The organism is Olivibacter sitiensis DSM 17696 (assembly GCF_000427965.1).
Lineage (GTDB): Bacteria > Bacteroidota > Bacteroidia > Sphingobacteriales > Sphingobacteriaceae > Olivibacter > Olivibacter sitiensis.
Genome location: NZ_ATZA01000034.1, coordinates 1 through 57,671 on the forward strand (window position 1 = coordinate 1; position 57,671 = coordinate 57,671).

At 47.1% G+C, this 57,671-nt stretch carries 53 protein-coding genes and 2 tRNA genes (1 of these 55 running past the window's edge); 31 read left to right on the forward strand and 24 right to left on the reverse strand.

The features are described from left to right. Positions 1–315 precede the first annotated feature (315 nt). The gene (locus A37S_RS27150; RefSeq protein ID WP_157278725.1) at positions 316–549 is read left to right on the forward strand and encodes a hypothetical protein; all 234 of its coding nucleotides are present in this window, start codon (positions 316–318) and stop codon (positions 547–549) included. A 1,069-nt stretch (positions 550–1,618) separates the two neighbouring features. Here A37S_RS27150 and A37S_RS0116080 read toward each other — a convergent pair. Beyond that, positions 1,619–2,044, reverse strand: a complete 426-nt coding sequence (locus A37S_RS0116080; RefSeq protein WP_157278727.1) for a hypothetical protein — start codon at positions 2,042–2,044, stop codon at positions 1,619–1,621. A 462-nt stretch (positions 2,045–2,506) separates the two neighbouring features. Between A37S_RS0116080 and A37S_RS0116085 the strand changes: the two genes are divergently transcribed. Further along, positions 2,507–2,731 (forward strand): hypothetical protein, encoded by a 225-nt coding sequence (locus tag A37S_RS0116085; RefSeq protein WP_028297875.1) that lies wholly within the window; start codon positions 2,507–2,509, stop codon positions 2,729–2,731. Positions 2,732–3,123: 392 nt separating this feature from the next. Here the strand turns inward: A37S_RS0116085 and A37S_RS0116090 are convergent, their stop codons facing one another. Continuing rightward, complete coding sequence (locus A37S_RS0116090) at positions 3,124–4,203, reverse strand: permease prefix domain 1-containing protein (RefSeq protein WP_028297876.1); 1,080 nt, start codon at positions 4,201–4,203, stop codon at positions 3,124–3,126. Continuing rightward, positions 4,167–4,520: a PadR family transcriptional regulator gene (locus tag A37S_RS27155; RefSeq protein ID WP_028297877.1), complete on the reverse strand. Its 354-nt coding sequence runs from the start codon at positions 4,518–4,520 to the stop codon at positions 4,167–4,169. Before A37S_RS27155 ends, A37S_RS0116090 begins: the two co-directional genes overlap by 37 nt. 184 nt (positions 4,521–4,704) lie before the next feature. On the opposite strand from A37S_RS27155, the gene A37S_RS27160 reads away from it, so the two are divergent. The 3 genes from A37S_RS27160 (at position 4,705) to A37S_RS0116105 (ending at position 5,926) form a co-directional block, all read left to right on the forward strand. Then, complete coding sequence (locus tag A37S_RS27160) at positions 4,705–4,944, forward strand: hypothetical protein (protein WP_157278731.1); 240 nt, start codon at positions 4,705–4,707, stop codon at positions 4,942–4,944. Between the two features lie 401 nt (positions 4,945–5,345). Beyond that, positions 5,346–5,618 carry a hypothetical protein gene (locus A37S_RS27165; protein ID WP_157278733.1) on the forward strand — a complete coding sequence of 91 codons (273 nt, stop codon included), beginning with the start codon at positions 5,346–5,348 and terminating at the stop codon, positions 5,616–5,618. A gap of 235 nt (positions 5,619–5,853) precedes the next feature. After that, positions 5,854–5,926: transfer RNA gene (locus A37S_RS0116105), tRNA-Thr, on the forward strand. Between the two features lie 52 nt (positions 5,927–5,978). Here A37S_RS0116105 and A37S_RS0116110 read toward each other — a convergent pair. The 3 genes from A37S_RS0116110 to A37S_RS0116125 all read right to left on the reverse strand — a co-directional run bounded on the left by A37S_RS0116110 (position 5,979) and on the right by A37S_RS0116125 (position 8,444). Beyond that, positions 5,979–6,338 (reverse strand): hypothetical protein, encoded by a 360-nt coding sequence (locus tag A37S_RS0116110; RefSeq protein WP_157278735.1) that lies wholly within the window; start codon positions 6,336–6,338, stop codon positions 5,979–5,981. 102 nt (positions 6,339–6,440) lie between these two features. Beyond that, on the reverse strand, positions 6,441–7,109 hold the full coding sequence (gene mnmC2, locus A37S_RS0116120) for a tRNA (5-methylaminomethyl-2-thiouridine)(34)-methyltransferase MnmC2 (protein ID WP_028297879.1): 669 nt from the start codon (positions 7,107–7,109) through the stop codon (positions 6,441–6,443). 3 nt (positions 7,110–7,112) lie between these two features. Continuing rightward, positions 7,113–8,444, reverse strand: coding sequence for an MBL fold metallo-hydrolase (locus A37S_RS0116125; protein ID WP_028297880.1), 1,332 nt, complete (start codon positions 8,442–8,444; stop codon positions 7,113–7,115). 125 nt (positions 8,445–8,569) lie between these two features. On the opposite strand from A37S_RS0116125, the gene A37S_RS24995 reads away from it, so the two are divergent. Then, positions 8,570–9,460: a hypothetical protein gene (locus A37S_RS24995; RefSeq protein ID WP_157278737.1), complete on the forward strand. Its 891-nt coding sequence runs from the start codon at positions 8,570–8,572 to the stop codon at positions 9,458–9,460. A 41-nt stretch (positions 9,461–9,501) separates the two neighbouring features. Here the strand turns inward: A37S_RS24995 and A37S_RS0116135 are convergent, their stop codons facing one another. After that, entirely contained in the window at positions 9,502–10,701 is a 1,200-nt protein-coding gene (locus tag A37S_RS0116135) for a pyridoxal phosphate-dependent aminotransferase (RefSeq protein WP_028297881.1), read from the reverse strand. A 102-nt stretch (positions 10,702–10,803) separates the two neighbouring features. Next, positions 10,804–11,193, reverse strand: a complete 390-nt coding sequence (locus tag A37S_RS0116140) for a DUF1573 domain-containing protein (protein WP_028297882.1) — start codon at positions 11,191–11,193, stop codon at positions 10,804–10,806. 170 nt (positions 11,194–11,363) lie between these two features. On the opposite strand from A37S_RS0116140, the gene A37S_RS0116145 reads away from it, so the two are divergent. Further along, positions 11,364–13,775 carry an alpha-ketoacid dehydrogenase subunit alpha/beta gene (locus tag A37S_RS0116145; protein WP_028297883.1) on the forward strand — a complete coding sequence of 804 codons (2,412 nt, stop codon included), beginning with the start codon at positions 11,364–11,366 and terminating at the stop codon, positions 13,773–13,775. Between the two features lie 102 nt (positions 13,776–13,877). Here the strand turns inward: A37S_RS0116145 and A37S_RS0116150 are convergent, their stop codons facing one another. Further along, positions 13,878–14,588 (reverse strand): LOG family protein, encoded by a 711-nt coding sequence (locus A37S_RS0116150; protein ID WP_036602849.1) that lies wholly within the window; start codon positions 14,586–14,588, stop codon positions 13,878–13,880. A 330-nt stretch (positions 14,589–14,918) separates the two neighbouring features. On the opposite strand from A37S_RS0116150, the gene A37S_RS0116155 reads away from it, so the two are divergent. Then, a complete protein-coding gene (locus A37S_RS0116155) occupies positions 14,919–16,448 on the forward strand; it encodes a hypothetical protein (protein ID WP_157278739.1) in 1,530 nt (509 codons plus the stop codon). Between the two features lie 18 nt (positions 16,449–16,466). On the opposite strand, the gene A37S_RS0116160 is transcribed toward A37S_RS0116155, so the two are convergent. From A37S_RS0116160 to A37S_RS0116175, 4 genes are all read right to left on the reverse strand, one after another. Further along, positions 16,467–17,099: a hypothetical protein gene (locus tag A37S_RS0116160; RefSeq protein WP_028297886.1), complete on the reverse strand. Its 633-nt coding sequence runs from the start codon at positions 17,097–17,099 to the stop codon at positions 16,467–16,469. Positions 17,100–17,126: 27 nt separating this feature from the next. Next, complete coding sequence (locus tag A37S_RS0116165) at positions 17,127–17,900, reverse strand: tRNA threonylcarbamoyladenosine dehydratase (RefSeq protein ID WP_028297887.1); 774 nt, start codon at positions 17,898–17,900, stop codon at positions 17,127–17,129. Positions 17,901–17,931: 31 nt separating this feature from the next. After that, complete coding sequence (locus A37S_RS0116170) at positions 17,932–18,609, reverse strand: TatD family hydrolase (RefSeq protein ID WP_028297888.1); 678 nt, start codon at positions 18,607–18,609, stop codon at positions 17,932–17,934. 97 nt (positions 18,610–18,706) lie between these two features. After that, positions 18,707–18,994, reverse strand: coding sequence for an Rdx family protein (locus A37S_RS0116175; RefSeq protein ID WP_028297889.1), 288 nt, complete (start codon positions 18,992–18,994; stop codon positions 18,707–18,709). Positions 18,995–19,486: 492 nt separating this feature from the next. Here A37S_RS0116175 and A37S_RS0116180 point away from each other — a divergent pair, with 492 nt between their 5' ends. Further along, positions 19,487–20,680, forward strand: a complete 1,194-nt coding sequence (locus tag A37S_RS0116180; RefSeq protein ID WP_157278741.1) for a cytochrome c3 family protein — start codon at positions 19,487–19,489, stop codon at positions 20,678–20,680. A gap of 5 nt (positions 20,681–20,685) precedes the next feature. On the opposite strand, the gene A37S_RS0116185 is transcribed toward A37S_RS0116180, so the two are convergent. The 3 genes from A37S_RS0116185 to A37S_RS26350 all read right to left on the reverse strand — a co-directional run bounded on the left by A37S_RS0116185 (position 20,686) and on the right by A37S_RS26350 (position 25,342). Then, the gene (locus A37S_RS0116185) at positions 20,686–23,355 is read right to left on the reverse strand and encodes a carboxypeptidase-like regulatory domain-containing protein (protein WP_169719516.1); all 2,670 of its coding nucleotides are present in this window, start codon (positions 23,353–23,355) and stop codon (positions 20,686–20,688) included. Positions 23,356–23,437: 82 nt separating this feature from the next. After that, a complete protein-coding gene (locus A37S_RS26345; protein ID WP_028297892.1) occupies positions 23,438–24,217 on the reverse strand; it encodes a GLPGLI family protein in 780 nt (259 codons plus the stop codon). A gap of 348 nt (positions 24,218–24,565) precedes the next feature. Next, entirely contained in the window at positions 24,566–25,342 is a 777-nt protein-coding gene (locus A37S_RS26350; RefSeq protein ID WP_084163941.1) for a GLPGLI family protein, read from the reverse strand. A 632-nt stretch (positions 25,343–25,974) separates the two neighbouring features. Here A37S_RS26350 and A37S_RS0116200 point away from each other — a divergent pair. The 4 genes from A37S_RS0116200 (at position 25,975) to A37S_RS0116215 (ending at position 33,060) form a co-directional block, all read left to right on the forward strand. After that, positions 25,975–28,242 carry a Gldg family protein gene (locus A37S_RS0116200; protein ID WP_028297893.1) on the forward strand — a complete coding sequence of 756 codons (2,268 nt, stop codon included), beginning with the start codon at positions 25,975–25,977 and terminating at the stop codon, positions 28,240–28,242. 12 nt (positions 28,243–28,254) lie between these two features. Next, positions 28,255–29,181, forward strand: coding sequence for an ABC transporter ATP-binding protein (locus tag A37S_RS0116205; RefSeq protein WP_028297894.1), 927 nt, complete (start codon positions 28,255–28,257; stop codon positions 29,179–29,181). 6 nt (positions 29,182–29,187) lie between these two features. After that, positions 29,188–31,452: a Gldg family protein gene (locus tag A37S_RS0116210; RefSeq protein ID WP_028297895.1), complete on the forward strand. Its 2,265-nt coding sequence runs from the start codon at positions 29,188–29,190 to the stop codon at positions 31,450–31,452. Positions 31,453–31,533: 81 nt separating this feature from the next. Next, positions 31,534–33,060, forward strand: a complete 1,527-nt coding sequence (locus A37S_RS0116215) for an ArnT family glycosyltransferase (protein ID WP_028297896.1) — start codon at positions 31,534–31,536, stop codon at positions 33,058–33,060. A 59-nt stretch (positions 33,061–33,119) separates the two neighbouring features. Here A37S_RS0116215 and murI read toward each other — a convergent pair whose 3' ends face one another. Next, positions 33,120–33,962, reverse strand: a complete 843-nt coding sequence (gene murI / locus A37S_RS0116220; RefSeq protein ID WP_028297897.1) for a glutamate racemase — start codon at positions 33,960–33,962, stop codon at positions 33,120–33,122. A 103-nt stretch (positions 33,963–34,065) separates the two neighbouring features. Between murI and aroQ the strand changes: the two genes are divergently transcribed. The 3 genes from aroQ (at position 34,066) to A37S_RS0116235 (ending at position 36,218) form a co-directional block, all read left to right on the forward strand. Beyond that, positions 34,066–34,485: a type II 3-dehydroquinate dehydratase gene (gene aroQ, locus A37S_RS0116225; RefSeq protein WP_028297898.1), complete on the forward strand. Its 420-nt coding sequence runs from the start codon at positions 34,066–34,068 to the stop codon at positions 34,483–34,485. 167 nt (positions 34,486–34,652) lie between these two features. Continuing rightward, positions 34,653–34,874, forward strand: coding sequence for a DUF2795 domain-containing protein (locus A37S_RS0116230; protein WP_028297899.1), 222 nt, complete (start codon positions 34,653–34,655; stop codon positions 34,872–34,874). Positions 34,875–35,048: 174 nt separating this feature from the next. Continuing rightward, entirely contained in the window at positions 35,049–36,218 is a 1,170-nt protein-coding gene (locus A37S_RS0116235; protein ID WP_036602854.1) for an MFS transporter, read from the forward strand. Positions 36,219–36,228: 10 nt separating this feature from the next. Here A37S_RS0116235 and A37S_RS0116240 read toward each other — a convergent pair whose 3' ends face one another. Together A37S_RS0116240 and A37S_RS0116245 are read right to left on the reverse strand one after the other, a co-directional pair. Further along, a complete protein-coding gene (locus tag A37S_RS0116240; protein WP_157278743.1) occupies positions 36,229–38,301 on the reverse strand; it encodes a T9SS type B sorting domain-containing protein in 2,073 nt (690 codons plus the stop codon). Positions 38,302–38,319: 18 nt separating this feature from the next. Beyond that, the gene (locus A37S_RS0116245) at positions 38,320–39,330 is read right to left on the reverse strand and encodes a PorP/SprF family type IX secretion system membrane protein (RefSeq protein ID WP_028297902.1); all 1,011 of its coding nucleotides are present in this window, start codon (positions 39,328–39,330) and stop codon (positions 38,320–38,322) included. Positions 39,331–39,476: 146 nt separating this feature from the next. Between A37S_RS0116245 and A37S_RS0116250 the strand changes: the two genes are divergently transcribed. The 5 genes from A37S_RS0116250 (at position 39,477) to A37S_RS0116270 (ending at position 44,625) form a co-directional block, all read left to right on the forward strand. Beyond that, positions 39,477–41,063 (forward strand): M1 family metallopeptidase, encoded by a 1,587-nt coding sequence (locus tag A37S_RS0116250; RefSeq protein ID WP_028297903.1) that lies wholly within the window; start codon positions 39,477–39,479, stop codon positions 41,061–41,063. Between the two features lie 125 nt (positions 41,064–41,188). After that, positions 41,189–42,145: a PstS family phosphate ABC transporter substrate-binding protein gene (locus tag A37S_RS0116255; RefSeq protein WP_028297904.1), complete on the forward strand. Its 957-nt coding sequence runs from the start codon at positions 41,189–41,191 to the stop codon at positions 42,143–42,145. Further along, positions 42,142–43,032: a phosphate ABC transporter permease subunit PstC gene (gene pstC / locus A37S_RS0116260; protein WP_028297905.1), complete on the forward strand. Its 891-nt coding sequence runs from the start codon at positions 42,142–42,144 to the stop codon at positions 43,030–43,032. Before A37S_RS0116255 ends, pstC begins: the two co-directional genes overlap by 4 nt. Beyond that, entirely contained in the window at positions 43,025–43,861 is an 837-nt protein-coding gene (locus tag A37S_RS0116265) for a PstA family ABC transporter permease (protein WP_028297906.1), read from the forward strand. The genes pstC and A37S_RS0116265 overlap by 8 nt, the downstream gene beginning before the upstream one ends. A gap of 2 nt (positions 43,862–43,863) precedes the next feature. Continuing rightward, positions 43,864–44,625 carry a phosphate ABC transporter ATP-binding protein gene (locus tag A37S_RS0116270; RefSeq protein WP_028297907.1) on the forward strand — a complete coding sequence of 254 codons (762 nt, stop codon included), beginning with the start codon at positions 43,864–43,866 and terminating at the stop codon, positions 44,623–44,625. A gap of 52 nt (positions 44,626–44,677) precedes the next feature. Here the strand turns inward: A37S_RS0116270 and A37S_RS0116275 are convergent, their stop codons facing one another. Continuing rightward, positions 44,678–47,494: a S9 family peptidase gene (locus tag A37S_RS0116275; RefSeq protein ID WP_028297908.1), complete on the reverse strand. Its 2,817-nt coding sequence runs from the start codon at positions 47,492–47,494 to the stop codon at positions 44,678–44,680. A gap of 237 nt (positions 47,495–47,731) precedes the next feature. Between A37S_RS0116275 and A37S_RS0116280 the strand changes: the two genes are divergently transcribed. From A37S_RS0116280 to kdsB, 10 genes are all read left to right on the forward strand, one after another. After that, positions 47,732–47,802: transfer RNA gene (locus A37S_RS0116280), tRNA-Gln, on the forward strand. Between the two features lie 22 nt (positions 47,803–47,824). After that, entirely contained in the window at positions 47,825–48,781 is a 957-nt protein-coding gene (locus tag A37S_RS0116285; protein WP_028297909.1) for a ribose-phosphate pyrophosphokinase, read from the forward strand. 66 nt (positions 48,782–48,847) lie between these two features. After that, the gene (locus tag A37S_RS0116290) at positions 48,848–49,435 is read left to right on the forward strand and encodes a 50S ribosomal protein L25/general stress protein Ctc (RefSeq protein ID WP_028297910.1); all 588 of its coding nucleotides are present in this window, start codon (positions 48,848–48,850) and stop codon (positions 49,433–49,435) included. A 146-nt stretch (positions 49,436–49,581) separates the two neighbouring features. After that, complete coding sequence (pth, locus tag A37S_RS0116295) at positions 49,582–50,142, forward strand: aminoacyl-tRNA hydrolase (RefSeq protein WP_028297911.1); 561 nt, start codon at positions 49,582–49,584, stop codon at positions 50,140–50,142. A 91-nt stretch (positions 50,143–50,233) separates the two neighbouring features. Continuing rightward, on the forward strand, positions 50,234–50,578 hold the full coding sequence (locus tag A37S_RS0116300; RefSeq protein WP_028297912.1) for an ArsC family reductase: 345 nt from the start codon (positions 50,234–50,236) through the stop codon (positions 50,576–50,578). A gap of 118 nt (positions 50,579–50,696) precedes the next feature. Beyond that, positions 50,697–52,664: a M1 family metallopeptidase gene (locus A37S_RS0116305; RefSeq protein WP_028297913.1), complete on the forward strand. Its 1,968-nt coding sequence runs from the start codon at positions 50,697–50,699 to the stop codon at positions 52,662–52,664. 108 nt (positions 52,665–52,772) lie between these two features. Continuing rightward, positions 52,773–53,465, forward strand: coding sequence for a hypothetical protein (locus tag A37S_RS0116310; protein ID WP_028297914.1), 693 nt, complete (start codon positions 52,773–52,775; stop codon positions 53,463–53,465). Positions 53,466–53,499: 34 nt separating this feature from the next. Beyond that, positions 53,500–54,495, forward strand: coding sequence for a tryptophan--tRNA ligase (gene trpS / locus A37S_RS0116315; RefSeq protein WP_028297915.1), 996 nt, complete (start codon positions 53,500–53,502; stop codon positions 54,493–54,495). A gap of 11 nt (positions 54,496–54,506) precedes the next feature. Beyond that, positions 54,507–55,121, forward strand: coding sequence for a deoxynucleoside kinase (locus A37S_RS0116320; protein WP_028297916.1), 615 nt, complete (start codon positions 54,507–54,509; stop codon positions 55,119–55,121). Beyond that, on the forward strand, positions 55,122–55,868 hold the full coding sequence (gene kdsB / locus A37S_RS0116325) for a 3-deoxy-manno-octulosonate cytidylyltransferase (protein ID WP_028297917.1): 747 nt from the start codon (positions 55,122–55,124) through the stop codon (positions 55,866–55,868). A 526-nt stretch (positions 55,869–56,394) separates the two neighbouring features. Here the strand turns inward: kdsB and A37S_RS27170 are convergent. The 4 genes from A37S_RS27170 to A37S_RS0116350 all read right to left on the reverse strand — a co-directional run. After that, the gene (locus A37S_RS27170; RefSeq protein ID WP_157278745.1) at positions 56,395–56,550 is read right to left on the reverse strand and encodes a hypothetical protein; all 156 of its coding nucleotides are present in this window, start codon (positions 56,548–56,550) and stop codon (positions 56,395–56,397) included. Between the two features lie 18 nt (positions 56,551–56,568). After that, complete coding sequence (locus A37S_RS0116340) at positions 56,569–57,120, reverse strand: hypothetical protein (protein WP_028297919.1); 552 nt, start codon at positions 57,118–57,120, stop codon at positions 56,569–56,571. Continuing rightward, entirely contained in the window at positions 57,108–57,455 is a 348-nt protein-coding gene (locus A37S_RS0116345) for a hypothetical protein (protein ID WP_169719517.1), read from the reverse strand. The genes A37S_RS0116340 and A37S_RS0116345 overlap by 13 nt, the downstream gene beginning before the upstream one ends. Before the next feature lie 189 nt (positions 57,456–57,644). Then, positions 57,645–57,671: the end of a hypothetical protein gene (locus A37S_RS0116350; RefSeq protein WP_157278749.1), read on the reverse strand. The gene runs 903 nt beyond the window's last position; 27 of the gene's 930 nt are visible here — the last part of the coding sequence; its start codon lies beyond the right edge, outside the window; the stop codon is at positions 57,645–57,647.

Consider the following 57,671-nt stretch of genomic DNA (forward strand, 5'->3'; position numbering starts at 1 on the left):
CACTGGGCGTGGGGAGGGGGAGGTGAAACATATCTAGGAGCTTGCTGACGGTAGAAATTACGGCGCAGGCAGGCGGAACTATGCAGGGCGGCCTTGGAAAGTTTGCGTCTAGGGATTTTGGTGGCTTGTGGCTCAAAGGGATGGATGCAGCGAAGCCTAGCGTCCATCTGGTATAGGCCGCCAAAATCCAGCAAACTTTCCCCAGCCGCAAAAGCAGTTTTTGCCTACTTTTTTCTGCTTTGGCAAAAAAGTAGGTGCCCAGTCGCGGCAAGAGCGACGGAAGGGAAAGAGCGAAGGGAAAAAAAGTTGTGAGATATGAGATTGAACCATCATGCGGCACTTGAAAGGCCTTCTGAAAGGAACAACATTCATAGCAGCAAAAATAGGGCTGCACGTTGCGATGCAGGCCCTGCCCATTCCACAGCAATGGGAACAGGGCAATGGGCTGCTCCACCGATCATGCAAGCAGTGCCGAGCCTCCTTTTTGCGGTGGTGTCGAGGGAAAGGTCTGTGCGGAGCAAAAAACAGCGACTCTCCTTTGCCCTGTAGGGATGGACCGTGCGAGAGATTGCCTTGGAATGGGCTAGCGCTTTGGTTACTTTGGGGCAATGCCAAAGTAACGGAAAAGAAGTAAAAGCCTTGGCCCGGCTTGAGGGCCGGAAAGGAAAGAGCGAGGGGAAAAATGAGATATGAGATTAGATCACCATACGACGCTTGCAAGGCCTTCTGAAAGGGATAACATTCATAGCAGCAGGAATGCAGGTTAAGCGTTGATAGTACGAGCGGCCTTGAGCAATTGGCGTTAAGAATGCCGATGGCTGACGGATATGATGGTTGAATGCAGCTTTGGCTGATAGCAAGCTGTGAAAATGCCAAAGCCTAGCGTTCAACGTGCTCTTGCCATCGGCATTTAGCCAAATTGGTCACAGCCGCAAAAGCCNTTTTTGCCTACTTTTTGGGGCGACTGCCAAAAAGTAGGTGCCCAGTCGCGGCAAGAGCGACGGAAAGGAAAGCGCGAAAGGAAAATGAGACATGAGACACCAGATATGAGACAACAGACATGAGACACCAGATATGAGACAACAGACGTGAGACGTGAGATTAGAGCGTCTTGCGGCGCTTGAAAGGCCTTCTGAAAGGAACAACATTCATAGCAGCAGGAATGCAGGTTAAGCGTTGATAGTACGAGCGGCCTTGAGCAATTGGCGTTAAGAATGCCGATGGCTGACGGATATGATGGTTGAATGCAGCTTTGGCTGATAGCAAGCTGTGAAAATGCCAAAGCCTAGCGTTCAACGTGCTCTTGCCATCGGCATTTAGCCAAATTGGTCACAGCCGCAAAAGCCATTTTTGCCTACTTTTTGGGGCGACTGCCAAAAAGTAGGTGCCCAGTTGCGGCATGAGCGACGGAAAGGACAGAGCGAAGGGAAAAAGTCGTTGGTTGTGAAATATGAGACATGATTAGACCATCATGCAGTGCTAGAAAGTCTTTCCATAGGATAAGCTGTCCGTCTTTGGCGGATGAGAAAGATAGTACCCACTCAAAAAAAAAAAACCAGCCGCTGTTAAGCGGCCGGCCGGTAGTGTAATTATATGATAAAGGGGGAGTTCTTAGCTGTTACAGCGCGGCAATGGCGATATTGTCCGCAGTATGGTCAAGCTTGGCTACTAGGTCGTTTGAGCGGGCGAAGCTGCTCTCCACTTCCAGCAGAAGGGGCAGTGTCTGCGTGTCTATCAAGTGGCTGTACTCTTTCTTCAGGGACTTGAAGCTGTCCTTTTCCTGTGCCAGCTCTGCCTTGAGCTGTGCCTGCAGCTTGGCGATGGCCTTGGCCTCATAGGCATCCCTGTCGGCATGTTTCCTCGCGTAGATGGCCTCTATCTCGGCGATGGCCTTCCTGCTGTCCTCCACGCGGAGGCCCTTGTTGATGTCGTCCTGGTAGACACCCACGAAGTAGGCCTTGTCGGCATCCAGCTCTTTGTGGTTGCCCTTGCTGTTGCGAATGCGCTCAGTTGCCAGTTCATACTGGTCCCAGAGGACTTCCACGTTGCGCTGGTGGAAGGCGATGCCGTCCTTGAAGTGGTTGATGGTTCCCTGCTCATGGGAGAGGGCGTGCTTGTTCTTTTCGTTGCCCTTGTTGATGTTCGAGTTCGTGTTTGCAAAGCTGCCGGCTACGGTGGCTGCACAGATCATTGCGGTTAATGCGATAGTTTTCATGATTTCTATATTTTAAATTTTTATACCTTATTTTTTGAGAGCGTCAAATTTATTGCTCTTTTGTATGTAAGACGTTGCGAAATCGAAAAAGTTGCATGGTGTTTGGGCACTTCTAGACGAACGGGCAGAAGTACTCGACGAACACCCCGCGCATTAGACATAAGGGCTGTTTTGGTAGACGAAAATTGGGTTGTGACATACTGGATATGAGATGTGAGATATGAGACACCAGACATGAGATTAGACCACCATACGGCGTTTGCAAGGAGTTCTGAAAGGGGGAGGTGGAACATGTCTAGGAACTTTTGGACGGTAGAAATTGCGGCGCAGACAGGCGGAACTATGCAGAGCGGCCTTGGAAGATTTGCGTCTCGGGGCTTGGTGGCCCGAGGATCAAGGGGATGGATGCAGCGAAGCCTAGCGTCCATCTGGATGGAGGCCACCAAAGCCCAGCAAATTTTCCACAGCCGCAAAAGCCATTTTTGCCTACTTTTTGGGGCGACTGCCAAAAAGTAGGTGCCCCGTCGCGGCAAGAGCGACGGAAGGGAAAGAGCGAGGGGAAGAGTATTGTTCGTAGAGGCGCAAAATATTGCGCCTCTACTGGACCATCATGCGACGCTAGAAAGCCTTTCCTTAGGGTAGCAACAATGATAGCAGTAGGGATGGGAATACGTTACTTCTCGGAACTCGGGAAAGGAATCTCCGATTCTTCCATCGGATAGGGGGAGCCTTAGTGTGCCGATAGCACCTTCATTCAGTCCCTATCTTATTCCTATTCCATCGATATCCAGCTATACTACAGCGAAAAAAAAAACAAAAGCTATATAATTAAGTGACTCATACCGAATCCTCATCGGACTAAACGGTAATATAGGGCGCATTATAGTTATGATAACGTACAAGCTTGTTTAGCGAGATGGAATGGCATCTTTGCCCCTAAGCATATTGCCCATATACCACCCAGCCATTAAGCCGACAATCAGGCTCAGTATAAAGAATGGGGTATAGATTTGGCCTATACCACGTTGTGCCCGGTCTATATCTGCGACGACGCCTACACCTAGCTCTGCACAGAAACCAAAAATGCCGAAGAAAAATAGGTGCAACTTACTATTCTCATTATAGTAGCTGATCAGGGCTGCGCCCATAAGATAGACTAAGCCAAACAGCGTAAAGTGCATAGGTACAGGCAGCAATCCGCTCAACGAACGAGTAGATGCGGCAAAGCAGGCTGTACCGATACCAAAGAGCATCAGAAATGCAATGGAGGGCTTTTCGAAAGCGGCGCGCCAGGTTCCTTTGGTTGGTGATCGGAGGCTGAAAAAGATGCTTAGCAGCGAAACAAAAAGACAGAACAGAGATACATAGGTGGCAAACTCGATAAGTTTGTCACCTTGAAAACCGTATATGGTAGATGCAGGATACGAGAACGATTTGGGCAAGTATCGCAGAACGGCTATTTGCATGCCTTTGACAAGAGCAAGCAGAGTAAAGGAAAATACGATACTCCGCAAAGGGTTCATTTCCACTTGGTCGCGCAGGAAATTAGAAACTTCCCTCTTTTTGAGGGCAATGAAGAGAAACAAGGTGGACTGTAGACATAAAAAAGCGACAACAGGCCATGTGTAATTGGATAGGCCAAATCTTTCGAGAAGGTAGTAATAGATGGAACCACTGTAGCTAATGAGGGCGATGAAGGTAGAGATGGCTGCGAAACCTGCCAAGAGTAATGCCCAGGTCTTGTCCGTCCGTAGATTATGGTTCACCTTTGCATACTCTTCGTTGAGCAGTTCGGGGCGACCTAGGCGTTTCTGAGCGATAAGGAAGGCTTCTTCTTCGCTGAGCCCTGTAGTAATGAGCCCTTCCGCACTATCTTCCAAATGTGCTTGCAGTTCATGGCGGTCAGAGTTGGTAATAGTACCTTGTTCGTAAAGATCTTGGATGCTGCGGCTTATAGCCTGTTGTAGGTCAAATTGGGGCTTTTCCATAATGTATTGATGAGGTCGTGTAAAAAATTCCATTGTTCATATTGGCTATCAAGTTCGATATGGCCTTTTTGGGTGAGCGCGTAATAGCGGCGTTCTTTTCCTGTGCTTCCGGTTTTCCATGTCGCGGCAATCCATTCCTTGGCCTCCATCTTTTTGAGGATGGGGTATAAGGTGCCTTCCGCTACGGCTAGTTTTTTGCCCGATAACCGTTCAATTTCCTGGATGATTTCGTAACCATAGCTTTCCTGTCTACGAAGTATAAGTAAGATAATAGGTGCCAAGGAGCTGGCCATAAGTTCTTTGCTGATTTCCTTCATAAAAGCAAATATACATAGAAGTTCTATGTATAAAAATATTTTTTTTCTTTTTTTTGATTTGGGGACGGAAAGAGCGAGGGGAAAAGAGTTGCGAGATATGAGACATGAGATTAGGCCACCATGCGGCGCTAGAAAATCTCTCTGAAAGGGATAACAGTCATAGCAGCAAAAATAGGGTTGCACGTTGCGATGCAGGCCCTGCCCATTCCACAGCAATGGAAACAGGGCAAAGGGCTGCTCCACCGATCATGCAAGCAGTGCCGAGCCTCCTTTTTGCGGTGGTGTTGCGGAAAAGGCCTGTGCGGAGCAAAAAAACAGCGACCCTCCTTTGCCCTGTAGGGATGGGCCGTGGGAGAGATTGCCTTGGAATGGGCTAGCGCTTTGGTTACTTTGGGGCAATGCCAAAGTAACGGAAATAAAGTAAAAGCCCTGGCCCGGCTNGAGGGCCGGAAAGGACAGAGCGAGGGAAAAAGAGTTACGAGATATGAGATTAGAGCGTCATGCGGCGTTTGAAAGTCCTTCTGAAAGGGATAACATTCATAGCAGCAGGAATGCAGGTTAAGCGTTGATAGTACGAGCGGCCTTGGAAAGTTTGTGTCTCGGGGCTTGGTGGCCCGAGGATCAAGGGGATGGATGCAGCGAAGCCTAGCGTCTATCTGGTATAGGCCACCAAAGCCCAGCAAATTTTCCACAGCCGCAAAAGCGTTCTTTGTTTACTTTCTTTCGCGTTTGCAAAGAAAGTAAAAGCCCTGGCCCGGCTTAAGGGCCGGAAAGGACAGAGCGAGGGAAAAAGAGTTGCGAGATATGAGACACCAGATATGAGATGTGAGATTAGACCATCATACGGCGCTTGCAAGGAGTTCTGAAAGGGATAACATTCATAGCAGCAAAAATAGGGTTGCACGTTGCGATGCAGGCCCTGCCCATTCCACAGCAATGAGAAACAGGGCAAAGGGCTGCTCCACCGATCATGCAAGCAGTGCCGAGCCTCCTTTTTGCGGTGGTGTTGCGGAAAAGGTCTGTGCGGAGCAAAAAACAGCGACCCTCCTTTGCCCTGTAGGGATGGGCCGTGGGAGAGATTGCCTTGGAATGGGCTAGCGCTTTGGTTACTTTGGGGCAATGCCAAAGTAACGGAAAAGAAGTAAAGCCCCGGCCCGACATGAGCGACGGAAAGGAAAGCGCGAGGGAAAAAGAGTTACGAGATATGAGACACCAGATATGAGACATGAGATTAGACCATCACTCCTTAAGGTAGCAACAATGGTAGCAGCGTTAATTTTATTTTTTTTTTGATATTTATATCATTGTTATTGTACTTTTGCAGCTCAATATTGCCGATGTAGCTCAGCTGGTAGAGCAACGCATTCGTAACGCGTAGGTCGCAGGTTCGAATCCCGTCGTCGGCTCACGGAACCAAGGGCTCCTTCTGTTTCAGAGAGGAGCCCTTGCTGTTATGGCTTATCGGTCTATATGCCTGTTCCGCATACGATAGATGCGGTCCGATTCCATTGCCCAGTCCATGGGTTTGCCCCATTCCACCAGCCTGTCGTTGAAGTAATAGAGCCAATAGCTCTCGAGGCCACTCTTGCTTTCGCCAGCCCTTATTCCACTGATGGGGCCGCTGAACTGCAACACTTCCAATATGCCATCTTCATATTCTTTTGCCCCAACCACATTGTCCGGCTTTTTCTTCAGTGCATCGACTGTTTCGGCTTTGCTCATGCCAATCTTTACATTGTATAGATTGATCGATCTCATGGCGCTGCAGGCGCTCAGGATTACGCTAATGATGAAAAATAAAAAGAGTAGCTTTCTCATAACTGATGTGTTTAAATATAATAGGATTTTTGTGGTTTGACCTGAATACTTACGGGCGAGTTTAAATAGCTATTGTAAAATAGTTGCGACAGCCAGCTGCCTTTATAGCTTAGTGGCCCTCAGCATCTCCCTTTTGCCGGGCGCGCCCGGGAGCTTCTCGATGGTAAATCCAAGTGCTTTGAGGCTGCGTTTCAGTTTTCCGGTGATGGCATAGGTCACAAATAGCCCCTGTGGGCGAAGGAACTCGGCAACGTGGGCTAAGGCTTCGTCATTCCACATTTCGGGCTGATGAACGGCTGCGAAGGCGTCGAAGTAAACAACATCGAAGCGTTTGGTACTGTGAAAATCGAGCAAGGTGCTGTGGGCGATTTCCCAGCTGAGCCGAGCTCCGGGCCAAGGGATTTCGCCATGCTGGGCCTGGCTATAATGTGTCATGAAATGCTCCCACAGGGCGGGGCTGACGAGTGTATCATAGCCTGTCTGGCCAATGGTTTCTATGGGAAGGGGATAGGCCTCTATGCCCTTATATTGGAAAGAGATAGAGTGTTCAATGGTATATTGGGCGCTCAGCAAAAAGTTGAGTCCCGTGCCAAAACCCACCTCCAATACACTTAGCTCCTTGGCGCCCGATTGCTTTAGGAAGTCCTTGAGGCCAGCCTCCAGGAATACATGGCGGCTTTCCTGCACGGCACCGTGTCGCGAATGGTAATGCTCGCCTATCTCGGCATGGTACAGCGTCTTTGACCCGTCGCCCGTCACTACGAACTCCATGGCTTATTGAAATTGGTTAACATGATGACTAAGATCGTAGACCGGCACCCCCTGCACCTGCTGGGCGATGATGCTGCTCCCTATGGCCGAGCGATAGCCACCCGCACAGTGCACCACAATGGCTTTGTCGGTAGGGATAAGGTGTACCGTCTCGCGCAACCGGGGCAAGGGAATAGCTATGGCATTTGCAAAGAGCTTGCCCTGTTTTACCTCGCTGTCATTGCGAATGTCGAGGATGGTGTAGTGCTCGGGATGTTCTTTAAAATCCTGTAAGGGTAGAGGGCTGGATGCTTGTTTTCCGCTGCTGTGAAGCACCAAGCCCTTCACTTGCTTCTCGTATCCTATCTTGGCCAGCTTGCGCAGCAGTAGCCTGCCTTCTTGCTCGGTATCGGTCAGCAGGTAGAAAGACTCTCCGGGGTCGATGATGGAACCTGCCCAGGTTTCAAATTTTGGTCCATCGGGTAGATTGATGGCTTTGGGATGATGGCCTTGGGCAAAGTCTGCTGCCGTACGCCCGTCTACTAGGAGGCAATCTTCTTCCTCTGCGGCCTCCAAAGGGAATAAGACCACGGCGGCCAAGCTGCTTTCCAGCTCGTCGGCACCCGCCTTGTTGAGGGCCACATCATATGGGAAATATTTGGGCACAAAAGGCTGGTCGGCAGTGATCATGTCCACAAAGGCACTTTCGTCCATGTCTTGCAGGGCGTAGTTAGATTTCCTTTCTTGCCCAATGGTGCTGCTTCGTTCGCTGCTCATGTTCTTGCCGCATAGCGAGCCGGCGCCATGGGCAGGGTATACAACCACCTCATCGTCCAGTGTCAACAACTTCTCGTGCAGGCTATGGTAAAGCTGCACTGCCAGCTCTTCCGCTTTGGCACGCAGGCTACCTACGTTCTCCCGGAGGTCGGGCCTGCCCACATCGCCCACGAAGAGCGTATCGCCCGTAAATACGGCGATGTCCCTGCCGTCTCCATCATTCAACACGATGCAGATGCTGTCTGGCGAATGGCCGGGCGTAGGAAGGGCCCGAAGGCCGTATTCGCCTAGGCTTATACCGTCCATCTGATCGATGGCCTCATGCGGGTATTCGGCTTCTATGAGGCTGCTGCAATAGATGGTAGCACCTGTCTGATGGTGAATTTCCAGGTGCGAACTAACGAAATCGGCATGGGGGTGCGTTTCAATTACTCCCTTTATCTTGGCACCATGTTCGTCCGCAAAATCATAATAGGACTGTGGATCTCTGGCAGGGTCTACCAACCATACTTCTTTGTTCTCCAACAAAGCATAGGAGGCATGCGCCAATCCATCGTCATAAAACTGTTCTATATGCATACGCGAGAAAATCTTTACAATAATAGCAAAAACTGCTTGTTTGGCTATCTTATTTTTGTCAAAAGTGGATTTTGTCGTGCCTAGGCTATAGGTCCTCCCCAATTGTTGCTACCTTAGCTAGCAATATGAACAATATGCCCCATTGCCGGAGATTACTTTTTGGTTTCATAGCGCTCACGCTTTTCTTGATGTCCTTTCAGGTATTGGATATTTATTTTGAGAAAGGGAGGAGGCTTGGGGAGCTGGTAGATGCCGAGCTGGAGGAGGTTTCGGGATTGCTGGCATCGAGAAGCAACGAGGGCTATTTCTGGGTGCACAATGACAGTGGCGACGAGGCTCGTTTTTTTCTGTTGGATAGTACGGCACAAAAGAAAGCTACTTACTACTTGCAGGGGGTGAAGGCAGTGGATTGGGAGGATATGGGCTACCTGACACTCGGCGATAAGCACTACCTGCTTTTGGGCGATATAGGCGACAATGGTGCCAGGCGTCCCTTTGTGCAGGTACACATGGTAGAAGAACCCGTGTACCGGGCAGGAAAAATGGTGGATACCATTGCTCCATCTGCCATAAAGACCTATTCATTGCGTTATCCCGATGGAGCTCGGGATGCCGAATCACTTTTCTACGATCCCATAGATCAGCAATTGTATATCATTAGTAAGCGCGATTTGCAAGCGCAGGTTTATCGCACACCGCTGTTGCAAGCGCAGGACACTTTGGTGTTGCAGCGTTGTGCCACTTTGCCTTATACTTTCCTTACCGGTGCGGATATTGCCCAGGATGGCTCTGAGGTGCTGGTGAAAGACCTGCTCCACGTGTACTATTGGAAGCGTCAGGGCAAGGAGCCACTGCCCGCACTGTTTGCCAGAAAGGGGGAAGAACAACCCTATGAGCCGGAGACACAGGGCGAGGCGATAGCCTTTGGTACACGGGGAGAAGGGTATTATACCCTAGGCGAAAGGCCCTTCGGCCTATCTGCGTATTTAATGGCTTATGCCAGGAGAGGGAACTAGCCATAGGCCGTCTTTCAGGGCAGCCTATGGCAATGGGTATCTTACACGGTTTTCCCGGGATATTGTGCTAGTCCATCCGCTAGGCAGTCCAGTGCTTGGCGTAAGTCCTCTTGGTTGAGCACGTAAGCCAGTCGCACTTCATTCTTGCCGGCGCCGGGCGTGCTGTAGAATCCGGTTGCGGGAGCCATCATCACCGTCTTTTCGTCCTTGGAAAAGCTTTCCAGCATCCATTGGCAAAAGCGATCTGCATCATCTATGGGAAGCTTGGCCACTACGTAAAAGGCACCACCGGGCGTGCTGCAAAAGACGCCGGGGATGGCATTCAACCCTTCTACCAAGATGTTTCTACGTATGGTGTACTCTTCAAGCACCGTGTCAAAATAACTTTGAGGAGTGTCTATGGCGGCTTCCCCTGCAATTTGCGCTACCGAAGGCGCACTGAGCCTGGCTTGGGCAAATTTGAGGGAAGTTTGCAGCACTTCTTTGTTCTTGGTAATGAGGCAGCCCAGGCGTGCCCCACACGCGCTGTAGCGCTTGGATACCGTATCGAACACCACCACGTGCTCTTCTATGCCGTCAAGGTGCATAGGGGAGACAAATTCATTGCCATCATAGCAAAATTCACGGTATGCCTCGTCGGAAAACAAGTATAAATCATGCTTAAGACAGAGTGCCTTCAAGGACTCCATCTCTTCTTTGGAATAGAGGTAACCTGTCGGGTTATTGGGGCTGCAGATGGCGATCGCTTTTGTCTTGCTGTCAATGAGCTTTTCAAATTCGGCAATGCTGGGAAGGGCAAATCCGTTCTCAATAGTAGAAAGGATGGGCCGGATCGTGACGTCTGCCATGCAGGCAAAGCCATTGTAATTGGCATAGAAGGGCTCCGGAATGATGATCTCGTCGCCTGGGTTGAGGCAGGCCAAGAAAGCAATGGTAATTGCTTCCGATCCGCCATTGGTCACCATTATTTGGCTGGCATCTACGCCATAGCCCAGTTTGTTGTAGTAGGTAGACAATTTTTCGCGGTAGGAGGCGGTGCCTTCGCTAGGAGTATAGGCCCATACCTTAAAGTCTATATGCTTGACGGCATCCAGCATAATTTCCGGTGTGGGGATATCGGGTTGCCCGATATTGAGGTGAAATACTGTCTTGCCATCTTTCTTTGCCTTATCGGCATAGGGCGTCAGCTTCCGTATAGGAGAGGCAGGCATGTCGATGCCTTTTTTTGCTATTTTGGGCATTTTTTGTTTTGAAAATTTTTACAAAACTACTAATTCTCGGCGCATAAAAAAGCCATCTTTTGCATGTGAAAAGATGGCCTTGTATACTTTGTGTGCTTCTGTTTATTTTGCCACTACCTCACCCTTGATAATCAGTGTTTTGCTGGGTGTTTTTGCATTGGATGCAATGGTGATCGGTTTCGAAAAAGGTTGGGCTGCTGCTGCATTGAAGGTCACCTTTATTTGGCCTTCTTCACCAGGTTTTACAGGTGTTTTTGAATAGTCAGGAACGGTGCAGCCACAAGTAGACTGAATATTGCTGATAATGAGGGGAGCAGTACCCGTATTGGTGAATTTGAAAGTGTATGTGACGGGCGTGCCCTGCGGGATCTTCCCGAAGTCATGGGTTTCTTGTTCAAATTTGAATTCAGCTTTTTCCTGAGCCGAAGCAGTAATACCTGCAAACGCCAAAAAGGCGAATACAATGGTGCAAATCATGACGAATCTTTTCATTTTTTCTATCTTTTCGATAATTAAATCAATTTACGTCTAGCTATAGACAATGATGTGGACTAAAAGTTTAAACAAATATATTCTATTGTTTCATAGTAAGCAAGCATCGTGCCTTAAAAAAATCTATATATTTTTACTACATTTGAACGCTTAGGATATAGCTAATAGACATGATTGCGACTTCATATACTGACCCTATAGATAACACCAAACTGAGTTTTGATGATTTTAAGGCGATGGTACTCAATGACTATCGCCTGGTATGCGAGAGCCGTCAGGCTAGTTTGCTCGGGCGCAAGGAAGTGCTCACGGGCAAGGCCAAGTTTGGTATTTTTGGCGATGGCAAGGAAGTGGCACAAGTCGCTATGGCCAAGGTGTTTCGCGAGGGCGATTGGCGTTCGGGTTATTACCGCGATCAGACCTTTGCCTTTGCCACCGGCATTTCTTCCGTCTATGAGTTCTTTTCGCAGATGTATGCCAATCCGGACATCCATGCCGAGCCTGCCTCGGGCGGACGTATGATGAACGGGCATTTTGCTACGCGCCTGCTGGACGAGAAAGGGGAGTGGAAAAGCCAAATGGAAATGAAAAATTCCTCTGCCGATATCTCCACTACCGGAGGCCAGATTCCACGACTGGTAGGCTTGGCGCAGGCGTCCAAAATATATAGAAATAACGCCGATCTTCACTATCTGACCCATTTTTCGAATACGGGCAACGAGGTGGCATTTGGCACTATCGGCAATGCTTCTACCTCTGAGGGTGTGTTTTTCGAAGCGCTCAATGCGGCTGGCGTGATGCAGATTCCCATGGTGCTGTCCGTATGGGACGACGGCTATGGCATTAGCGTGCCTGCGGCCTATCAAACGCTCAAGGAAGATATTTCCGAAATCTTGCGCGGCTTTCAGCGTGGGGAGGACGGATTGGGCTATGAAATATTCAAGGTGAAGGGATGGGATTATCCGGGACTATGCGAGGTATATGAAAAGGCCTCCGACATCAGTCGTCGCGAGCATGTCCCCGTGCTGATCCACGTTATCGAAATGACCCAGCCTCAGGGACATTCTACCTCGGGCTCGCACGAAAGGTACAAGTCCGGAGAACGGCTTGCCTGGGAGAAGGAATACGACTGCAACTTGCAGATGAGACGCTGGATCATATCTTCTGGCATTGCCGAAGAGGAAGTGCTTGTGGGGATTGAACAACAGGCGAAAGAATATGTGCGTGAGGAGCAGCGCCGCGCATGGAGCGACTATGGTAAGGCTTTTCACCAAGAGGCAACGGAGGCGATAGACCTTATCCGTGCCGTAGCTTCCGAGATAGCGGAGCGCGTGGCAGATGAGTTGAGCTCGGCGGTAGAGCCTACCCAAAAGCAGATATATGCTTCCGTCAGGAAAGTGCTGCGCACCACGGTAGGGGCAGAAACGGAAGCGCGCACGCGCCTGATGGATTGGTACAGAAGGCAGCAGGGGGTGATAGCCGATCGCTATCATTCCAAACTGTTTACCGATACGGACAATGCCGTCTCCAGGCTGCAACCCGTGGCGGCCATATATGGCGATAGCCCAAAAGTGGTGGACGGCAGGGAAGTGCTGAACGCCTGCTTTGCTGCCAATTTTGAGCGCGATGCCCGTCTTTTGGCATTTGGGGAAGATGTGGGCGTGATAGGCGACGTCAATCAGGGTTTTGCTGGCTTGCAAAAGCGTTTTGGTGAGCAGCGGATATTCGATACGGGCATTCGGGAGACGACCATCGTAGGCCAAGGAATTGGCCTGGCCTTGCGTGGCCTGAAGCCCATAGCGGAAATTCAGTATTTGGATTACTTGCTGTATGGGCTTACGGCCCTGAGCGATGATTTGGCTTGCCTCAGCTACCGTACCAAGGGGGGGCAGAAGGCGCCGGTCATTATCCGGACAAGAGGGCACCGATTGGAAGGCATCTGGCACTCGGGATCGCCCATGAGCATGATCTTGGGTTGCCTGAGGGGGCTGCACGTATGCGTGCCCCGCAATATGACCCAGGCGGCGGGCATGTACAATGCCCTGCTGCGGTCCGATGAACCTGCACTGGTGATCGAATGCCTGAACGGCTATCGCCTCAAGGAACGTATGCCGGATAATGTGGGCGATTTTATCGTGCCCTTAGGGCAGGCAGAGGTCTTGCGAGAAGGGAGCGATATCACCGTGGTCTCCTATGGCTCCACCTTACGTGTGGTGCAAGAGGCCACATCCGAACTGGAAAGACTCAATATCCAGGTGGAGATCGTAGATCCGCAAACCTTGCAACCTTTTGATATACATCATACGTGCGTCGCATCCTTGCAGAAGACCAATAAGCTGTTGGTGGTGGATGAGGATGTGCCGGGAGGCGCTTCCGCCTTCATATTGCAACAGATACTAGAAGTGCAAAAGGGCTATTATTATTTAGATAGCAACCCCCGCACCCTAACTGCCAAGGCACATAGGCCACCCTATGGGTCCGATGGCGATTATTTCTCCAAACCTTCGGTAGATGATGTCGTGGAGCTGGTATACGAGATGATGCACGAGTACAATCCAGCGAAGTATCCTGCAATTTTTTAGTAATAAGTTTTACGTTATAAGTTTTACGTTATAAGTTTTAAAAAGCCTAAGTCACCGCATTTAATACTTATTACTTATAACGTAAAACTCAACAAGGTGCCGCTAAAAATTGGGCTTCAATAGGTACTTGTCGTAGAACCTAAATATATGTTCGGTGGCTTCCTCGGCAGTGTCTACTACGCGGTAGAGATTGAGGTCTTCCTCATTTATCTTTCCTTCGCCCAGCATCTTTTGCTCTATCCACTCAAACAGGCCGCTGAAAAAGCTTTTCCCCACAAATACAATGGGGAAGCGGGCGATCTTGCCGGTTTGTATCAGTGTAATGGCCTCAAATAGTTCGTCCATGGTGCCAAAGCCACCAGGCAATATGATATAGCCCTGTGAATATTTCATGAACATCACCTTGCGCACGAAAAAATAGTTGAACTCGATCAATTTGTCCCGATCGATGTATTTGTTGTGAAACTGTTCGAAAGGGAGGTCTATATTGAGGCCAACGGATTTTCCTCCTGCCTCATATGCCCCTTTGTTGGCAGCTTCCATGATGCCGGGGCCGCCACCGGAGATGACGCCATAACCACGTTCGGTAAGCAATTTGGCACATTGTTCGGCCATCTTGTAGTCGTGATGCTCCCTCGATGTCCTGGCAGAACCAAAGATCGAAACACAAGGGCCTATCCGGGCTAACTTCTCAAATCCTTCAACAAACTCGGCCATGATCTTGAAGATCTGCCAAGAGTCTTTCACCTTTATTTCCTGCCAAGTTTTGTTTTCGAATGCCTTTCGTATTTTGTCTTCGTTCGTATTAATCATATGGTGCAAATTAGCTCTTTTTGATGTCCTATGGCTGGATATATCCATGATCTATCGCCGCTAATGTAATAAAATATTGCAATATGAAAGGCAGTCTCCATCGATTGTTATTTGGCGTAAAAAACGAATGCAGATGCTGCCAAGCAATAAAAATGCGCTTTGTCATTGTGTTTATTGTTGATAATGAATATATTTGGGTGTAATTCTTATTGCACCCTAATTCTGTCCCTAAGAAAAACATAGTCGGTTTAGAAGGCCCTCAGGCCTTATCTGGTATTGTGTGTCTGGATATCATGTTCTGCATTGTTTGATTAATTTAAATATGTCGTTATGAAATCTTTACAAACTCTTTTTAGCTGCCTGTGCGGCTATTGCATCATTTCTTGCTTAGTAGGCTGTAAACGTGTAGACCCGGTCGGTTTATCCTTGGAGGAAGAGCATTTGGTGAGTTTTCGGCTCTCGGGCTTTCAGGCGGAGGTGACGCCACTTTCTGTAGCCCGTTCGGGTGCGATGGCGAAAGTGGCCAATGTGCCATCTGGGATGGGAATGATAGCGCTCAAGAATGTACAACCCAGCTTGGAACCCCAGCACCTGTATTACTGGTCGTTCAATGAGGAGAATTTGGTGCCCGATGTGGCTGTGAATGAGGATGGGGCAAAGATTGAGTTTGAGGCAAACAATATGAATACCAACTTTGCCGCCGGTTTTGCACTGGCGCCATACGAAGCGGGTTGGGCATTAAGTATCACAGGTGTGAGATGGATCGAAGTGAGTTTACCCATTAAGGACGTGACTTCGCTGACGAGCATTGCATTTGATGTGAGCAGTTCTGGTACAGGACCCAAGGACTTCTCCATTTCCTATTCTGTGGACGATGGTTTAACATACGAAATGCTGAGCGCTACTAATCAGTTTGCGAATATGGGTGCACAGGCAAGAAACTCCTATAGCTTTGACCTGAGTACCCTTTCGCAGCTTATGGATCAGAAATTGCTGCGCATGAAGCTGGAGTTTTCGGCAGGGGATAGGGAAGGTGCAGGCGATTATAACGCAAACAGCGGCGTCATCCGACTGGACAACATTCGCCTTACGGGTGTGTACGATGGGGAGAGCGGCGGTGAAGACATCTCCGAACCCAGCATCTTGCAGTATTATGTTTTTTCGCAAGCAGATGGAAGTATAGTGGAAGCACAGCAATTGCCACTGACCGAGCTGAGCGATGGGATACTGGCATTGAAATTGAAAAAGGGAAATTACAAGATCTTGCTGTTAGCCTATCATTCGCCAGTGGGCATCCTCCTGCCCAATGGCATAAGCAATGCCAATGAATTTTACTTTGGTCAGCATTTTGACGACCGCAGGGCGATCAGCTATGCTCTGTTATTAGATGATTTTGCGGTGGGCGATACGGACAGGCAAGAGGCTGCAGTCTTGAGAAGGTGCTATAGTTTGGTGGAGTTTCAGTTTACCGATCAGCCCGATGACTTGCTGGCCGTCAAGAAAATCATGCTCACGAGGATCCATGCCAATTATTTATATGTGCCTTTTGGTACACCTGGCACCTTGCCTGTTTCTGATGCGCAGTCCATTAGCTTTGGCAATTTTTCCGAATTGGCCGATTATCAGATTAAGCTGCATCAGTTTCTGGGCTTAGTGGGCGAGCCTCGGGATGTGAGCTACGAACTTTCGGCCTTTGCCGCAGATGGAAGTTTGCTGAATAGCGTGACGGTGGACAAAGAAATTCCAAACAATGTGCGTCTGCTCTTTACCGGTAGCCTGCTGGGCGATGTCGGTAGGACAAACGGTTTTGATATCGGGCTGGACAGCGACTGGGACGAAACGTTGGAAAGTGAATTTTGATAGGTCGTCTTGCACATTCTAATCTTCCAGCGACTGAAAGGGGATATAAGTGGCGCCAGTTTCCAGCTTAGGGTCATGTATGATGATGGCTTTGCATATGAGGTCGGCATTGAGCTCGAAACCTATTCCCTGATCCGTACCGTAAGTGACATAAGGTATGCCCTTGCGCTCAAAAGTATTCAGCTTTTGGGCCTGGGGATATACCTGCATAACCTCTTCGAGATTCGCTCCCACATGGAGGCCCTCTTCCGTAGCAAAAGCCGGAGAGGTTACCCTGATTTGCTGTACGCGACTTGTTTCGTCATCGCCTCCCATGTTTCTGCTGGCAAAGATGTTCAGTTGGTTTCGTTCGCCGCGATATTGCCCATACCAAGTGGAAAGGGATTTGCCCATGGCGGCATCGCCCGCGTCAGGCTTCCCCAGCGAGGCAAAGACTATGCTGTCTGCTTCTCCAATGGATATTTTTCCCGCAGAGCGACCAGGTATTAGCAGCCAGGCGCTGTCTTGCCGCGTGCTGTCTGCTTTTTGTGTTATTTCCTCTTTATCCCTTTGTTCATTCCTGTCCGATTTGCCCTGGCAAGATGCCCAGGCGAAAGCGATGAAAGCCATAAGTGCTATGATGCCATAGACGGACGATTTCCTGTTGTTCATGTGAATGCCTATTCTTGTTCACATAGGTTACAGATCTGCGCCATGTTTTGTTTGGACCCAGCTTAGCTTGGTGGGGAGCGGCTGCTCTATTAAATCCCTGATGGCTACCGATGCTACCGTGGCCCCGAAAGTAGCCGGCATATAGGACATGGTGCCATAGGCAGATTTCTTGAAGTTGCTGCCATCGGTATAGATCAAGGAATTTTTGTCTGGCAGCTCGGTAGAAAAAACCGTCTTGATGCCCGTGTATATTTTATTCTTTTTCAGCTTTTTTCTTATATGCCGTGCCAATTTGCAGTTATATGTATTGGAGATATCGGCCACCTGCAGCTTGGTGGGATCCATCTTTCCGCCTGCCCCCATAGAGCTTACAAAGGGAATTTTTCTTTCGAAGGCTTGCCTCATAAAGAACAGTTTGGGCGTCACGCTGTCGATGGCATCGATGGCGTAATGAGGACCATAATCCAGTAGTTGCCCGATCTTGTCTGGTGTGATAAATTCTTGTACCACGGTCAGCTTAATCTCTGGGTTGATAGCCTTCAGGCGTTCGGCCATCCATAGGACTTTGGACTGTCCGTGTGTGGTGGCCAGTGCCGGCAGCTGACGGTTGCGGTTGCTTGGATCCACCATGTCGCCATCGACGATAGTCATCTCTCCCACGCCATTACGACAGAGAAATTCGGCCGCAAAAGAGCCCACGCCCCCAAGGCCCAGCACCATTACGTGGCACTTGGCGAGTTTTTCCAGTTTTTCCCTTCCTATGATTGCTTCCGTCCTCGAAAGCCAAGATAAGTCATTCATTGCTTTGGTACTTTTTTATTGAGTATATAGTTTAGTTGTTGAATAGCCGAGCGAAGTTTTCTTGTATAGTCTCCTGCGTAGTGATTAGCTTTTCTTTCCTGATGGCAGAGGCCGCTTGGTATATGTTGCGAATGTCGATTTCCTTATCGTCACTTTCTAGGAATAGCTGTGCGCTGGGAGTTTTCGACAGGGATTCGCTTTTGTTGGCATGGAGGATAGAGGTCCCGTAGGAAAGATAGTATCCTTTGTCCAAAATCTGCTTGGCGAGTTCCCATTTCTTATTGAAACCATGAAAAATGACCGACGTGGAGAAGGATTGCTCTTCTAAGATCTTCAATACCTCATGATGGGCTTTTACGCAATGGATAATAAGTGGCTTCCCCAGCTTTTTTGCCAATTGTATCTGTCTGATGAATACCTCCTCCTGAAAGTGCCATTCCGTATCACATACCTTGTCCAGCCCGCATTCGCCTATGGCCAGTACCTCTTCTTGTTGAGCAGCCCGCCCCATGGCCTTGATGTCTTGTTCCCACAGGTCTGCCTGAACAAACCAAGGGTGGATGCCCATGGAAAAGTAAAGGTGGCGCTGTTGGGCCAAAGGGTTGAGGTAGTTGCTTGCTACGTTATAGATGGCAATGAGATCTTCCGAGCTATTGGCACGGTGCGTGTGCACATCTATATAGAAAGGTTTTTCGCTGAACTCAAACATTGGGATGCAAATCTCCAAAAAAAATGTGTTTCCCCGAAATGATGTTTTTTTGCATCAGGCTCACTAAGTATGTTCCTTAGATTGAGGGTATTGGAGCTTAACTTTTCTTGTCGGAGTGCCCCAAGGGCTTATCTGGACTGACGTGATCCCGCACGGTTTGCTTCAATAGTTTCACTTCCGGAAATTGTCCGTCTCTTTTTCTGTCAAAAAGTAAGATGCTATCGTTGAGCGTGATGGTGTACCGGCCGCTTACCAAACTGGGTTTCAGGCTCACTTCTTCCAGCTCATCGGTAAAGGTGGATAGCAGCTCTTGGGCCATATAGGCCGCTCGTAGCATCCAACCGCATTTGGGGCAGTATTCGATGGTTATCTTGTCTTTTTTCACGGTATATTTTTGGGTGCCCAGAATTTTATTGTCCTTGTTGTTTTATGTGTTCACAAAAATAGGGATTTATTTCGACCCTTTTTTATTTGCGATAACTGATGCGAGTTTCGGCGTAATAGCCTGGTGCAACGGGCTAACTCGTGCCTAACATAGATCCAAGCCTATAGCTTGGTAAAAGTGAATTGGATCAAGGATTGCTTTTTGTTGCCTTTGATCGTGTCTGGCAGGGGACAATCCAAATTGTCGCTATGCGTCGTTTCGGAAGCTGGAAGCTTCTTTTTATTGATTGGCCCAAGCTAGGCCATCGCTCTTTCCTGCCCCGAAGCTTGAGCCAGTATTCGTGCGCTAACTCGTGCCTAACATAGATCCAAGCCTATAGCTTGGTAAAAGTGAATTTGGAATACGCCCGTCTGGTTCCATCACTTTTTGTATATTAGCGGCATGGTGCTGTGAGGGGAACGAACCCTCAATCAATTATGACTAAATTGCTATATGGGAACTCGCCCTTATATGTTCGTTTTATTGGTATTGACGGCATTCGTCGCAGTGGTGGTGCAGTGCAGCCAACTGGAGAAGAAAAAGGACCCTCGGGGTACCGCCTACGCGGGCAGCACCGCATGTGTTTCCTGTCATCGGGACATAGCGCATTCCTTTGCGCACAATGCACATTTTAACACCTCCCGGCTATTGGAAACGGCTGCCTCCATAGACAGCCTCCATCTTCCCGAAGGGCAATTTATATTCAATGAGCATACCAAGGTAGGCATAGAGCGGCGTGGAGATGGGCTATACCAAATAGCCTATGTCAATGGCAAAGAGGTGAAGGCAGAACGAATAGATGTCTCCTTCGGATCGGGAAAGGTGGCCTATACCTTTGCCTTTTGGTACGATCATAAACTAGTGCAGATGCCCCTGAACTATCATACGGGAGAGCAACAATGGGTGAACAGCCCCGGTTATCCAAGCGATCAGATTTACTTTGGCAGGTATATCATTGCGCGCTGCCTGGAATGCCACGGTTCTTTTGCAGACAAAAGGCTGGTGAAAACCGAGCAGTTTACCGTGGAAGAGGAATTTGACAAAGCATCGCTCATTGCGGGGATAGATTGTGAGCGCTGCCATGGCCCAGCAGCGCAGCATGTGGCTTTTCATGAAGAAAATCCAAAAGAAAAACAGCCAAAATATATAGCTAGCTATCAAGCGCTGTCCGTCAACAGAAAAATGGATATGTGCGGCATATGTCATTCGGGTATTGAATTTCAGAGCCTGGATCCGATATTCTATTTTAAGCCTGGCGACACTTTGAGAAGCTTGCCGCAGTTCAGCGATTATATGGGCGAAGATCCGGACGTGCATGGCAAACAGGTACAATTGCTCAAGGCAAGTAAATGCTATAAAATAGGCAAGCTGGATTGCACTTCCTGCCATGACATACATCAGGATAAAAAAAGCAGTTTGCAAGCCTATACCCAGCAATGTATCAGTTGCCACCAAGATTTCAACAGCCTGCATACAAACCTTTCTCCAAAAAATAAGGCCTCACTGGCCGATAACTGCATCGACTGCCATATGCCTATCAAGGAATCCAGGGACATCGGGTTCCAGAAGAGCGGCACAAAGGAAAAGATACCTTACTGGCAGCATACGCACCGCATTGCGGTGTATAGGGAGCTGGTCGGTAATTAATGTCCTTATAGTTTGTATCTGATCCCGAAGAGCATAATGCGGGGAAGTACATGGATAGTTCTTTCCGAAACTATTAGAGTGGAAACAGTATAATTGTATTTCGTTCGGTTGTTGAGCAGGTTGCTTACGGTGATGTCGAATGCCCAATCGCTGTTTTTCTTTAAAAGAAATTCTGCCCCGGCATTTAAAAGGTGAAATTTTTCGGCAATGGGCGCTAGTCCGCTTACATTGTCAAAGTATTCATAATCTGCTTTTATCAATAAAACGGGTGAGAATCTATACTGGAGCTTGGACTTTAATATGTTCCGCTCAAAATCTGCCTCTGAATTTCCTGAAACTTGAGCGAACTCCCTGGTATATTCCAAGCTGACAAATGGCCATTTTGTATCGATGGTTTTAAGACCAAAGGTCATGGACTGCCGGGCCTGTGAATTGTCCACAACCAGGTCATTTATCGGTTGGAGATAATGGAACCAACCAAGTCGGACAAGGATAGAAGGTTTGAACTTGAAGACATTTCTTTCGTACTTGGCCATGGCCTGTAGGTTTCTTTCCGAAATTCCGTCAAATAGCATCACGGGGGCGATAAATTGATTGATGCCCTCTATCATCAGCGCGTCACGTACCGCCTTGGTTTTCTGGCTATAGGATACATAGGAATGAAAACTGCTCATATGGCTTCCGCCAAAATGGAAGAACCGGGCCATCAGGCTATGCTGCCTGTCGTTCTCCAGCGAGGCATTGCCGCTGATTACCGCATTGTAATTGGATAGTATATAGCGATTGGCAAACCTTTCGGCCGTTGGGAAACCATTGGTGAGCGAGTAGGTGAAACTGGCTTTCTTCGTGTCGCTGAAATCGTAGTCCAGCTGGTATTTTGGCTCAATAAGGTCTTTATTCAGACGACTGATGCCGGACAGCTGCCGGGCGGAAAGGTGGTATTGGCGGGCAAACAAGGAGAACGTGTTGGTCAATTTTCCGGTGCTAAGAATGCCCTCCGCACCCAGGTACGTATGGTTGAGACGGTACTGCATGTCATTGCCGTAGCCAAAAGATGAAAAGTCATTGACGGTGGAGTCGCTCATTAGCTGCTTATCGGCACTTATCAGACCGGCGCTCGAGAAACTATGGCCAAAAGTCAGCGAGGTCCTGAAATGGCGGCTGAAGCGGTGATGGTAGTTGGCCTGTGCATCTAGGCTGTTGTTCCGTGTTTGGTAAAAGCTTTGCAGCGAATAGAATTCATCCGGCACTATCGGCAGGAGTGCCGAGAAGAAATCGTTTTCCGCTAGGTAAGATTTATGTTGTCGCCTGCTTTCAAAAAGGTGGTTGACTACCACGGATAGGGTGTTTTTCAGGCTGAAGAACTTGTGCCATTCCACATAATGCTTGATGGACGGATTGTAATCTCTCCCCAAGGATTGAATGGCGTTCTCCTGTTCTCCCGTTGCGGATAGCAGGTCGCGTGTGGAGCGCGGCCTGTTCACTTGTACCTGTGCGTTATAGTCCCATCGTTCGTAGCGATTGGGATTGTAGCTTAGCTGTATGTTGGATAAGGACATGAGGTCTCTGTTGTCCTGTGCGATCTGCCTGTTTTCCAATGCCCAATCCTGCTCGTTCAAGTAATTCAAGGCCTCATTGCTTTGAAACCTAATTTTTTGGTGGGACAAAATGGAAACCAATGACAGTCTCCATTTCGCGGAAATATCAGATTCCAGATTGACAGCAGCAAAAGCCGAATTTGTCCTGCTGAAATCCTTTCCGTCTTGGGTAAGCTTGGTCAGGTCGACAAACGAAGGCTTCCTGTCCCTGGCCAAATACTTGCTTATGCCGCCCTGGAAATTGATGGCGTCCGATGTGGTGAACATAGCTCTCCCGTTGTTATTGGCATCGCCTATAAAGCTGATGTTCTTTTTGGGCGTGAAATTGAACAAGTTGGTATGGGCTACGTAAAAGGCTTCCGGCCCCGTTTTGGCCTCGACCTCTCCAAACACCAGGTTTTTCTTGCCTTCTTTCAGCTTGATGTTCATGGCGAGGTCATCACCGCTGCTGACGTTTTTCATGAAATCGATCTCGCTGAAATGGCTGACCATTTCTACCTGGTCTACGGCATCGGCCGGAAGATTTTCTACCGCCAGTTTACTGCCGCCGCCGAAAAATTTCCTGTTCTCTACCATGGTGACGTTCACGACCTTGCCGTTGAAGGAGACCCTGCCATTTTCGTCTACCTCGAAGCCCGGAAGCTTCTCCAGGATGTCGCCCAATCGCCTTTCGTCTCCAGAGGTAAAATAGTCCGTTCGGAATACGATGGTGTCTTTTTTTATCTCTACGGGCTCGTATTTATAATCAATCCTAACCTCATCAAGGGTTTGACTGTTTTCCATGAGCCGGAAATGAAGTTCCTTTGTGTCCTTGCCCAGTATTTTCGCCTGCTTTGCATAGCCCAGCATGGATGCCGTCACTTCATAACCTGGTAAGGAATCCAGTGTGAGGCGGTATTGGCCCCTGTCGTCCGTTTTGGTAAAGCTTACTTTGTCGGTTCCGGTTTCCTTTGCCATGACGGTGGCACGAGCCAGTGGGTTTCCCGCTGCATCAGACACAGAGCCACCGATGCTTCTGTGTTGTGCAAAGGCGACATGGGAAAACAGCAATAGAAAGAAAAAGTTTAAGATCCGCAATTCCAACTAGCTAAATGATTTTTCCTGCAAAGTTTCACGCTATATCCCCTTCTTTCGGTAGGCCACAATTGGTACGATATGTTTATTTTGACAGCTTTCTAGCAGCTCTCTGCTCCCTAATGCGCTTCGATTGTTCGGCTTCAGTTACCACCTCGTAATTGGGCCTTTGCTTGATGTTTGGCGTGTTTGAAAAAGAGATGGATTTGAGACCGAATAGCGCGGTTTCCGTTTGTAGTTCTAGGATCAGGCCAGGCAGGCCACCGTATTTTAGCGGGCCGAAAGGGTAATCAAGGTCCGGGCAGAACCAGGCAATGGCATTTTTGATAAATTCCTTGCCCTCCTGATTGACGGTCTTAGTCTGGGTAGTAGCCTTGATGCAGGTAAATTCGCCAATCTGCTTGGATTCGTTCGTGATTTTCCAAGAATCGGCGCGGGGAATCTGCATCAGGAAAGGCTCTTTGGAAAAAATGCTTTTTGGGAAAGCTACATAGCCCCCCTTACTATCCTGCCATATTCCCTCATTACTGCCGTCACCAACCCAAAGGTTCAGATATCTCTTAAAAGATAACGAAGGGTTTCCATTGATCTGAAAATAAGATTTTTCGGCATTGGCATTCAGTGTATATATTTGGGTGTTTAGTTCGTCAAAGAATAGAGGATTCTGCTTTATTATCAATTCCTTGAAAGGTGAATCGTCTGGCCCCTCAAGCGACTTAACACTATAAATAGCGGATACGTATTTCCTGCTGATCTGAGCATTGACATGGCCGGTAGATAAAAGAATAATAATGTATAAAGCTATGTTTTTCATGTTTATGTATTGCGAAAATGGGAAGAGGGAGGCCCATTTAGGGATACTCATTTTGATTAAGTTTGAAGTTGACGATGATTGCTAAGACTGGGTGCACAAAAATCCGTTTTGCCCGAGTTGCGGGCATAGCGTTCCTTTTTCAGGACGTCGATAACCGCAATGGTCGCAAAGAAAATAGGCGCAAAGGTCGCAAAGAAAGGCCATAGCGTACTTTGCGAAACCCCATTGCGTCTTTTCGGTACATAAAGAAACAGTCAATCACTGCAATTTGTCGTGCAACCGCTAAGACTTCGTAAAAATAGAAGAAAAAGGTATTTAATGCAAAAAGAAAATAGATAAAATAGTGAAGGACACATAGCGTTACGTGACACGCTTTTATCGTCCTGCCGCCTGGCTCCTTTATTTGGACAGCCCCCTAAAGCCCCCCTGCTCCCTAAAGCGTTTTCCAAACTCGGCTTCCTTCTCCACTTTGTAATCGGGTCTTTGCTTAATGTTTGGCGTATTTGAAAAGGAGATGGATTTGAGGCCGAAAAGAACCGTCTCGGTCTGCAGCTCCACGATGAGGCCGGGCAGGCCGCCGTATTTTAGCGGGCCGAAAGGGTAATCCAGGTCCGGGCAGAACCAGGCAATGGCGTTCTTGACGAACTCCTTGCCCTCCGGATTGACGGTCTTGGTCTGGGTGGTAGCCTTGATGCAGGTAAATTCGCCAATCTGCTTGGATTCATTGGTGATCTTCCAGGAATCGGCGCGTGGTACCTGCATTAGGAAAGGCTCCTTGAAAAACATGTTCTTGTGAAAGGGTACATAGCCTCCTTTGCTGTCCTGCCATATTCCATCGTGCACGCTCCCAACCCAAAGGTTTAAATGTTTTTTAAAATTTAAAGAAAGAGTTGCATTTATCTGAAAATAGGATTCTTCGGCATTGGCGTTCAATGTGAATGTATGGGTGTTTAGCTCATCAAAGAATAGGGGATTTTCATTTACTATCAGTTCTTTGAAAGGTGAATCGTCTGGTCCCTCAAGCGACTTAACGCTATAAATGGCGGATACGTATTCCCTGCTCATCTGTGCATTGACATGGCCGGTAGATAAAAGAATAATAATGTACAAAGCTATGTTTTTCATGTTAATGTATTGCGAAAATGGGAAGAGGGAGGCCCATTTAGGGATACTCATTTTGATTAAGTTTGAAGTTGACGATGCTTGCTAAGACTGGGCGCACAAAAATCCGTTTTGCCCGAGTTGCGGGCATAGCGTTCCTTTTTCAGGACGTCGATAACCGCAAAGGTCGCAAAGAAAGGCCATAGCGTACTTTGCGAAACCCCATTGCGTCTTTGCGGTACATAAAGAAACAGTCAATCACTGCAATTTGTCGTGCAACCGCTAAGACTTCGTAAAAATAGAAGAAAAAGGTATTTAATGCAAAAATATGTTCCCTATGGGAGCTGAGTAATCTGGGGCGCACGACAGATTTCCCACTTGTCGTTGTCGTCATTGCGAGGAGGCACGACGAAGCCTGCCTGACGGCAGTAAGGCAATCTGACAAACAAAAAACGTAGATTGCCGCGTCACTTCGCTCCTCGCAATGACGCGTTTTTTGTGAAAAGGGATTTTTGTCGTGCATCCAGTAATCTGGACAAAGCAACTTTCTAATTCGAAGCGTAGTAAAGTACCAATTTTGCCGGCGCTTTCTCCTTGCGCTCAAATTGGTAATTTACTAGCCCTATTCTATCGGAAGCATGTATAAATTCGCCCTGTTTTTATGTAAGTTTGTGTAGGCTTTTGGACATTGGAAACGTGCGCTGCAAATGACGATACTATTTAGGGTAGCTCGGTTGGAGCTGGCCATACTGTTTTATTCCATCATAGGCTGGTTGGTGCTGCTCGTCTTTACGGTGCAATGTGGCATTACCATTGGCGATATGCTGTACAGTAAGGAGTCTAGTCAGCAATTGGGTTCTGAACTTGGTCCGCTCACGGCCGAGCTCTTTGCCGGTAGCTATGGTTTTTTCGCCTCCGTATTGCGGAATCTGTACCTATACATCCCTTTGCTCACCATGGGCGTCATGAGCCGCGAGCTGAGCAGTGGCACCATCAAGTTGTTGCAGTCCTCTCCTGTGACCAATGCTCAGGTTGTTTGCGGCAAGTACCTGGCCCTTTTGTACTATGGGCTTTGTTTTGTAGCCGTGCTGATGGGCGTAGGTATTACGGCCGGTATGGCTGTGGAACATTTGGACTTTGGCCATATAGCTGTCGCCCTATTGGGCACTTACCTGCTTTGGTGTGCATATGCGGCCATTGGCCTCTTCATGTCTAGCCTTACTAAGTATCAGGTGGTGGCAGCGGTGAGCACCTTGGCTATCTTGGCCGGCCTGAACTATGTGGGCAAGGTGGGGCAAAACACGCTATGGATTCGTGAGTTCACCTATTGGCTCTCCCTGGCGGGACGCACCAACCATTTTGTGAGCGGCATGGTTAGCAGCGCGGATCTTTTCTATTTTCTTTTGGTTATTTTTCTGTTTATCTCCCTGACGATTATGCACATGGACGACGGGCGTGTATTGCGTTCCGATGTGGTACGTTCGTTTCGCTATGCAGGTCTCGTTGCCTTGGTGCTGCTATTGGGATATGCTACTTCCTTACCAAGGATGAGTAAATATGCAGATTTCACCCGTTTTGAGACCAATACATTGACCGAGGCAAGTAGGCGCATTATCAAGCGGCTGGGCGACAAGCCTGTATCTATAGCCTCCTATGCCAATATCCTGCACCCACATGGACGATTGGGGACCTTGAAATGGCGCAAGTTCGACCAAAAGCAATTTGAACAATATACCCGTTTCATGCCCGGTATGGCTATGCCTTATACGCTGTATTACGATTATGTGCCGGACTATGGCATGGATAGTACGGAGAACCTGCAGGAAAAAGCATACAAAAGCGCCTTGGCCCATGAAGTAGATATAGCCACCGTACTTGCTCCCGAAGAAATTGGGAAGATCATCGATCTGAAGCCGGAGCAGAACAGCTTTGTGCGCATGGTGCATTACAAGGGGGATAGCATTCCGCTAAGGATGTTTCAAGATATGTATGTGTACCCCCATGAGGCAGAGATAACGGCCGTACTGAAGCGTTTTCTGCAGAAGGCGTCCGTGGTCGCTTTTATAAGCGGTCATGGCGAGCGCAGTATTGCCAAGACGGGCGATAGGGCGTATAGCAAGATGACAACGGAAATTACCAGTAGGGAAGCCCTCGTGAACCAGGGCTTTGTGGTACGCGATATCCGTGCCGAACAACTCGATGCCCTGGATCGTGAACTGGCCATAGCGGTGGTGGCCGATCCCTATGAGGCATACGCGCCCAGGGAAATTGCGGCCTTGCAAACTTATTTGGCAGCTGGCGGCAACTGCTTGCTGATGGCCGAACCAGGCAAACAGGAGATAATGAACAGCCTGCTGGCGAAAATACCTGCCAAATTTGACCGGGAGCAGGTGTACGAGTGGAGTAAGGACTATAGCCTTGATCTCATTCAGGCCAAATTTACGGCACAGGCCGGTGTGTTTGAATTGCCGCAGAAACCTGATGCCATCGTGTGCTTGAATGGCGCAGTGCCCATTGTGCTGGATGAAGATATGGGAGACTTTGCGAGTGTGAATCTGTTGGTAAGCAATGGAATGATGGCTTGGAAAAGCGACAAAAAAGTGGAATTGCGCAATGATGGTAAAATGCAGAAGGAGGAACCTACGGGCTCATGGCCATTGGCCGTGGCACTGACACGGCAGGTCAACAGCCGGCAACAACGGATTGCCTTGATAGGGGATGCCGACTTCATGAGCAATGCCGAGTTTGCGCGCTACGGCCCTATGACTGAAAACATCACTTTTGCTACCAAACTATTTAAGTGGTTTGCCTATGGCGAATTTCCCGTAGATGTAAGCCGTCCGCAACCGACGGATAAGCGGATAAAGGCATCAAGGGCAAATATAGAAACCATGAAGTACGTGTGGGTAGGGCTGTTGCCCGCTTTAATGGCCCTCGCGGGAGGCTATACGCTTATCACTAGGAGAAGAAAATAAATAAAAAGATTTATGCCAAACAGCATTGCCAAGATAGTGCATCTTTCTCATCGTTATGCCCGGGATTGGGCCATATGGGATATCAGTTTTGACATTACGGAGAAAGGCGTGATGGGCTTGCTGGGCGCAAATGGCGCGGGCAAGTCGACCACGATGAATATCTTGTGCGGGGTGATCAACCAAACCGAGGGAAATGTATTCATAGATGGTGTTGACATGCGTAAAAATCCCGTGGAGGCCAAGCGCCTAATAGGCTTTCTGCCACAAAAGGCACCCCTGCACCTGGAACTGACCGTGGATGAATACCTCACACATTGCGCCTATATGCGCTCCGTACCGAAGGGGGAGATTTACAAGGCAGTGGAAGAGGCAAAGGAAAAATGTGGCATCGGCCATTTCAGTAAGCGCCTATTGGTCAATTTATCTGGAGGTTACCAGCAGCGCGTAGGTATTGCGCAGGCCATTATCCACCGGCCAAAGCTGGTGGTATTGGATGAACCCACCAATGGCTTAGATCCCAATCAGATCTTGGAGGTGCGCAAGTTGATTGGTGAAATAGCACGCGAACGATCTGTCATCCTCTCTACCCATATTCTTTCTGAAGTGCAGGCCACCTGCCACGATATTGTCATGATGGCACATGGACGTGTGGTATTTGCCGATACCTTGCAGGCTTTCAATAACTACATAACGCCCAACTCTTTGGTCATGCACATGCTGGCGGCGCCCGACAGGGACGTATTGATGGCGCTTCCTTTTGTGCAGCAGGTAGAACAATTGGATGGGCAGCGATGGCGGCTTTTTTTCAATGATGACAAGGGCATCACCGAACGCCTGATACAGATGAGCGTGGAAAACGGGTGGCAATTGGTTGAAATCTATCTGGAAAAGAGCTCGCTAGATGGGGTTTTTGCACAACTTTCAAAAAAACAATCCTGAAAGGCTATGTCCAAAATCATCAGAATAGCTTGGTTGGAGTTGAAGGTGCTGTTTTATTCGCCTATTGCATGGCTTATACTCGCCATGGTGTTTCTTCAGTGCGGATTGGTCTATTGCGACCTCTTGTACAGCCAAGAAACCCAACAGCAGTTGGGGCGCCCCTTAAGAACACTGAGCAAGGTGCTCTTTGCCGGTGAAAACGGTGTGCTGAGCAGCTTGCAGGAATACGCGTATCTGTATATTCCGCTGCTGACTATGGGGCTGATTAGTCGGGAGCTGGCCAGTGGATCCATTAGGCTGCTCCAGTCATCGCCGGTGACGGCCTGGCAGGTGGTGCTGGGCAAGTACTTGTCCATGTTCGTTTATGCCTCGCTCATTGCCATCATGATGTTGATCTTTGTACTGTTTGCCTATTTTTCGGTGAGCGCGCTAGACCTACACTTTGTGCTTTTCGGTATCTTGGGAATATTTCTACTGATTTGCGCTTACGCCGCCATAGGTTTGTTTATATCACATCTTACTCCGTACCAAATAGTGGCGGCCATCGGCACCCTGGCCCTATTGGCTTTGCTTAGCTATGTAGGGCATATAGGGCAATCATACGATCTACTTCGCGATATCACCTATTGGATGGCCATAAGTGGCAGGTCTGAACAAATGGTGAATGGTCTTGTGAGCAGCAGGGATCTGATCTATTTTTTATTGGTGATAGGTCTCTTTTTGTTGTTGACCGTCATGTCGCTTGGTCATGCCAGAAGCAACTTGCCCTGGTGGAAAAAAACCGTGCGCTATATGGGGATTGGGGCTTTGGTCGTTGCTGCTGGTTACGTCAGTTCTTTGCCGCGTTTCACCTATCATTATGACAGTACGCGCTTCAAGGATCGTACGCTTACTGCCGGCGGACAGGCGATTGCCGGTAGGGTAGTGGATTCTATCCGCCTCACTACATATACCAATGTGATAGATTATAGAGCGCAGTATGGTGCACCGAAAAACCGAATGGCGGACATCAAACATTTTGAGCAGTATGGAAGGTTTTTGCCAGGCTTCAAAATGGACTATATAGCCTATTATGATACGGTACCCGGATATAGGGATACGACTAAAAGCTTGTTGGAACAAGCACAAACTGCGGCCGATGCTATGGGATTTGACTTCGAAAAGTTGCGCAGCCCGCAGCAGATAGCCGCAAGTATGGACCTTCTGCCAGAGGAAAACCATCTGGTGCGCTATTTCCACTACCAGGGAAGGCATACGCCGCTCCGCATGTTTGACGACTTGTCTCAATATCCTTCTGAGGCCGAAATATCGGCCGCATTGAAACGGATGCTTGATGGTGCGAGCAAGGTAGCCATCTTGACGGGGCATGGTGAGCGCAATCCTCAACTTTATGGCGAAGGGGATTATAGGGCAATTATGGATGGAAAGCATACAAGAGGCTCGATCATCAACCAAGGTTTTGACGTTCAAAAACTGCAATTGGATTCCGTGGAGCATATTCCAAGCGATTTGACCGTATTGATCGTGGCAGATCCTACAGAGCCTTACCCCAAGCGAGAAATTGCGCTAGTTCAGAACTACCTGCAGCGGGGAGGTAATCTGCTCCTGTTGGGCGAACCGGCACGTGCCAAATACCTGAACCCGATAGCGGCATTGCTGGGCCTGGCTTTTCAAGAAGGGACGCTATTGCAAGAGAGCGCCAATTTTGAGCCGGATCTTTTGCAGCTGCATTTCCCCGAGCGGACAGCCCAGTTGGGTTTTAAATACCCGCTGGGGGCCACGGTGGTAGCCAAAGGAGCTACGGGCATTAAAAAAGTAGCTGAAAAGGGATATGCTACCGTACCGTTCTTTGTTACCGATACGGCCAATACTTGGACGAAGAATGGTCCTTTTGATCTCAATAGGGAATCCGTCTCCTTTGATAATTTATTGGATAAACGAGAGCAGTCAGCGGTTGCCTGGATGCTGACCAAACAGGTGGCTGGCAAAGAGCAAAAGGTCTTTGTCATGGGCGATGCCGATTTTATGGGCAACGCGGAGATGAGCCGTTTTAATATCAATACAGTAAATGCTTCTTTTGCGCTCCATTTGTTCAAATGGTTCAGCGACGGCAAATTTCCCGTAGATACATCCAGACCCATCTCCATAGACAATGAAGTGACGGTGTCGCGGGCTGCTATCAACAAGCAGAAGATTATTTTACTGGGCTTGTTCCCATTGGCATTGTTAGTCTCTGGTACATTGCTCCTGCGATATAGAAGAAACAAATAGAAATGCGTAACAACGATGTGCTTGCAACGTCTATGAGTTAATATTGTTGTTGTTTGGACTTTAACTCATTTCGTCGCTTTGATGACAAAGAAAAACCTAATCCTAGCGGGCTTTTTGTTAGCCAAGTTTGCATTGCAGTATTTGTTGGTAGATCCAATCTATGAACTACATCGCGATGAATTTTTGCATCTGGACCAAGCGCATCACTTGGCATGGGGCTATACTTCCGTACCGCCCGTTACCTCATGGGTTTCCAGCATCATTTACTTGTTGGGCAATTCGGTCTTTTGGGTTCGCTTTTTCCCTGCCCTTTTTGGCGCCCTCACCCTTTGGCTCGTATGGAAGACCATAGAAGCGCTCAAAGGCGATTTGTTTGCCCTCATATTGGGCGCCATGGCCGTGCTGTTTTCCATATTGCTGCGGCTGAATATATTGTATCAGCCTAATTCCTTGGATGTGCTCGCGTGGACCGGTTTTTATTTCATGCTCATTAAATATTTTCAAACGAATCGTGCTAAGTGGTTGTATATGGCGGCGGGGGTATTTGCGATAGGCTTCCTCAATAAGTATAATATCTTGTTTTGCTTGCTGGGGCTTCTTCCTGCTCTGCTGTTGCTGCCGCAAAGAAAGGTCTTCGCAAAAAAGGAACTGTATTTGGCAGCCTTGGTAGCACTATTGCTCATTGCCCCCAATCTCTGGTGGCAATACCAACATGATTTTCCGGTTTTCCATCACCTAAAGGAGCTAAATGATACCCAGCTGGTGAACGTCCATAGATGGGACTTCCTGAAAGAGCAAGTACTGTTTTTTTATGGTTCGCTATTTGTCCTGTTGGCCGCATGCTACGCCTTGCTGTTTTATCCGCCTTTCGCTAAATACCGCTTCCTGTTCTGGTCTTTGGTTTTCACCTTGTTCATCTTTACTTATTTGCGGGCCAAGTCCTATTATGCCATAGGCCTATATCCCATCTATATGGCTTTTGGATCGGTTTATATTGCTCATTTGCTGCAAAGTGGATGGAGACGCGATCTGCGACCGGTGGCCATCTTGCTTCCTATACTACTGTTCATCCCCATGTACCAGGTTGGTTTTCCCAATAGGGATCCGGAATATGTGATAAAGCATGCCGATAAGTACAAGCGGCTCGGCCTATTGCGTTGGGAAGATGGTAGGGACCATACTTTGCCACAGGACTTTGCCGATATGCTGGGCTGGAAGGAACTGGCCCAAAAGGTAGACTCGGTATATGCCTTATTTCCCAATAAGGAACAGACGCTCATCCTATGCGACAATTACGGGCAGGCGGGGGCTATCAATTATTATACGAAGAACAAGCGGCTGAGAGCCGTTTCTTTCAATGCCGACTATATTAATTGGTTTGACTTCAGTGTACGACATGTAAATCTAATCCGCGTAAAAAATGCTATAGGTAAAGCTGAAGAATTGGCGGAAACGAGCCCTTATTTCGAGCATTCAGCCCTAGCCGCCGAGGTAAGTAATCCTTATGCACGGGAATACGGTACGGCTATTTTCTCTTTCATTGGTGCCAGAATAGACATTCATAAACCCATAAGGCGGGATATACAGGAAGTGAAGGAACGGCAATAGTTGATTGCCGCATTGTTCTAGTGCTGACGCAATGGACTTGATAAGCCTGAGAGGGCAAGTCAATGATCGGGTGAAATGGCGCAAAAAGGAAGTGGCAGCTGCTCGGCATGGACGGGCTTTCCGAAGAACAAAGCTGCCTTGCTGTTGAAATTGTCCGGAGTTTCGGTACTGTAGAATTGTTGTGTGCCGTTTTTGGAACAGAGTGGTTCAACCTCGGGATGCCTCACGAGGTAGTCTTTTAGGCTTTCTGCTACCAATTCACCTTGCGTGAGGATGTTGATGGCCGGAGGTGCCAGATCTCTGATAGTATCTTGTAAAAGTGGGTAATGAGTACAAGCAAGCACGAAGAGGTCGATGGCGGGGTTTTGTTGCAGTAGTGCATCAATGCTTTTCTGTACGAAATACCTGGCTCCCGGATTATTCAATTCATTGTTCTCCACAAGAGGCACCCACATGGGGCATGCTTGTTGATATACCCGGATGTCGGGAAAGAATTTTTGGCATTCTATCACGTAGGAGTTGGAATGGACAGTGCCTGCCGTGGCTAGGATGCCCACCGCTTTGCTCTGGGTGAAATCGCCTATGCGCTCGGTAGTGGGGCGTATGACTCCAAGTACCTTGCGTAGTTCGCTATATTGAGGCAAATCTATTTGCTGTATAGTACGGAGAGCCTTGGCTGATGCCGTATTGCAGGCCAATATGACCAACCTACAGCCTAGTCGGAAGAGCTCTTCGGTACATTCCTTGGTATATTGGTAGACGGTTTCAAAGGACCTTGTGCCATAAGGCACTCGGGCATTATCGCCCAAGTATATGTAATCGTACTGCGGCAATGTGCGGGCAATTTCCCTGAAAACGGTGAGCCCGCCATAACCCGAGTCAAAAATACCGATTGGGCCCATAGTTTTTTAAGGCAAACTTAGGTAAAATGTTGAAATAGCCTCTATAGAATTGTGCTTTTTTTTGTTACGTTTGTGCCACTTGTGACACGATAATATCATGGATATGCGTTTGATTATCATAAATGGGCCAAATCTGAACCTGTTGGGGAAGCGAGAACCCAATGTATATGGAAACGAGGGCTTTGAAAGTTACTTGGAGAAGTTGCGTGGGGCATATCCAGCGTTGGATATTGCCTGTTTCCAGAGCAATAGCGAGGGCGCTATCATAGATAAATTGCACGAAGTGGGCTTTTCAGTTGATGGTGTGATACTCAATGCAGGAGCATACACACACACGTCCATAGCCATTGCTGATGCCATAGCTGCCATTACGTCGCCCGTAGTAGAGGTGCACATATCTAATGTGCATGCCAGGGAGCCATTTAGGCACCATTCGTATCTTTCCAAGAACTGCAAGGGAGTTCTCGTTGGTTTTGGTTTGGATGGTTATCGCTTGGCAATAGAAAGTTTTGTGCACGCTTAACGCCCTTGACTTTTGCGTTTTTTGGGAAGAAAGTCATTTTGTCATGTTTTTGTTTCTTTTTTTGAGGAAAATATTTATTTTTATTTATAGAAACTATTGGTCTGTTTTTTGCGTTTGCAGATTTTAGATAGAAGGAAATTAAAGTTTTTACTAAACCCTGAATTGATATGTATTGGACATTAGAATTAGCTTCTCACTTGGAGGATGCACCTTGGCCAGCAACAAAGGAAGAATTGATCGATTACGCTATTCGATCTGGTGCTCCCGAAGGTGTGCTTGAAAATTTAAATGAAATGGAGGATGATGGGGAGGCTTATGAATCCATAGAGGAGGTATGGCCAGATTACCCTACGAAGGATGATTTCCTTTTCAACGAAGATGAATATTGAGTAATAAGGCCAGTAAGTATGCTGGCCTTTATTTTTTATTGCCGATCTGCGCTACCTTATCGTGATACTGGAAAACGCAAGGGCTCTGTAATAATTTTGTCTTTTTTCCCATCCTGCTTGCTATGATGCCTTTGCTATGCGCAATTTTGCAGCTTCTTTAGCATACGTTGCATAATGGATCTTTCAAATCAGGTGTTGGCTTCCACAAGCCATCGTAGGCGGGTCAGATTGGCTGTTTCGCTGTTTTATTTCTGCCAGGGTTTTGCCTTTGCATCTTGGGCGAGTCGTATCCCCGATATCAAGTCGTCACTTCACCTTTCAGACGGTCAATTAGGAAGTATTTTGCTTGCTTTGCCTTTGGGCCAATTGCTCACCATGGCACTATCAGGACAACTGGTGGCACGATATGGCAGTAAGATGGTGTTGACACTTAGCGTGCCGCTCTATGGTCTGGCACTCACCAATTTGGGTTTGGCTACCCAAGCTTGGCATTTGGCACTTTGTTTACTCTTGTTTGGCGTAATAGGCAATATGTGCAATATCTCCTTAAATACGCAGGGAGTGGCGGCGGAGAAATTTTACGGAAGACCTATCATGAGCTCTTTTCACGGCGCGTGGAGCATCGCTGGTTTCAGCGGTGCTTTGATGGGACTGCTCATGATGAACCTGCATTTCAAGCCTTACGCCCATTTTTGGGTTATTGCCGTTTTTGTTTTTATCAATACGGCGCTCAACTTCAGGTACCTGATCGCTGGTGTGGATCCGCAGCCCGCAGGGAAGAGAAAATTTTTCTCTCGCCCGGAAGGTGTCTTGTTGCAGCTGGGTATCATCGGTTTTTGCAGCATGGCAGCCGAGGGAGCTATGTTCGACTGGAGCGGTGTCTATTTTAAGGATATAGTGAAGGCTCCCCGATCACTGGTGGTGCTGGGCTATGCTTCTTTTATGGTGATGATGGCTACCGGGCGTTTTCTGGGAGATGGCATGATAACACGTTTCGGGAGAAAGCGGGTGCTGCAGATTTGTGGCTTGCTCATAAGCATAGGGATGTTTACTGCCGTGCTCTTGCCTTATCTGCCTACGGCTACCATCGGTTTCATGATGGTGGGCTTGGGTGTCTCCTGTATGGTGCCATCGGTATATAGCTTGGCTGGCCAGAACAAGACGGTTTCTGCTGGTATTGCCCTGGCAATGGTCTCCAGTGTCAGCTACCTGGGCTTCTTGATAGGGCCGCCGCTCATTGGTTATATAGCCGAAATGGCCAATTTGCGCTATTCTTATGCGGTCATCGGAATGGCCGGAATGTTGGTAACATTGTTGGTTTCGCGGTTGAAATTGTTCTCCTAGCTTAATTTTATTAGCGAATGAGGGTGAGGCTTCCTTTATATTGTTGGTTTCTTTGCGATGTTCTTTCAATAAGGTAGTAATAGGCGCCTTCTGGCGCCGCACTTCCGTTTATGGTGCCATCCCAAGCAGGGTTGGGCGTCGAGGTGTCGGTTATTAACTGACCTGTACGGGAAAATATTCTGATGCGAATGCCATCTTCACCTTCCAGACCGGATATGTTCCAAGTGTCATTGATGCCGTCCCCATTCGGTGAAAAAATATTGGGGATGAAAATATCGTCACAGTAGGCGCTGACGGAGAAGGTGTGCAATGCGGTGCAACCGTTGTGATCCGTAACCAGGAGCTCGTAATGCCCCTCTTGCGTGATTTCTATCCAATGCCGATTGCTTTCTTCGCCGTTCCACCGATAAGAAGCGAATCCTGAAGGCGCTTCTAAGCGTAAGACCTCGTCGTTCAGATAACATATAATGGTATCGGGCAATGTAAAGGAAGGCATATCGGGAAATTGGTCTATGGTAATAGATGCCGATGTGCTGCAGCCTCTGCTATTGGTCACGGTGAGGGTATAGTCTCCCGGTTGGTTTACCATAATACCGGGCGTGGTGGCTCCTGTGGACCATTGGAAACGAATGCCGTCCAGATTGCCGGCGACGGCCGCAGTGATCTCTGTTTCCTGCCCCCTGCAAATGAGTCGTCGGATGCTTTCGTCAAAACTTACTTCAAGCGGTGGGTCATATTGCAGTAGGTAAGGCAGGGACATGGCTGTGCAGCCCAGGTAGCTGAGGCTGATGTTGTAGTAACCCGGCTCGGTGGCGTAGTAGGTAACCCCATTGGCACCGGGTATCGGCTCGTCGTTCAGATACCATTGAATGGTTTCCCGTCCACTGTAATTGCTCAAGGTAAGTGATAAGGTGCTGCCAAGGCAAAAGGTTCCGCTTTCGGAATTGCGTTCCGGGGCTTCTACTATTACCAGTTCCACGGTGACAATTTTGGAATGATAGACCGTACTGGGGCACAGGGCTACGCCCACATGGTAATCCCCGGCCTCTCGAGCAACATATCTCTGTCCTGTTGCCCCATCTATGGGCATGCCGTTTAAATACCATTGATAAAGATACGAGGTGTCTCCCTGTACTTCGAATACCGTGCTGTCTCCGTTGCAGATCGCCATGTTGTCTGGGTAGTCAAAGGTAAAGGTAGGCTGTGATTCTTCTAAGGATGGCGCAAGAGTCACGGTTACCGGTACGGTAGATTGGCATCCCTCGGCATTGGTAGCGGTAAGTAAATAGGTCCCGTTTTCGTGAAATGAATTGGTAGCATCGTTTGGGCTGTCCCCTCCGTTCCAAGTGTAGCTTGCCGCTCCGGTAGCGGTGAATACTGCGGTATTGCAATTGACGGAAACGGCCTGAACGTCTATTTCAAAAGGGCGAGGTTTTAATCCCCAAGTGATATTCGTATAATACTCAGGTGTCGTAGAATTGACCGTCAGGCACGTGAACTCCCCGGGAAACATGATGAGGGCGTAGCCTTCCGTGCCGGTCAAGGAATAGCTATCGTGATATTCCATGTTGCCGCCATCGAATATGACGGTATATGGTTTGGAAAAGCTTAATGTGGCACTAGGGCCGCCCGTGCCACCAAGGGAAGCCAAAAGCAGTACCGGGTCTTCAACGGTCTCGTTAAAGCACATGGTGGTGGTGCCATTTGCCTCCGTGGCCCAGGTTGTCATGGGCACTCTGGTGTTGGGAGGTGCTCCCGGGTAAGAACGCAGCTTGTTTTCAAAGTCATAAATTGCGGGTGTGGAGCCGAACGTGTAATTGGCTGTCATGGTCACCTTCAACTGCGTACCGTTGTTGTTGATGGTGGCGGTAGCACTATCGCCATAAAAATTCTCCCATACGGCCCAATTGATTTGGTCACAATTTATCTCCTCACCATATAGGCCGGCTTTTTTTTCCGCATTGCCCGGGCCGGATTTGTCCGATAGGGCTATAATGGGCAAGGCACCGGTGCAGAGCAGCATGAATGAAATGAGGCCTATGGGTAAGGGCTTATGTCGGTATGTGAGGGGTGCGGGTTTCACTGAAGCTGTTTTGGTAGTTTAAAAATAGCGTTGCGGATTAAAGGCTTTTGCCACATTGTCCAGCATCACGCCCAGGGCTATCTCATGGCTTCCACTGGAGAGGGTGCGTACCGCCCCCACATTGGAGTCATAGGAATAGCTGATATTGAGCAAGGAGCTGATATTGATTCCGGCCAATGCAGACACAGACTCCTTATTGCGGTAGCCCACTCCGCACCAAAGCCTGTCATTGAAGGCCAGTTTCATGTTCACATCCCCGGTGAGGGGTATATTGCCTATGGATTTGAGCATGAAAGAGGGAATCAGCGCCATACCGTCTAGGAGGAACAACTTATAGCCAGCTGTAAAAAACAGGTTTGGCTTGGGTTTTCCTATGGCGGTGTTGGAGGAAAAGTTCATGGGGTTGCCCACTAGCTGTAAGGCCGAAAAACCAGCAAAAAGGCGTGGACCATATAGCCATATTCCGGCACCTAGATTGGGACTGAGTTTATTGGTGATCTGTCCAATAGCTGGATCATTTTCCTGTTCGGGTCTTGCACGCTGATGATTGAGCCCTGTCTGTGCGATGCCTCCTTGTACGCCAAAGGCCAGGTTATAGCGATAATGGATTTTCAGGTGATAAGCATAAGCTAACAAGGCATCTGTTCTTCTCAATAAAGCGGCTTGGTCATGTTGGATTTGTAGGCCCATCCCCGAGTGGCTGTCTGATGCGATATAGTGCTGTGCATATGCTCTCGCAAACGGATTGGTGCCTTCTGTAGGAAATGAAAGGGCATTCTCGGCCACATATGCTCTGCCAATGGGCATATGAGCGGTCAGGCTAGTTGTTTTTGGGTTGCCTTCTATGCCTGTCCATTGATTGCGGTGAGCCAGTTTGATATCGATATACCTTTCAATGCCTGAAAGGGCGGGATTGAGCAGAAATTGATTGTTCAGATACTGCGTATAAGTAGGGGAGATCTGCCCATATACAGAAATGGAGCATAGGAGAAATAAAACTACACAAGTACTGGTTTTATGTACTTTCATTTTAGCGGGCCATGATTATCGTGGTCTAAAATATGTAAATATTGCCAGAACACATAGGCCTTTGCTTTTTGGGTGCAAATATTGTCGGTTTTTATCCATATTATTGCCGATAGATTATTTGTCGTATCCGTAAAAGATGCTCATCCATGAAAAAAGCCATTTCCCTGTCCGTTTTTTTGCTTATATTTTCGCTTTTGGCAGCACAGCAACCTTACTGGCAACAAAAGCTTACTTACAATATTGACGTCAGTTTGGATGACAACAAACAGCTGCTGAGAGGTAGTGAGACAATACTTTATAAAAACAATTCTCCGGATACACTGGAATATGTCTGGTTTCACATATGGCCCAATGCGTACAAGGATACTACAACGGCTTTGTTTCAACAGATCCTAAACGACACTTCACGCAGGGAAAAATTAGATGATATATCTTACGGCTACATGGATAAACTGAATTTCAAGGTCGACGGGGAAAAAACAAAAACGGAAGCACATCCGAACGCACAGTACATAGATGTCGTTAAACTACTATTGCCTAAGCCGCTTAATAGCGGTGATTCCGTGATAATCAGTACTGATTTTGAAGTGCAATTGCCTTCCTATTTTTCCAGATCGGGTTATTCGGAAGGGCAGTATATGGTATGCCAGTGGTATCCAAAACCAGCGGTGTACGATAAGGATGGCTGGCATGAATTTCCCTATTTAGATATGGGCGAGTTTTACAGTGAATATGCCGATTATACGGTGAATATAACCTTGCCCAAAGAATATGTAGTGGGTGCTACAGGTGTCCTGCAGAACCAAGATGAATTGCAGCAATATAAGGAAGTAGGGCTTTACAATGCGCAGAACAGGGACAATGCGCCTAAGAGGTATCAATATAAAGGGAAAGGAAATACCAAGACGCTCACCTACCATATGGACAATGTGCCAGATTTTGCTTGGTTTGCCGCAAAGGATTTGGTGGTTCAGTACGACACATTGCAGCTTGCTTCCAGTAAAATAGTTGATGCCTTTACCTACTATCATTACTCAGATAGTACGTTATGGAACAAGAGTATAGACTATACGAAAGATGCGGTTAAGTACTATAGTGAAGTGGTGGGAGAATACGCTTACCCTACGGTACAGGTAGTAGAGGGGCCGAAAAACAATGCAAGTGGAGGGATGGAGTATCCTACCATTACGCTCATCACCAGTCCGGATGCCAATGAAGAACGGCTAAGCGGTGTCATTGCCCATGAAGTGGGGCACAACTGGTTCATGAGCATGTTGGGGAGCAATGAACGTTTGCACACCTGGCAAGATGAGGGACTCAACTCGTATGTCCAGTTCAGGTATGAGGCTGAAAAATACAGGGCGAGCTCGATCTTTGGTGACGCTATACCCGAAGAGGTAAAGAAATTGCCTGCGGCTGATTTTCAAGGTGCCATATACAATGCGATCCTCCATATACCCATGGATTCTCCCATTGATATACCGGCCGATGAGTTTGCCAGCTCCGAAGAATATGGCCTTGTTTCTTATGTGAAAACGGCCTTATGGCTGTATATACTGGAAGCGAGCGTAGGGCAGGAGAAAGTAGATGAAGCTTTGCAGAATTATTTTCAGCTATGGAAGCACCGACATCCACAACCGGAAGATCTTAAAGCATCTTTCGAACAAACATTAGGTGTCGATTTGGACGGCTATTTTGCTTTGTTGAAAAAGGAAGGCGGATTTGCACCATAACTATATGCTTGCCTGCAGTAGAATTAAAAATCTATAAAAATCATAGATATAATGTGTTATTTAATTAGCTTGCCTTATATTTGCCTGTTCAAAGCCAAGGAAATGGCTTAGTGAACGCGAATATAATGAGGCAATCAAGCTATTTTATACTTTTCCTTTCTTTATTATGCACGCTAGCCTGTGGGGGCGGGCACGACTCAAAAAGGGGCGGTGGTCACGAAACCATCTCGGTTTCAGGGGCCTTTGCTCTTTATCCCATGATGATCCAATGGAGCCAAGATTTTAAGGAAAAGCATCCCAATGTCCGTTTCAATATTTCCGCAGGCGGAGCAGGGAAGGGAATAGCCGATGCGCTGTCGGGAATGGTAGATATTGCCATGGTATCGCGCGATATTCATCCCGAGGAATACGAACAGGGGGCTTATTTGGTTAACGTAGCCAATGACGCGGTGGTAGCTACCATGAATGCCAACAATCCACTGGCGGCAAAAATGAGGGATCGCGGGCTTACCAAGCAAGAGTTTATAGATATATTCTTGAATGGCCGTGTACACCGATGGGATCAGCTAAAGGGCATAGAGGGCAACTATGACATGCATGTCTACGTTCGTTCGGACGCTGCAGGTGCTGCAGAAACCTGGGCAAAGTATCTAGGTGCTTCCCAAGAAGATCTGTTGGGTATAGGAGTCTTTGGAGATCCTGGACAGGCACAGGCCATTATGCGCGATCCACTTTCCATCGGTTTCAGCAATCTCAATTATGTATATAGCTTGAAAACCAGAAAACCTCAACCAGAGGTACAGATCATTCCGATCGATCAAAACGGAAATGGAAGGGTGGATGATGATGAATATTTCTATCAGAACCTAGATAGCCTGAATCAGGCAATAGGGGATGGGCGATATCCATCACCCCCTGCACGCACATTGGGGCTTTTGTTCAAGGGTAAGCCAAGCAACAAGGTGCTAACGGAATTTTTGCGATACATCCTTTCTTCGGATGGACAAGCAAGATTGCCTGAAAATGGATATGTAAGCCTTAATGAAGAGGCGGTAAAACAAGAGTTAACGAAGATAAAATGAAGATACGCTTACTGAAAGATAAGGTGATAGGTACGGGTATGCTTGCTTTGTCCGTCCTTTCGGTATCCTTGGTCTTGTTGATAGGGATAGGGCTTTACTTGAGGTCTCTCCCCATATTGCAGCAGTACTCCGTTTGGGAGCTGGTCACTTCCAGTTCCTGGCGTCCCATGAAGGGGGAGTTTGGTTTTTTTCCCTTCATCATGGGAACGCTTTGGGTGACGGGCATGTCTATATTGATTGCCGTGCCGTTATGTCTTTTTACCGCTATATACTTGTCCGAATACGCGCCAGCAAGTTTCAAGCGATTCTTCTTGCCCTTAGTAAATATGCTGGCAGGCATACCTCCTGTTATATACGGTGTATGGGGCGTGTTCTTTATCATTCCCATCGTGCAGCGATACATTGCCCCGCATTTCGTTGAGTTTTCTACCGGATATACTGTACTGGCGGGGGGAATTGTACTGGCGGTGATGATATTTCCACTTATCGTCAGTATCGTGGTAGAAGTACTGAGCACCATACCAAAGGAATTGCGCGAAGCATCGCTTTCGTTGGGCGCCACGAAATGGGAGACCGTCAAAAAAGTGATTTTGAGGAAGGCATTTCCAGGGATCTTTGCGGCGATTGTTTTGGCCATTTCCAGGGCTTTTGGCGAGACCATTGCCGTATTGATGGTCTGTGGCAATGTGCCCATTGCCCCCCAATCTATTTTTGACCCTGCCTATCCCTTGCCCGCGCTATTGGCCAATAATTTTGGCGAAATGATGTCCGTGCCACTATATGATTCTGCCCTGATGTTCTCTGCCTTTGCCTTGCTGATTATTATCTTGATATTTAATATCATTTCTAGGGCCATTCTTCAAAAGATAGAAATTCGAAATGCGTAGACGGAAACTGGAAGAATGGATTGCCAAGGCTTTGATGCTGTTTTCTACGGCTTTCGTGGGTATTTGTCTTTTTTTGATCATAGGTACCGTGGTGGTGAAAGGCTTGCCCTATTTAGACTGGGATATGGTCACCAAAATCCCTGACGGCGGATACTATTTTGGCCGATCTGGTGGCATGTTGAATGCCATTATAGGTTCATTGTACGTAGCTGGCGGGGCCACGGTATTGGGCATGTGCATTAGTATTCCTGTAGCGCTCTACCTGAATGTCTATCTGAAAAAGAGCAATGCCTTTGCCCGATTTGCCAAATTGGCCTTTGATGTGCTTTTTGGTGTGCCTTCCATTGTGTATGGTGCCTTTGCTTTTAGCTTGATGGTCTATCTGGGAGTGAGAGCCTCCTTACTGGGGGGAATTATTGCCGTCACGTTATTGGTCATTCCCATTATGGTAAGGACATTGGATGAAGTGATTACCAATGTGCCAAAAGACCTGAAGGAAGCGACGCTGGCTATGGGAGCTACGCGCTGGGAAATGGCCAAGGTGTACCTATTGCAAATAAAGACGGGCATACTCACCGCCGTGCTGTTGGCGTTCGGTAGGGGAGTGGGCGACGTGGCGGCGGTGATGTTCACCGCGGGTTTCAGTGACAATATCCCCGTTTCGCTGCACGAGCCTGCGGCCACTCTGCCTTTGGCTATCTTTTTCCAATTGGGCAGCCCCATTCCCGAAGTGCAGGGAAGGGCCTATGCCTCTGCCCTTATCCTCACCGTGTGTATCTTGATCATTGTATCCGTGAGTACAATTTTGACAAATAAAAAGAGAAAATAAGCATGACGCAAACCCCACATATAGGTGTGAAAAATTTGAATGTCCGTATTGGAGATAGTCACCTGCTGAAAGACATCAACATCAATATACCCGACAAAAGCGTAACGTCCATCATTGGCCCATCGGGTTGTGGCAAGACGACCTTGCTCAAGAGCTTTAATCGGCTTCTGGACGATATACCGGGTGTCAATATCACGGGCAATGTTTTGGTAGATGGGGAAGATATATATGGGAAACATGCCGATGTAACCCAGATAAGAAAGAAAATGGGGCTACTGGCACAACGACCTTTTCCCTTGCCCATGTCTATCTACGATAATATTGCCTATGGGCCACGTATTCATGGAGCCCCTAGTAAGAAGGAACTGAATGCTTTGGTAGAACATTACCTGAAGGCGGTGGGGCTTTGGGAAGAAGTAAAGGGTAGGCTGCATGGCTCCGCCTCCTCGCTCTCCATAGGTCAGCAGCAAAGGCTCTGCTTGGCAAGGGGCTTGGCCGTAGAACCCGAAATTATCTTGGGAGACGAATCTACATCGGCCTTAGACCCAATATCGACCAAGATTATCGAAGATTTGATTATCCAATTGAAGGAGAAATATACCATTGTCTTGGTCACGCATATCCTTAGGCAAGCGCGTCGGGTTTCGGATTATATTATTTTTGTGTATATGGGCGAAATCATAGAGTTTGGCCCTACGGAGGAAATATTGCTCAACCCGAAGGAAAAACTCACCAAAGAATACGTGAAAGGGTTTATTAGTTAGGAGGTGTAGGGAATAGGACCTAAGCCTTATCTCCCTACATCTTACCACCTTCTCAATCTACCAGATCAAATCCCCAATCAATACCTTTCAAGGTAGCTGGTATTCCTTTTTGCAACCATACCGGGGCAGGCTTTCCCTTCAGGAAGTGATCAAAGAACTGCTGCTCGCGGATTTGGATATCCTTTCTGTTTTGCCGTTTTACCAAATTGTGTTCCTCGCCATTGTAATTGAGCATCCATGCGGGCTTGCCCAACCTTCTCAGGGCAGTGAACATCTCTATTCCCTGGTACCATGGCACTGCACCGTCATTGTCATTGGCCATGATGACCACGGGAGTGTTCACATTCTTCAAATGGAAAAGAGGCGAGTTCTCCACATACAGGTCATAGCCATCCCACAGGTTCTGTCCTATGCGGCTCTGGGTTTTTTCGTATTGGAACTGGCGGTTCATGCCCGACTGCCAGCGTATACCACCATAGGCCGAGGTCATATTGACTACTGGGGCACCGGCCCATGCCGCTGCATACATATTGGTGCGCGTGATGAGATGAGCTACCTGATAGCCTCCCCAGCTCTGCCCTTGTATCCCCAGGTGCTTTTCATCTACCCAAGGTTGCTTGGAGAGCACCGCCATTCCCGAATTGATGTATTCTTCTGCCGACTGCCCTGGATGACCTATTTCATAGTGAATGTCGGGTGCGAAAACCAAATAGCCGTTGCTGACAAAATAACTGATATTAAGGCGCGATGGTGTAGGTGCAGGCGCTATATAGCTATATAGTCCATCCGATAGTGTTTCGTAAAAATAGGCAATGACAGGGTATTGCTTGTTGGCATCAAAATCCTCTGGTTTGTACAGAATGCCCGTTGCTTGATACCCCTTGGGGGTAGTCCATTGTACCAGCTCGGCAGTCCCCCAGTTATAATTGGCCTGTTGCGGATTGGTATGGCTCAATTGGGTCTCAGACTTCAAGTCTTGGGAAACGAATAGGTCTGGGGATTCTACATAGCTTTCTTTGGAGTAGATATACCATTTAGCGCCATCGTTGGCCTTTATTTGCCGATAGCTATAAGGTCCCATAACGATTTCCTGTGGGTCTTTTTCCCTGTTCAGCTGGCCTTTGTACCAACCGCTGTATTTGTTTTTATTGTTGAAGGCACTTAGGAGTAGTTCTTTTCCTTCAATGACGGGCGACGAACGGAAAGCCCGCCTGCCACTTTCCTTATTGTCTACGTCTTGGTATCGAAAGGTTATCCCTTGTGCTCTTCCGGCACCGTTGGTGACGATTTTTCTATTTTTTCCTTTAGGATCAAAGCTCCAGATATCATAGCGGTCATAGATAAATACCTGCTTATCGCCAGGCGTCCATCCTGCTATGCCATAAGGCCTAGCCTCGGCGGGCGTATCATTTTCCTCGTTGCCGAAGTTGACGGGCAAATCTTGGGTGAGTACTATATTGACACCACTCTTGATATCGTAACTATGCCATCTTTGGGTATTGAGGTCAAACCACATTACATAGTTGCCTTCGGGCGAAAGTAGGGCGTTTCCCTTTAAATTATCCACAATCTTACGCCTGCTACCGTCTATGGTGGAGACAAGGTAGACATCGTAAAAACTATTTGTGTCCCATTGAGTTGCTATTCTCCTACCTTCATTGCTGGACGCCAGCACAAATTCATTGTCAGCATCCTTCGTTACGTAAGTGTCGGGTACCTCTAAGTTGGCAAGGGGGATAATGCGGCTGTTTTTGGCTGGATAGATGACGCTCAAATAGCTTCTACTTAAGTCTCTTTTGAGGTTTACCAATTGTTGGGGCTGCAAGTAATCGTCTTGATAGTGCCATACATCGACGTTTGCTACTTCAAAATCTACAATGGTGGTGTCCTTAACACGCGGTATGGGAGCAATGCCAAAGAACAACTTTTCACCATTCTTGCTGAATCTTAGGTCTCCATCCCCGCTCACGTTCCAATTATTGGGCATACCCGTACTACCGGCTTGACCGACAATAGTGGCCGTATCTGAGAGCGCAGTATAATAATAGAGGCTATATGGCTTCCACAAGGCTTTTTCTGGACTTTTCTCGGCGATAAAAGCAAATTGATCTCCTGCCTCGTCAAAGGTAAATTGTTTGTAGGTGCCCTTGCCCTTGCTTATTTGTTTCAGCTGTTTGTCATTTAGCTCGTATATATATAATCCAGCTTTGTCATCGAGGCTGTCTTTGCCAGTACGGCTAAAGGCGAGCCGCTTTCCTGTTTTGCTGAAATCGTAGTTGTCTACATCTTCGAATTTTTCCTCTTCTCCGCTTGCAAGGTACCTGAGGTATAAGGTGGCACCCTTTCCTTTTTTCGGTTTTGATGGTGCCTTTTTTGACGTGCTATCTTTTGTGCTGGTGTCTTTTTCCGGGGCTTCGTCTATCAGATAGGCTAGGTAGTCGCCATTTTCTTCTGGAAGTTTAAAGGATTTGGCATTTGCTTTTTTTAAGACCTCACCCGTAGCGAAGGAAATGATACCAAGGGAGTCTTTGGGCATCTCTTCCGGCTTTTTCTTCTTTATCCTCGCCTCTCTTACTTCGGCATAAGGAGGCTTAATAAGAAAAGCGGAGTATGCCGAGTTGTAAGAAAAAGAAATGTTTTCCGCTCTCGGGATATTCCATAATTGCTCTCCTTGTGGGGTGACAATATACAATATGGCATCTCCTTGTTGGGGGGTGATGGCATAACCTATGTACTTGCCGTCCTTACTTATTTCTGGCGATTGAATGTTTTGCCAATTGTCATACACTTGATGGTCAAGTGGTTTCTTTTGTGCCGTGCTTAGGTTGTAAACGAAAAATAAGCTGGCTATAATGAAAAGTTTACGCATAGTTTGTTGTTTGTTGGGTAAAAGTGCGAAAAAAACGGTAGCGACTTTGGATGTGAACGAAATTTTTACAATTGCGGAAAGAAATCGCACTTGGTGAACAATTTATATGGAAGAAAGGTGTTGCCATCACGGTTGGCTTAAAAAAAGACAAAAAATATTTTGCGCATTTTAAATATCGCCTTATATTTGCACACCGTTTGAGAGAGATGTTTTCTCAACAAGAAAGAAGCAATAGATTGCCCGATAGTATAATGGTAGTACAACTGATTTTGGTTCAGTTTGTCTAGGTTCGAATCCTGGTCGGGCAACAAAAAATCCAAACCCGCATTCATGCCACTTCAATTTAACACGGTTAAATTATTTGCTGGTTCTGGTTCTACAGAACTGGCCGAGAAAATCTCAAAATCTTATGGGAAAGAGCTTGGTGAAATGACCCTTTCACATTTTAGTGACGGTGAATTTCAGCCTTTCTACAATGAATCCATTCGAGGGAGCGATGTGTTCCTCATCCAATCTACTTATCAGCCTACGGACAATTTGTTTGAGCTGTTGCTGATGATAGATGCAGCTAGAAGAGCCTCCGCCCATTATATCACGGCTGTAATACCTTATTTTGGCTTCGCCCGTCAGGATAGGAAAGACAAACCAAGGGTGGCCATTGGTGCAAAGTTGATAGCCAATTTGCTTACGGCGGCGGGTGCTCACCGTGTCATGACGATGGATCTTCATGCGGCGCAGATTCAAGGTTTTTTTGATATTCCGGTAGACCATTTGGACGGGGCGAGCATCTTTGTGCCGCACATCAAAGCGCTTAACTTGCCCAACCTTACCATCGCTTCGCCAGATATGGGTGGCTCGTACAGGGCACGTACCTTTGCCAAATATTTCAATGCGGAGGTGGTGATATGCGATAAGCAGCGTAAGCGTGCCAACGAAATAGAATCGATGTCTATCATTGGTGATGTGACCGGACAGGACATCGTACTGATAGATGATATCTGTGATACGGCAGGCACGCTATCCAAGGCTGCTTCCCTGATCATGGAAAATGGTGCATCCAGTGTACGTGCGGTATGTACGCACCCGGTGTTGTCCGGTAAAGCCTATGAGACTATAGAAAATTCGGCATTGCAAGAATTGATCGTGACAGACACGATCCCGCTAAAAAGAGAAAGCAGCAAAATCAAGGTGTTGTCTACCGCAAATTTGTTTGCCAGGGCCATCACAAATGTGAACGAGCATGGTTCTATTAGTGAGTTGTTCAAGATATTGGGAACAAATAATTAGACCCATTTCGATTACTGTCGATATTTTTTATATCTTTGCACACTTTTAAAAAAAATCAAATAAAAAATGGAATCAATTGCTATTAGCGGTTCTCCTAGAGAGAACGTAGGGAAAAGAGACGCTAAGGAACTGCGTTATCAAGGTCAAGTGCCTGCAGTTCTGTATGGTGGTGCGCAACAATACCACTTTTCAGTGTCCGCAGCTGATTTGAAACCTGCTATTTACACGGCAGATGTTCATTTCATAGAGCTGGAACTAGAAGGAACTAAACATCAGGCTATCGTTCAGGATGCTCAGTTTCATCCATTGACCGACCAAATCCTGCATGTGGACTTTTTGGCACTCAGCGATGACAAAGAGGTAGTGATGCAAATTCCTATCCAACTTGTTGGAACTTCTCCTGGCGTGAAGATGGGGGGTAAATTGATCCAAAAGCTTCGTACGCTTCGCGTAAAGGCATTTCCTAAGAATTTGCCACAAGTTGTGGAGGTTTCTTTGGAATCTTTGGAAGTTGGCAAATCTGTACGTGTTAAGGAAATTTCCGTGGCTAATGCCAGTATTTTGAACAATAGCGACGATACAGTCGTCTCCGTTGTAATGTCTCGTGCATTGAAACAAGCTGAGCAGGAAGCTGCAAAGGCAGGCAAGAAATAATTAAATGTATTTTTTCAACAGTAGAGGCCCCAACCGGGGCCTTTATTGTTTGTAGCCTCCTCCGTGGTTAACACTTGAAAGTCCTTAATTCGTGAGGCAATATTTTGTATTTTGACTTTTGATTTTTTACTTTTTACTTCGCAAGAATGAAATACTTGATCGTCGGGCTTGGCAATATCGGGTCGGAATATGCAGATACACGGCACAATATCGGTTTTATGGTGGCAGATGCACTAGTGAAGGAAGCCGGTGCAAGTTTTTCTGTTTTGAAATTGGCCTATTACGCAGAGTTTAAGTATAAAGGGCGTACGATTGTAAGCATCAAACCTACCACCTATATGAATCTGAGTGGCAAGGCGGTAAATTATTGGATGCAAGAGTTAAAAATTCCTCTCAGCAATGTGCTCGTTATCGTAGACGATTTGGCCATCCCTTTTGGTAGTATCAGAATTAAGCCAAAGGGAAGTGCCGCCGGTCATAATGGACTTAAAAGTATCGAAGCACTTTGTGGTGGGCAGGCCTACCCACGGTTGCGCTTTGGTATTGGCGATAATTTTCCCAAGGGAAGACAGGTCGATTATGTCTTGGCGCCCTTTGATAGGGAAGAGCAGCCGGAGCTACCTAGCCTGATCGATCATAGCGTGAAAGCCATACAGAGCTTTGTGACGACCGGCATTGAATTGACCATGACAAATTTCAATAAATAGCTGTCGGCAATCAGTAGTAAGCTAATGCCTTGTGTCTTATGTCTCACATCTCACATCTGATGTCTCACGTCTTTTTTTTAATTTAGCATCCATGAAAGTATATGGTATTAAAAACTGCAATACGGTAAAGAAAGCCTTGCAGTGGTTGGACGGTCATGGCATTTCGTATGAATTTCATGATTTTAAAAAATTGGGCGTTTCCTTAGATAAATTGAAACAATGGGAGGGGACCTATTCTTGGGAGGATCTTTTGAACAAGCGGGGCACCACCTGGCGTCAATTGCCCCAGGAGACGAAAGATGCCGTGACAGATGCCACGAGCGCCAACAAATTGCTGTTGGAGAAGACAAGTGCCATAAAAAGGCCGGTCATCGAGCAAGGAAATACTTTGTTGTTGGGTTTTGATGCGAGTGAGTACGAGCAAAAATTGAAATAAAAAGTTAATAAGGCTTTATTGTTTGTGTCCATTGTTGGCAAAGCTTATATTAGCATCATGAAACCGAGGAATTTTCTTTGGTGAAAAGTGAATCATTAATTTAAAAACAACAATATCCATGTCTTTTAAGAGTACTTGTTTATCATTAAGCGTAGCCTTGGCATTGAGCGGAGGAGTATTTGCCCAGGAAGAGGTCAAGGTAGGTGTCGGGAGCAAATACAGCTATGAAGAAGCCTTTGCGCCTTTGTTTTACACCAAGAACGGGAATGAATACCGTTCGGCCAGTGGAAAGCCCGGACCGAAGTATTGGCAAAATGCCGTCAATTATAAGTTGAAAGCTAAATTAGACCCGGCTACGAAACATATCGAAGGAGTGGTAGAGCTGGACTATACCAACAATAGTCCGGACAATCTGGATTTTATGTGGCTTCAGCTGGATCAGAACATGTTCTCCAAAGAAGGAAGAGGCTCGCAGATCGTTCCTTTGACAAGGAGTCGTTACGGCGACCAGAGCAGTGCCTTTGACGGGGGCTATACGATCAAATCGGTAAAGCTTTCCGGAGGTAAGGATTTGGATCATGTGATCAACGACACGCGCATGCAAGTGTTTCTTCCTCAGGAATTGAAAGCAAGCGGTGGTAATATCAAGATACAGATTGCCTACTCGTATACCGTGCCTGATTACGGTGCTGATCGTACAGGCATCTTGTCTACGCAGAACGGTGATATCTTTGCGATAGCACAATGGTTCCCTCGGGTAGCTGTCTATGATGACGTGTTGGGATGGAATGTACAACCTTATACAGGACCTGGAGAGTTTTATCTGGAATTTGGCAATTTCGATGTGGAGATTACTGCACCTGCCAATCAGATCGTGGTATGTGGTGGCGAACTGCTCAACCCGCAGGAAGTGTTTACGGCAGAGCAGTTCAACCGTTGGAAGACCGCTGCCAATAGTGATGAGACCGTGATGATCAGAACCGCTGAGGAGGTGACCGCAGGAAATTCGCGGCCTTCAAAAAACGAGCTGACCTGGAAGTATAGATTGCTACAGGCACATGATGTGGCTTGGGCGGCATCTACCGCTTTTGTGATGGATGCAGCAAAGATCAATCTGCCGGAAGGCAAAAAGTCACTTGCCGTATCCGTATACCCGGTAGAAAGTATCGTGGAAAACGGTTGGCAAAGGTCTACAGAATTTACCAAATCATCCATTGAGTACTATTCGAAGCAATGGTATCCCTATCCCTATCCTGTTGCTGTCAATGTAGCATCCAATGTAGGTGGGATGGAATATCCCGCTATCGTGTTTTGCGGCAGCAAAGCTAAAGGACCGGGCCTTTGGGGCGTTACCGACCATGAGTTTGGCCATATTTGGTTCCCCATGATCGTGGGAAGCAACGAACGCTTGTTCGCTTGGATGGATGAGGGCTTTAATACCTTTATCAATGGCCTTTCGCAAAAGGAATTTAACAATGGTGAATTCTACAGAGGGCCTCAAGATGGGCATAGAATGGCACCTTACCTGTTCAGGGATGGTATAGAACCTGTTTTGTCTACCCCACAGAACATGCAAGAGCGAAATATCGGTGTTCTGGCTTATGCGAAGCCTGGTTTGGCGTTGGATCTTTTGCGCAATGAGGTGTTGGGACCTGAGCGCTTTGACTATGCTTTCCGTACCTATATTAAGTATTGGGCTTATAAGCATCCAACGCCGGACGACTTTTTCCGTACTATTGAAAATGTAGGAGGCGAAAGCCTTAATTGGTTCTGGAGGTCATGGTTCCTAAACGCATGGAACCTGGATCAGGCCATTACCAACGTGACTTATACAGACGACGATCCGACAAAAGGAGCAATCGTAGAAATAGCCAACCTGGAAAAGATGGTGATGCCCGTGACGGTTGAATATACGACGGTAAGTGGCAAAAAAGACCGCAAAAAACTCCCTGTAGAGATATGGGAAAGAAATCAAGTGTTCTCTTTCAAATTGCCGACAACAGAGAAACTGCAGTCCGTGGTGATAGACCCGGATAAGGTATTGCCCGATATCAATGCGGATAATAATTCCTGGACAGGACAGTAAAAAGCTTTAGTGAATTTTGGGAAGAAGAGGTTGACCACTGTGGTCAACCTCTTTGTTTTTAACACTTTTTGACAGTTCTGTTTATGTAAGAGTGTTAAATTTGTTCGGATGAAAAGCTGCTATTGGTGTTTCTTTTTTCTTGTGTCTTCTTTTTGTAGCTATGGGCAAGATACACTTAGGGGAAAGACCTATGTCTTGGATACAAACACATTCTTAAGTGATGTAGAAATCACTAACCTGAGTACGGGACAGTTGGTATGGAGTTCCGCAAACGGTGATTTTGCTATCAGTGCAAAGACAAACGACTTGCTTTCTTTTTCTTTTCCCGGATACCGTACGGATACCCTGCTGGTGACGGATTTTTCATATAAGCGTATATACCTGACCATAAAAGATGAAACACGCATTCTGAAGGAGGTGGAAGTGAAGGCGAAAATGGCAACTGTGCAAATGCTCGAAGAAGCAAGGCAAGAGGCAAAACTCGTGACCTACGGTAAGTATAAAGGGGGAATTAGTTTTTCTCCTAGCTATCTATTTAGCAAGCAACGGCGGAATGCCAGAAAGCGGGTGAAAATGCTGGAGCAGCAATTGGCATGGGAGGCGACTCAGGAGCGTTTCAGAAAGGAAAAAATTAAGGAATTGACTCCGCTGGAAGGAGAAAACTTGGATTTATTCATGGTAATATACAGGCCTACTAAGGTGATGAACGATAAACAGTTGGAACAGTATATCATGGACAGTTATTCTGGTTTTAAAGCTTTAAGCGATGAAGAGAAGAGGAGATGGAAACTAGGCTTATGATTTTTAGCCTAATAATCCGTATTTTCGTCCCCATATGGAAACTGTCGTCAGTGGTATCCGGAGTACCGGAAAATTACATTTAGGAAATTACTATGGAGCTATAAAGAACTTTATCCGTATGCAGGACGAGTTCAATTGTTATTTTTTTATTGCCGATCTTCATTCGCTGACCACCCACCCCACACCTGAAAACCTTCACGATACGGTAAGACAGGTCGTGGTAGAATACCTGGCCGCGGGCATAGATCCAGAAAAAGCGACTATCTACGTTCAGTCGCACGTGACAGAGGTCATAGAACTTTATCTTTATCTCAATATGAATGCCTATCTTGGGGAATTGGAACGCGCCACTTCTTTTAAGGATAAGGTGCGCGCCAATCCAGACAATGTGAATGCGGGATTGTTGACCTATCCGGTATTGATGGCGGCAGATATTCTATTGCACCGGGCTACGAAGGTTCCGGTAGGTAAGGATCAGGAGCAGCATTTGGAGATGACACGTACTTTTGGCAACCGCTTCAATCGTATGTACAAGCACGATTATTTTCCTGAAGCCTTTGCATTCAGCTACAGCGATAAGCTGATAAAAATCCCTGGTCTGGATGGCAAGGGGAAAATGGGGAAATCGGAAGGGGATGCCAATTGTGTCTATTTGTCAGACTCACCCGAGGCCATTCGAAAGAAGGTGATGAAAGCCAAGACAGATAGCGGTCCTACTATTGAAAATCAACAGAAGCCACAGGAGATACAAAATCTGTTCGATTTGATGAAAGTGGTATCCACCCCCGATACGGTTGCGCATTTTGACGAGTTGTACAATAAGTGCGAGATACGCTATGGCGATTTCAAAAAGCAGCTTGCTGAAGATATGGTGTCGGCTACCGAGCCAATCCGATCGAGGATTGAAGCCATTTCGGCTGATGATGCCTATGTGAGCAGGGTAGTGGCCATGGGCGCAGAGAAAGCACGGGAGAGCGCTAGGAAAACGATAAAAGATGTAAGGGAAATTATCGGTTTTAGGAGTTTCTAATAAATTGAATTATGCATATAGCGATCGTCGGCAATATAGGGGCCGGCAAAACCACCTTGACCAGCTTATTGGCCAAGCACCTGAAAATGGAACCACAGTTTGAGGCGGTAGAAAACAATCCCTACCTGGAAGATTTCTACAGCGATATGAAGCGCTGGTCGTTTAACCTACAGATATTTTTTCTTAACAGTCGCTTTCGCCACATCGTGGATCTACAGGAACGCAAGATAGATATCATCCAAGACAGGACAATTTATGAGGACGCCTATATCTTTGCAGAAAACCTGCACGATATGGGCCTGATGACCACGAGGGACTTTGAAAATTATAGCAATATATTTGAGAGCATTATCTCATTCATCAAGGCTCCGGATTTGCTGATTTATTTAAAAGCCTCTGTTCCCACATTGGTGAACAATATACAGTTGCGGGGTAGGGAATATGAAGCAGGCATTCGGATAGATTATTTGACGAAGCTGAACGAAAAATACCAGAAATGGATCGGAAACTATAAGGAAGGCAAATTGTTGATCTTGGACAAGGATAAGTTGGATTTTGCCAATAAGCCCGAAGATTTGGGTTTTGTAATAGAAGAAATTGAGAAGAACTTGCATGGGTTGTTTTAGATGAAAATAATAGGAATCATACCAGCTCGTTACGAGTCCACACGTTATCCCGGAAAACCCTTGATCGATATTGGGGGCAAGACCATGATCCAGCGTGTATATGAGCGTGCGCTGTTGTCCAAGAAGCTCAGCATGGTCATAGTCGCTACAGATGATGTCCGCATAGCCGATCATGTGTCTTCTTTTGGTGGGCATTTTGCCATGACCAGCGACGAGCACCAGAGCGGTACAGATAGGTGCGCCGAAGTGATCCAGCGTTTTCCCGACACCGATATTACCATCAATATACAAGGAGATGAACCTTTTATAGATCCTTCTCAGATCGATAGCCTAGCAGTTTGCTTTGAGAACAAAGATACCCAGATTGCCACTTTGGTGAAAAAAATCGAGACTTATGAGGAACTGGTGAACATCAATACACCTAAAGTATTGCGCAATGTACACAAGCAGGCAATCTATTTTAGTCGCAGCCCAATACCATTCATTCGGGGTGTAGCACAGGAAAACTGGCTACAACATTTCGAGTATTATAAGCATATAGGGGTCTATGCCTATCGAAATGAAGTGCTAAAGGATATTACCAAGCTGAAACCATCTGCCCTGGAATTAGCTGAAGGCTTGGAACAGTTGAGATGGATAGAGCATGGATACAAGATCGCTACTTGCGAGACCGATATGGAAACGCTGGCCGTAGATACGCCGGAAGACCTACAGCGAATATTGAAAATCGCCAAACATATGCTCTGAACGGCTGACCGCGTGCCAGCATCTTGAAGGCTAATTAATGAGCTTATATTGAGCATGCCATTTGTGAAGCAGGAACAACTTCGAATGGCCTCTTTTCAAATTGTAAAATAGGTTAGCAGAAGAAGCAATACGCGCGTTCCTAAAAGAACATCGTGAATGAGCTATTAGATTTTTAAATGACATTATTGATGCAATTTTGTGTTTCTTAATGCGCACTATTAATTCCTTTGGAGAGATCATGAATAATGGCTCTCCTTTGCCGGTGGACCTATTTCCACACGCCGTCCATGAGCACATTACCATGAAACTGCCCAGTGCAAACAAAGCGATCCGCTCAAAGCGTGGAAATCTACTTGCCATAAAATCTATAAGAATACTGTCCAGCATTGTTCTTGTCTATGATGACACCAAAGGCAGACTACTCGAAGCCCAGGCCATACTCATAATCTCTGTCCAAATTGTTTTCCGCTTAGAGCAAGCAAGAATAAAAGAAAAAAACTGTCTCTCATGGCGTACATAACTGTGTTCATGATGTTCCTTTCAGATCGCCCATATATTCTGCTGAAGGATATATCAGGTCGTCCTTGCTCACGTACCTACCGTCTTCCATCCTGAAGGAGGAATTTTCCAAATAGGCCTGACTACCTCCCAGACCATGGAATAATGCAAAGACATGTAGCATAGCGATAACATTCGACTCTTAATATGCAATTCGAATAGCTGAAAAAACAGGAGGCAAATAAATATAATCATTTACAGGAATGCTCATATTTACAGCATTAAACATTGGGTTGATCAGTCTATCAAAATCATAGAAAAATATACTTTTAGCAGACAATGTTTCCTCTTTTCTTTTCTTTGGCCCGTCAAACTTAATCAGGCAAGGCAGGATAATCCGGGCGGATTTCCGATTGCCCAAGACGGAACAATAGTCAAACATCTTCAGGAAGGATACATCCTTGTTCTTGAACAGATCATACGCTACACTGTCATTCAGGTGCACGGACCTAGCATTGCAACGGTACGGCGACACACGCTCCACGTCTATGACAAAGGCAAAAGTATATATCGTCACAGTATCGTTGTTAATGATGTTTTCATTAGGCGCAAGGTAATCCCAGATGATGGCGTTTACTCTTTTTGACAGCCTTTGCGATGCAGAGGTATCCGCCTGCTTTTCCTGGCTCCAAGCAGCTGAAAGATCCAGAATAAGCGTAGCTATAAAAACAAAACAAAACTTCAATATATCCATTCGCATTTATTTGCAAGATCGGGAGGTGTGTTGTACATCTGCACCAGTGCTCCGGCTATTGCCGGAAGATAAATGTTGGCCATCATTTCATGTTGAGTTTGATTTGCGGGCGAACCGGGATTAATGTTCTTAAAATATTGTAAGTAAGCGTGTACGCTTTCATGAAAAAATACAACAGTAGCAAGTTCCTTCGATGCGCCTGGCAGTACGTTACTATTAATTTCTATTTGTAGTCTTTCATTTGTACTCGCTGCTACGTTGAAATAACCCAACTCGTGATCATACATATTGCTACCATCAACAAAATCAAACTCAACGCCTACTTCGGCCTCCATTTGATCCAATATACCTCTCATCCTATTGTTAAAATCCTTTGAATGGATTAGCGTGTCCAAGAGGTTTTTTAAACACTCATTCTGAAGGTCATTGTGTATTGGGCAGTAGCCGCTATAAATAGCAAAGATACTGTGGCAGTAAAAGTAGTCTCATCGTTTTTTTTTTTTTCGCAAGCTGGCAATTTGTACTCAATATGATCGAGGCACTTGGGAAGG

Bases quoted from the DNA above. Each gene is read 5' to 3' on its own strand.
- A37S_RS27150 (WP_157278725.1), top strand. From the start codon at position 316: ATGAGATTGAACCATCATGCGGCACTTGAAAGGCCTTCTGAAAGGAAC.
- A37S_RS0116085 (WP_028297875.1), top strand. From the start codon at position 2,507: ATGTCTAGGAACTTTTGGACGGTAGAAATTGCGGCGCAGACAGGCGGA.
- A37S_RS0116090 (WP_028297876.1), bottom strand. From the start codon at position 4,203: ATGGAAAAGCCCCAATTTGACCTACAACAGGCTATAAGCCGCAGCATC.
- A37S_RS27155 (WP_028297877.1), bottom strand. From the start codon at position 4,520: ATGAAGGAAATCAGCAAAGAACTTATGGCCAGCTCCTTGGCACCTATT.
- A37S_RS0116110 (WP_157278735.1), bottom strand. From the start codon at position 6,338: ATGAGAAAGCTACTCTTTTTATTTTTCATCATTAGCGTAATCCTGAGC.
- mnmC2 (WP_028297879.1), bottom strand. From the start codon at position 7,109: ATGGAGTTCGTAGTGACGGGCGACGGGTCAAAGACGCTGTACCATGCC.
- A37S_RS0116125 (WP_028297880.1), bottom strand. From the start codon at position 8,444: ATGCATATAGAACAGTTTTATGACGATGGATTGGCGCATGCCTCCTAT.
- A37S_RS24995 (WP_157278737.1), top strand. From the start codon at position 8,570: ATGAACAATATGCCCCATTGCCGGAGATTACTTTTTGGTTTCATAGCG.
- A37S_RS0116135 (WP_028297881.1), bottom strand. From the start codon at position 10,701: ATGCCCAAAATAGCAAAAAAAGGCATCGACATGCCTGCCTCTCCTATA.
- A37S_RS0116140 (WP_028297882.1), bottom strand. From the start codon at position 11,193: ATGAAAAGATTCGTCATGATTTGCACCATTGTATTCGCCTTTTTGGCG.
- A37S_RS0116145 (WP_028297883.1), top strand. From the start codon at position 11,364: ATGATTGCGACTTCATATACTGACCCTATAGATAACACCAAACTGAGT.
- A37S_RS0116150 (WP_036602849.1), bottom strand. From the start codon at position 14,588: ATGATTAATACGAACGAAGACAAAATACGAAAGGCATTCGAAAACAAA.
- A37S_RS0116155 (WP_157278739.1), top strand. From the start codon at position 14,919: ATGAAATCTTTACAAACTCTTTTTAGCTGCCTGTGCGGCTATTGCATC.
- A37S_RS0116160 (WP_028297886.1), bottom strand. From the start codon at position 17,099: ATGAACAACAGGAAATCGTCCGTCTATGGCATCATAGCACTTATGGCT.
- A37S_RS0116165 (WP_028297887.1), bottom strand. From the start codon at position 17,900: ATGAATGACTTATCTTGGCTTTCGAGGACGGAAGCAATCATAGGAAGG.
- A37S_RS0116170 (WP_028297888.1), bottom strand. From the start codon at position 18,609: ATGTTTGAGTTCAGCGAAAAACCTTTCTATATAGATGTGCACACGCAC.
- A37S_RS0116180 (WP_157278741.1), top strand. From the start codon at position 19,487: ATGGGAACTCGCCCTTATATGTTCGTTTTATTGGTATTGACGGCATTC.
- A37S_RS26345 (WP_028297892.1), bottom strand. From the start codon at position 24,217: ATGAGTATCCCTAAATGGGCCTCCCTCTTCCCATTTTCGCAATACATA.
- A37S_RS26350 (WP_084163941.1), bottom strand. From the start codon at position 25,342: ATGAGTATCCCTAAATGGGCCTCCCTCTTCCCATTTTCGCAATACATT.
- A37S_RS0116200 (WP_028297893.1), top strand. From the start codon at position 25,975: ATGACGATACTATTTAGGGTAGCTCGGTTGGAGCTGGCCATACTGTTT.
- A37S_RS0116205 (WP_028297894.1), top strand. From the start codon at position 28,255: ATGCCAAACAGCATTGCCAAGATAGTGCATCTTTCTCATCGTTATGCC.
- A37S_RS0116210 (WP_028297895.1), top strand. From the start codon at position 29,188: ATGTCCAAAATCATCAGAATAGCTTGGTTGGAGTTGAAGGTGCTGTTT.
- A37S_RS0116215 (WP_028297896.1), top strand. From the start codon at position 31,534: ATGACAAAGAAAAACCTAATCCTAGCGGGCTTTTTGTTAGCCAAGTTT.
- murI (WP_028297897.1), bottom strand. From the start codon at position 33,962: ATGGGCCCAATCGGTATTTTTGACTCGGGTTATGGCGGGCTCACCGTT.
- aroQ (WP_028297898.1), top strand. From the start codon at position 34,066: ATGCGTTTGATTATCATAAATGGGCCAAATCTGAACCTGTTGGGGAAG.
- A37S_RS0116230 (WP_028297899.1), top strand. From the start codon at position 34,653: ATGTATTGGACATTAGAATTAGCTTCTCACTTGGAGGATGCACCTTGG.
- A37S_RS0116235 (WP_036602854.1), top strand. From the start codon at position 35,049: ATGGATCTTTCAAATCAGGTGTTGGCTTCCACAAGCCATCGTAGGCGG.
- A37S_RS0116245 (WP_028297902.1), bottom strand. From the start codon at position 39,330: ATGAAAGTACATAAAACCAGTACTTGTGTAGTTTTATTTCTCCTATGC.
- A37S_RS0116250 (WP_028297903.1), top strand. From the start codon at position 39,477: ATGAAAAAAGCCATTTCCCTGTCCGTTTTTTTGCTTATATTTTCGCTT.
- A37S_RS0116255 (WP_028297904.1), top strand. From the start codon at position 41,189: ATGAGGCAATCAAGCTATTTTATACTTTTCCTTTCTTTATTATGCACG.
- pstC (WP_028297905.1), top strand. From the start codon at position 42,142: ATGAAGATACGCTTACTGAAAGATAAGGTGATAGGTACGGGTATGCTT.
- A37S_RS0116265 (WP_028297906.1), top strand. From the start codon at position 43,025: ATGCGTAGACGGAAACTGGAAGAATGGATTGCCAAGGCTTTGATGCTG.
- A37S_RS0116270 (WP_028297907.1), top strand. From the start codon at position 43,864: ATGACGCAAACCCCACATATAGGTGTGAAAAATTTGAATGTCCGTATT.
- A37S_RS0116275 (WP_028297908.1), bottom strand. From the start codon at position 47,494: ATGCGTAAACTTTTCATTATAGCCAGCTTATTTTTCGTTTACAACCTA.
- A37S_RS0116285 (WP_028297909.1), top strand. From the start codon at position 47,825: ATGCCACTTCAATTTAACACGGTTAAATTATTTGCTGGTTCTGGTTCT.
- A37S_RS0116290 (WP_028297910.1), top strand. From the start codon at position 48,848: ATGGAATCAATTGCTATTAGCGGTTCTCCTAGAGAGAACGTAGGGAAA.
- pth (WP_028297911.1), top strand. From the start codon at position 49,582: ATGAAATACTTGATCGTCGGGCTTGGCAATATCGGGTCGGAATATGCA.
- A37S_RS0116300 (WP_028297912.1), top strand. From the start codon at position 50,234: ATGAAAGTATATGGTATTAAAAACTGCAATACGGTAAAGAAAGCCTTG.
- A37S_RS0116305 (WP_028297913.1), top strand. From the start codon at position 50,697: ATGTCTTTTAAGAGTACTTGTTTATCATTAAGCGTAGCCTTGGCATTG.
- A37S_RS0116310 (WP_028297914.1), top strand. From the start codon at position 52,773: ATGAAAAGCTGCTATTGGTGTTTCTTTTTTCTTGTGTCTTCTTTTTGT.
- trpS (WP_028297915.1), top strand. From the start codon at position 53,500: ATGGAAACTGTCGTCAGTGGTATCCGGAGTACCGGAAAATTACATTTA.
- A37S_RS0116320 (WP_028297916.1), top strand. From the start codon at position 54,507: ATGCATATAGCGATCGTCGGCAATATAGGGGCCGGCAAAACCACCTTG.
- kdsB (WP_028297917.1), top strand. From the start codon at position 55,122: ATGAAAATAATAGGAATCATACCAGCTCGTTACGAGTCCACACGTTAT.
- A37S_RS27170 (WP_157278745.1), bottom strand. From the start codon at position 56,550: ATGCTACATGTCTTTGCATTATTCCATGGTCTGGGAGGTAGTCAGGCC.
- A37S_RS0116340 (WP_028297919.1), bottom strand. From the start codon at position 57,120: ATGGATATATTGAAGTTTTGTTTTGTTTTTATAGCTACGCTTATTCTG.
- A37S_RS0116345 (WP_169719517.1), bottom strand. From the start codon at position 57,455: ATGGAGGCCGAAGTAGGCGTTGAGTTTGATTTTGTTGATGGTAGCAAT.